Raw genomic sequence first — 55,359 nt, forward strand, 5'->3', positions numbered from 1 at the left:
TCGTTAGACCGCCGGGGGCGGGCCCGCCGGGGCGCCACATCACCTGACGTTCTACCGACTACCCGGCTCATCACCGCTCCGCAGCCGCCGGAGCATGCGCGGGTCCTGGAAGCCGACCGTGCGGGCCGCCGACTCGACCGTCGCGCCGTGGCCGATGAGGTGCTCCGCCCGCTCCAGCCGCAACAGCTGCTGGTAGCGCAGGGGCGTCACCCCGGCGGCCCTGGTGAACAGCCTCGTCAGGGTGCGCTCGGCGACGCCGGCGTGCGTCGCCAGGTCCGCGAGCGGCAGCGCGCGTGCGTAGTGCGTGTCGATGTGGTTCTGCACGCGGTGGACCGTGTCGTCGACGTGCGACCGGTGCCGCAGCATGGCGCTGGCCTGCGGTTCCGTCCCGTTCCTTCGGGCATACACGACCATCTCCCTGGCCACCCGCGCCGCGAGTGCCGGGCCGTGCCGCATCGCGAGCAGGTGCAGCGACAGGTCGATGCCGCTGGCGATACCCGCGGAGGTCACCACGCCGTCGTCCGTGGTGAACAGGACGTCCCGCACGACGTGCGCCCGCGGGTGCCTGGCCGCGAGGTCGTCCTGCACGGCGTGGTGCGTGGTGCAGCGCCGGCCGTCGAGCAGCCCGGCCTGGCCGAGCGCGTCGGCGCCCGCGCACACGCTCGCCGTCGTGCCACCGGCCGCGTGGTGCTCGCGGAGCCGTTCCCGCACCGGCTCGCTCACGAGCGGCCAGGCGGCCGGGTCGCTGCCCACACGCCAGCCGGGTACGACGACGAGGTCGTCCCGGCCCAGCGTCGGCCAGTCGGTGCCCGCGACGAGCGGGAGGCCCTGCGCCGAGGCGACCACACCGGCGTCGGGCCCCGGGCGGTCGCCGGCCGGTGTGGCGGCGACGTACCGCAGGTCATAGGGCTGGCCGAAGTCGCCCGCCGTGAAGAACGCCTGCGCCGGGCCCGCCAGGTCGAGCAGGTGGACCCCGGGCAGGAGCACGAAGACGACGGTGGTCACACCGCCGATGCTGCCACCTCCGCCGGGGATGCGGCCTCCGACTCGAGCTCGGCGACGGTCGCGATGCGCGCGAACCGGCCGCGGAGCACCGTCTCGGTGCGCTCGAGGATGTCTGCGGCGCTGAACCGGCCGAGCGGTTCGGTGGTGGTGGCGTCTCTGACGAACGTCATGTCGTACCCGAGGTCCGAGCCGACCCGCGTGGTGGTCTCCACGCACTGCTCGGCGCGGATGCCGCAGATCCGCAGCTCGCCCACGCCGTGGGTGGTGAGGATCTGCTGGAGGTTGGTCGTGGTGAAGGCGTTGTGCGAGGTCTTGCGCAGGACGGGCTCGTCGGGCCGGGGCTCGCTCAGCTCCTCGAAGAAGCGGACGTGACCCAGGGCCGGGTCGAACGCGTGGCCGGTGCCGGGCTCCGTGTGCAACAACCACACGATCAGGTCACCAGACGCGCGGGCGAGATCGACCAGCCGGTTGACGGACTCGGCCACCGTCGGGTTGAGCGTTTCGGCCCACAGGGGTCGCACGCGGAAGGATTCCTGGACATCGACGACTATCAGGGCTCGGTTCATGGCCCCAGTCTCTGTCCGACGGCGCGCGGGCGGGAGGCCGGATCAGGTCGGACGGCGGACGGATCTGGTCACCGGATGCCGATACCGGTTCGCCGCCCCGAGCCCGGTTTCGCTCAGGCGCCGAATGCCGGCGTGTGCCGACGGGCCCAGTCGGCGAACGTGTGTCCCGGCCGCCCCAGGACCGTCTCGACGTCCGGGCTCACGGCACGCTCCTGTGGCGTCGGGTCGCCAAGGATCGCGAGCGTGCCATCGACTATCGGCTCCGGCATGACGTCGAGCATGCCGGTGCGCGCCTGCTCCCGGGTCAGCTCGACGAACGTGAGCGGTGTGCCGAGCGCCGCGGCGAGCGCCTCGGTCTTGTCCCGCGGCGAGACGGGAGCTGGACCGGTGAGCTCGTAGGTCCTGTCGTCGTGACCGTCCTCGGTCAGCACGGCGGCCGCCACGGCGGCGAGGTCGAGCGGATCGACGCTGGGCAGTGCGACGTCCCCGAACGGTGCGTAGACGGTGCGCTCGGCGCGGATCGACGGGACCCACGCCAGAGCGTTGCTGGCGAAGTCTCCGGGCCGCAGCACCGTCCAGGCGAGCCCCGATCCCCGCACGAGCTTCTCGAGCTCGCCGAACGGGCCGTGCGAGGCGGACTCCGGCCGCGTGCCCGCGCCGAGGGACGACACCAGGACCAGGCGGCGCACGCCGGCGTCGGCGGCCACACCGGTGATCCGCTCGCCGTCGAGCTGGCCGCCTGAACCCGGCACGAGAAGAAACATGTCGCTCGCGCCGTCGACGGCGGCGCGGAGGCTGTCCGGGTCCGCCAGGTCGGCGCCGATCCCGCGCACCCGCGGATCCTCGATCGGTGCGGTGCCCGCGCGGGAGACGGCGGTGACGTCCTGCCCCAGCCGGGCCAGCTCGGCGACCAGCGGCCGGCCGATGTTTCCAGTGGCTCCGGTGACAACGATCATGGGTGCTCCTCGTTCGCACGACGGCCCGGTGAGCGGGCCCGACGGCCCGTGCGGCCGCCGTCGTCGACGTTACGAGCGCCAGTACAGTAGGTTCCCCCAGGAAAGTATTGGAGGGGGCCATGACCAGCCCGACCACGTGGCGGCCCGGCGCTGCCGACGACCCTGCCGACGCCTGCCCCATCACGCCGGTCGTCGACCTCATCTTCAGCCGGTGGACCACCCCGATCCTGTGGACGCTGCAGGAGCACGGCACCCAGCGCTTCGTCGAGCTGGAGCGACGGATCGGCGTCACGCCCAAGGTGCTCACGCAGCGCCTGCGCCAGCTCGAGCGGGACGGTCTGGTCCGCCGCGAGATCTTCGCGGAGGTGCCGCCCCGCGTCGAGTACCGGATCACGGAGCTCGGCAGCAGCTTTCGGCCGGTGTTCGCCGCGTTGAGCCAGTGGTCCGGCCAGCACATGGCCGACGTCGAAGCGGCGCGTGCCGGCTACACGGGCCCTCTCCCGCGCTGACGCGGCGCGACGAAGCGGGTGATCGGCAAAAAGTCAGGTGATCGGCTACTCGGGTTACCGATCACCTGACCTTTTACCGACCACCCGCCCCGGCGGGTCAGGCCCTGACGAAGGCCAGGAGTGCCTCGTTGACCTCGGCCGCGTGCGTCCAGAGCAGGCCGTGCGGCGCACCTTCGATCTCGACGTACTCCGCCTCCGGGAACGCCTCGTGGAACGGGCGGGCCGTCGCGTCGATCGGGAGGATGTTGTCCTTGGTCCCGTGCAGGATCAGGGAGGGCTTGCCGGCGGCGCGGACCGCCTCGACGTCGGCCCGGAAGTCCTCGATCCAGGCCGAGACGACGGCGTAGGCCGCGACCGGGGCGCTCCCGGTCGCCGTGTTCCAGCTGGCCGTGACGACCTCCTGGCTGATGCGGCTGCCGAGGTTCTCGTCCAGGTTGTAGAAGTCCTGGTAGAAGTTCGTGAACCAGGCGAAGCGGTCGGCGCGGGCCGCCTCTTCGATGCCGTCGAAGACGGACTGCGGCACCCCGGTCGGGTTGTCGTCCGCCGCGACGAGGAACGGCTCCAGCGAGGCGAGGAAGGCCAGCTTGGCGACCCGCTCGTGGCCGTGGTTCTTCACGTAGCGAGCCAGCTCGCCGGTGCCCATCGAGAAGCCGACCAGGATGACGTCGCGCAGGTCGAGGGTGCTGAGCACCGTGTCCAGGTCGGCGGCGAAGGTGTCGTAGTCGTAGCCGGCGCCGACCTTGCTCGACTTCCCGAACCCGCGGCGGTCGTACGTGATGACCCGGTAGCCGGCCGCGATCAGCTCGCGGGACTGGCGCTCCCAGCTGTTGCCGTCGAGCGGGTAGCCGTGGATCAGGACGACCGGCTGGCCCGAGCCGTGGTCCTCGTAGTAGAGCTCCGTGGTGGTGCTGTTCTCGGTGCCGACCTTGATGTAACCCATGATCTGTCCCTTCGTGAACTTGCGCCGCGGTGGAGAACGGTCGTTCTCTGCCGATATCCGCTACAGTAGAGAACGAACGTTCTCCGCGCAAGTCGTGCGGGGCAGAAGACGGGGTGAGACCGGATGATCGACGAGAAGACCGCACGGGAGGCCGTGATCAGGGCAGCGGACGAGCTCTTCTACACGCGCGGGGTCCAGGCCGTCGGCATGGACGCCGTACGGACGGCGGCCGGCGTGTCGCTCAAGCGCATCTACTCGCTCTTCGCGTCCAAGGACGAGCTCATCGTCGCCGTGCTGCACCACCGCACCACGATCTGGGACGCCGGGCTCGCGACCACGTCCGAGCGGGCCACGTCGGCCCGCGAGCGCCTCCTCGCGATCTTCGACTTTCTCGACGCCTGGTTCCGGGAACCGGACTTCCGCGGGTGCGCGTTCATCAACACCCACGGGGAGCTCGGCGCGACGTCGTCGGCCGTGGCGGACGCCGTCCGCGAGCAGAAGCGCACCTTCCAGGAGTACGTCGCCCGCCTCGTGGCCGACGTCGGAGCGCCCCCCGCCCTGGCCCCCCAGCTCGCGATCCTCGCCGAGGGCGCGCAGACCACCGCCGCCATCTCGGGCAGCCCGGACGCCGCGCACCAGGCACGGGCTGCCGCGGAGACGCTGATCGACGTCGCGACGGGTCGGCGCTGAGCCTTGGTTGACCATGCACTTGCTGCCAATCCGGGCCTGATTCTGGCAGCAGATGCATGGTAAAGATCGACCCGAGCGGCAACAGGGTCGACGGTGCGACGATAGGTCCCATGACGACCGACGAGTCCGACGGCGGTGCACGCGAAGCGGCCCCGCTCAGTCTGCAGAGCGGCCCGCACGAGGGCGACTTCGCCTTCCGCTGGGCCTACGGCAACCCGGAGGCGCCGTTCACCATCGTGGAGTTCGGCGACTTCGAGTGCCCGTACTGCGGCGCGGCCAAGCCCGTGCTGGCCGAGCTCGTCAACGGGTCCGAGGGCCAGGTGCGCCTGGTGTGGCGCCACTTCCCCCTGTTCGAGCCGCACCCGTACGCGCTGACGGCGGCCCTCGCGGCCGAGGCGGCGGGGCACCAGGGAGCGTTCTGGCCCATGGCCGGTCTGTTGTTCAAGAACCAGGACAGCCTCGACGACGCGTCGATAGTCCGCTACGGCGAGCAGCTCGGCCTCGACACCGCCGCCCTGGTCGGCGACCCGGCCCAGCGGTTCGCCGACGCCGTCCGCACGGACTACCAGGACGGCATCGACGCCGGGGTGCACGGCACCCCCACGTTGTTCCTCAACGGCCAGCCGTACACGGACGGCGTCACGGTCACCGATCTGCGAGACACGATCGGGCTGTCGCGCAAGCGCGCCCGCTTCGGCCGGTAGCCGCCCCGCTCGCCGCTGGTCGCTCGCCGCTCGCCGCTCGCCGCCGGCCGCTCGCCGCTCGCCGCTCGCCGCTCGCCGCTGGTCGAGCCTGTCGAGACCCCTACCGCGCCAGCAGCGCACGCAGGTGCGTCACCACCTCCTGCGGTGACTGCTCAGCCATGAAGTGCCCCGCGTCCAGGGTGCGGTGCTCGAGGTCGGCCGCCCACGCCGACCACAGGCCCGCCGCGTCGTAGCCGAGCGCGGTGCCCCAGTCCTGCTGGAGCACCGTGACCGGCATGGTCAGCCGCCGCCCGGCTGCCCGGTCCGCCCGGTCGTGCTCGACGTCGATCCCCGCCGACGCGCGGTAGTCCGCCACGATCGAGGGCACCGCCTCCCGGGAGGCGCGCAGGTACTCCGCCCGGACCTCGGCCGGGATCGCGTCCGGGCCGGCGCCCCAGGCGTCGAGGAAGAACCCGAAGAACTCGTCGGCGGAGGCCTCGATCATCCGCTCGGGCAGGCCGGGTGGCTGCGCCATCAGATACAGGTGGAACGCGACGGCAGCGGAGGCACCGTGCAGCACGTCCCACATGTCGAGGGTGGGCAGCACGTCGAGCACGGCCAGATGGGTGACGCGGTCCGGGTGGTCGAGGCCCGCACGGATCGCGACGAGCGCGCCCCGGTCGTGGCCGGCGAGCGCGAACGTCTCGTGGCCCATGGCCCGCGCCAGGTCCACCACGTCCCTGGCCATGGTGCGCTTGGCGTAGGTGGCCCGGTCCTGCTCGGCGGGCTTGGCGCTCGCGCCGTAGCCGCGCAGGTCGGGAACGATCACCGTGTGGTCGGCGGCGAGGTCGACGGCGACGTGCCGCCACATCAGGTGTGTCTGCGGAAAGCCGTGCAGCAGCACGACCGGGCTGCCGGCACCGCCGACCGCTACGTTGAGGACGACGTCGCCCACGGCGACGCGCTGATAGTCGAACTGAGGAATTGTCGGTGTCATGCCCCGAATCTCCAGCACGTGAATGAGCAAGCGATGAGTGCGGCGTCCAGCGGCCGGCCGGGACCGGCCCTCGACGCCCCGCCGGCCGCGCCGACGCGGGTGTGCGTCGGGGTGCTCGGCCCCGTCACCGCCTGGGTCGACGGCGCCGAGGCGGCCCTGGGCGGCCCGCGGCAACGGGCGGTGCTCGCCCGGCTGGTCGCCGCCCGCGGACGCGTCGTGACCGCCGGCCGGCTGATCGAGGACCTGTGGGAGGACCCGCCGCGAGGCGCGCTCGTCACGCTGCGCACGTTCGTCGCGGCGCTGCGTCGTGGCCTCGAGCCCGGACGGACGGCGCGCACCCCGGCCCGGCTGATCGTGACCGACGGCCCCGGCTACGCGCTGCGCGGCGTCGAGGTGGACGCCTGGTCGTTCGAGGCCACCGTGTCCGGTGCGCGCGACCTGGCACCCGCAGCGGCACGTGCTGCTCTCGACCAGGCGCTCGACACCTGGCGCGGAACTCCGTACGCCGCACTCGGCCAGCCGTGGGCGGTAGCCGAGCGGGCCCGGCTCGCGGAGCTGCGGCTGGTCGCGACGGAGCGCAGCGCCGAGGTGCGGATCACGCTCGGTAGCGCGGCCGACGTCGTGCCGGACCTGGACGCGCACGTGGCCGAGCACCCGTGGCGGGAGGAGTCGTGGCGCCTGCTCGCGCTCGCGCTGTACCGGTCGGGCCGGCAGGCGGAGGCGCTCGCCGTGCTCCGCCGGGCGCGCACGATGCTCGCCGGCGAGCTCGGCGTCGACCCGGGCCCACGGCTCGCGGAGCTCGAGGCCCAGGTGCTGCGGCACCACGTGGATGCGGGTGCGGCAGCCACGCCGGACGACGTCTGGCGCGACACCACCGTCGCGTACGAACGTGTCGTCGCGGCCGGTGCCCGCTCCCGGCTGGAGTCCACCGCGACCCTCCTGCGCGCCCTGGCGCTGACCGGTGGTGCAGGCCTGGCCGCGGCCCGGTCCCAGCGGGTGGCGGCGGTGCACGCGGCGGAACAGCTCGGCGACCCGGAGCTCACCGCCCGGGTGATCGGCGGGTTCGACGTGCCGGGGGCGTGGACCCGGTCCGACGACGCCAAGCTGGCCGCTGAGGCGGTCGCCGCAGCGGAGCGCACGCTGGACGCTCTCCCCGCCGGCGCGCCCGACGCCGTCCGCTCCCGGCTCCTGGCGACGGTCGCCGGCGAGTCACGTGGCCTTCCCGGGCCGCGGGGCCCGGAGGCCGCGCGCGAGGCCGAGGTGCTCGCTCGGCGGTCCGGCGATCCGGCGGTGCTGGCGTTCGCACTGGCCGGCCGGTACCTGACGGCCTTCGACCGGGCAGGGCTGGGCCGGGACCGGGACGCGATCGGTACCGAGCTGGTGGACCTGGCCGCCCGGCACGGGCTGTCCACCTTCGAGGTCCTGGGGCACCTGGTGCGGATGCAGGCGCTGTCGGCGCTCGGCCAGTGGGACGCGGCGCAGCAGCACGCGGACGACGCCGCCGCGCTCGGCCGACGGCACGAGCGGCCCCTGGTCGAGGTGTTCACGCGGTGGTTCGCGGCGTTGCGGACGGTGGCGTCGGGCGCCTCGGTGGACGACGCCGAACGCGCCTACCGCCGGGCCGCGGCGGACCTCGACCAGTCCGGCATGCCCGGGCTCGCGGACGGCCTGCTGCCCCTGGCGGTGCTCGCCCTGCGGGTATGGCGGGGGCTGCCCGCCGACGGCGGTGCGGCCGACGGTAGCGGCGGGCCGGAGGATGGCGACGGACCGGACGGCGGTGGCTGGGGACCCTACGCGCCGTGGGCGGTCCCGCACCTGCTCCTGGCCCGCGGGGCGGATGCCGAAGCCGCGGCCGCCGTCCGCCGCATCCCGGACCCGCCGCCTGGCCTGCTCACCGAGGTGCTCTGGATCCTGGCCGGGCGGGCGGCCGTCGCGGTCGGTGATCGCCGAGCCGCCGAGCGCGCTCTCGTGGGGCTCACCCCGGCGGCGGACGAGGTGGCCGCGGGCAGCGGCGTCCTGACTGCTGGTCCGGTCGGCGAACACCTGCGTGCCCTGAGGGAGTTCCTCGCCGGCTGACGGCGGCCCTGAGTGGGCCGAGCTCACTGACTTCGGTCCCTTGGGACGAGATCGGTCGGTTGACTGACCGATCTCATCCCAACCGACCGAACTCACTGGGCAACCCCGCAACCCACCCCTACACCGGCTGGCGCCAAGCTCCGTCCGGGAGCGGCGGCGGGCCCGTGGCCTCGTTCGGCGAGCACAGCGGGAGCCGGTCACCGAAGTACCGGAGGATCACGATGCCGATGACGCCGGACAGGACCGACCCCACGATGATGCCCACCTTGGCCTCGTTGATCAGGGCATCGTCGTCGAAGGCGAGCTCGCTGACGAACAACGCGATCGTGAAGCCGATCCCGCACAGGAACGCGCCGCCGGCGAGGTGCCCGTAACGCACGCGGCCAGGCAGGGTGCCCAGCCCGGTCACGAGCGCGATCATCGCCCCGGCGAAGACACCGATCCCCTTGCCGAGCACGAGACCGACCAGCACGCCGAGCGTGACCGGGCTGGTCATGGCGGCACTGATCGACTCGCCGGACAGCACCACGCCCGCGTTGGCCAGCCCGAACACCGGCACGACGAAGTACGAGCTCACCGGGTGCAGCGCGTCGAGGATGCGGTCGCTCGTGGGGACCGCCGAGCGCGCGGCGCTGACCGCGAGGCGCGAGCGCGCGGGATCCAGCTCCTCCATGAGCGCACGCCCGTAGAACCCGAGGTGCCGCCGCGCCTCGTCGTCGTGCCCGCGACGGGCGGTGGGGACCGCGAGGCCGACGACGACGCCCGCGAGCGTCGGGTGCAGCCCGGACTCGAGGACCGTCACCCAGAGGATCAGACCAACCAGCAGGTACGGGGGAATCTGCCAGACGCCGATCCAGCGCATCGCGAACAGCACGACCGCGAGCAGCGCCGCGAGCGCCAGCGCCCCGATGGAGAGCGCGTCGGAGTAGAAGATGCCGAGCAGGGCGATGGCCCCGATGTCGTCGAAGATCGCGAGCGTCAGCAGGAAGACCCTGAGCTGGTCGGGGCAGCGCGGCCCGGCCAGCGCGAGCACGCCGATGACGAAGGCCGTGTCCGTGGACATCGGCAGGCCCCAGCCGGACATGTCGGGGCCGGACGGGTTGATCAGCAGGTACAGCCCGATCGGGACGGCCAGCCCGCCGATCGCCCCGAAGAGCGGCACGGACGCGGCACGGAAGGTGCGCAGCTCTCCGACGGTGAGCTCGCGGTTGACCTCGACCCCGACCACGAAGAAGAACACGGCCATGAGGAAGTCGTTCACCCAGTGGTGCAGCGACAGGTGCAGCTCCCAGGTGCCGACCGTGAGGTTGACCGGCGTCTCCCACACGTCGTGGTAGGAGCCGCTCGCCACGTTCGCCCAGACCAGCGCGATGGCCGATGCCGCGAGCAGGAGGGTGGCTCCCCCGCCCTCGGTCGCGAAGTAGCTGCGCAGTCCGGGCGACAGGCGCGGGTAGGGGACGGCAACCCGTGGCCTGGGCCCCGGCCGGGTAGGTACTCCGGTGGGGATCCGATCTGTCACGGATCAAGAATGACAGAGACGGACGGCATCAGCCGATCGCTCTCGTCGCCGCGATCGTGCCGAGCAGGGCCAGTGACCCGGCAGCCGGCGAGCCCACCGGCGCGTGGTAGACGACGAGCTCCTGGCCCGGCGCTCCACGGACGCCGAACACGTGCACGGTCAGCTCCAGGTGGCCGACCTCCGGGTGGAGGAACCGCTTGCTGGTCAGGCGTTTGCCGCGGGCGTCGTGCTGCTCCCACATCCGCACGAAGTCCGGGCTCTTGACATGCAGCTCGTCGACGACCGCGCGGACGACCGGGTTGCCCGGGGTGAGCCCGTCGGCCAGGCGGAGCCCGGCGACCGTGTTCTCGGCGACGCCGTGCCAGTCGGGGTAGAAGGTCCGGGCGCCCGGGTCGAGAAAGACCGTGCGCGTCAGGTTCCGCGAGAACGGGAACCCCTCGAAGAGCGCCTCACCCAGCGGGTTGCTGGCGAGCACGTCGAACGCGCGGCCGAGGACGAGTGCCGGGCTGTCGCGCCAGGAGAGCATGAGCTCCAGCAGCGACGCGTCCACCTCCTCGACCGGTGCGGGCGGCTCCGGCCGGGGGCGCAGTCCGGCAAGGCGGTACAGGTGCTGCCGCCCGTCGTGGTCCAGCCGCAGCACCTCGCCGAGCGAGTCCAGGACCTGCGGTGACGGGCTCACCTCGCGGCCCTGCTCCAGCCGGACGTAGTAGTCGACGCTGACGCCGGTGAGCATGGCCACCTCCTCGCGCCGGAGGCCGACGACGCGGCGCCTCCCGTAGACGGGCAGGCCGAGCGCCTCCGGCGTCAGCTGGGCACGCCGGCCGCGCAGGTAGTCGCCGAGCGGTGATGCGGTCATGCCCTCGACGCTACTCGTCCTGCCGCGTGCATCCAGGGTGTGTCGCACCCAGGAGGAGGGCGCCCTTCCTGGGCTCGTCGCGGCGCCGCAGCCTGGATCCATGACCACAGAGACGAACACCCCGACCAACAGCGCCAAGATCGTCCTCGTCACCGGCGCGAGCAGCGGCATCGGCGCGGCCACGGCGCTCCGGCTCGCCTCGGAGGGCCACCAGGTGGTCCTCGGCGCCCGCCGGACGGACCGCCTGGACGCGCTCGTCACCCAGATCCGGGCGGACGGCGGCGGTGCGAGCGCCCAGCGCCTCGACGTGACGGACCGCGACGACGTGCGCGCCGTCGTGGACCGCGTCGTCGAGGAGCACGGGCGCATCGACGTCATCGTGAACAACGCGGGGGTCATGCCGCTGTCCCGCCTCGACGCGCTCCTCGTGGACGAGTGGGACCAGATGATCGACGTCAACGTCAGGGGGCTGCTCCACGGCATCGCCGCGGTGCTGCCGCACTTCCAGCGACAGGGCGGCGGGCACGTCGTCACGGTCGCCTCGGTCGGCGCGCACGAGGTGTACCCGACGTCGGCGGTCTACTCGGGCACGAAGTTCGCGGCCTGGGCGATCACGGAGGGCCTGCGCATGGAGTCGGACCCGAGCCTCCGGACCACCACGATCACACCCGGCACGGTCGAGAGCGAGCTGGCCGACCACATCTCGGACCCCGGCGCGCAGGGCTACATGCGCGACTTCCGCCGCAACCTCATCCCGGCCGACGCGATCGCCCGGGCGATCTCGTTCGCCCTCGGCCAGCCGGCCGACGTCGACGTGAACGAGATCATCGTGCGCCCGACGGCCCAGCGCTGACCTCGGTCGGTCCGCTTCGAGAATGCGATCCGACACGGTCCGGGACGCTGAACCGTGCCGGATCGCATTCTCGAAGCGGACCAGCTACGAGACCAGCCGCTCGCGGGCCGATGCCGCGGGTTCGACGCCGTCGTCGGGCCGGCTGATCTCGGCCCACACCGCGTCGAGCGAGAGCCCGAGAACCTCGGCGATCGCCGCGATGGTGGGGAACGCCGGTGTCGCCACGCGGCCGGACTCGATCTTCCGGAGCGTCTCCGGTGACACACGCGCGTCGAGCGCGATCTCGAGCATCGAGCGTTCGCCCCGCGCGCGGCGCAGCAGGGCGCCGAGGCGCTGTCCACGCTCGAGCTCGGCGGGAGTGAGAGGCAACCGGACCATGGACCAATACTAATCCCGGGATAATATGGCCGGGATAGTTATTGGTCACCTGGGAGAGGCACCGCATGATCGAGATCCTGAACCGCACCGAGCTGGCCCGAGCGAAGGACACGGGCGCTCTGGTCGCGCACATCCTGCAGACCCTGAAGGGCCGCAGCGCCGTCGGCACGAACCTCCTGGACATCGACCGGTGGGCCAGGGCCATGATCGTCGAGGCCGGCGCGCAGTCGTGCTACGTCGACTACGCGCCGTCCTTCGGCCGCGGGCCGTTCGGCCACTACATCTGCACGGCAGTCAACGACGCGGTGCTGCACGGGATGCCGCACGACTACGCGCTCGCCGACGGCGACCTGCTGACCCTCGACCTCGCCGTCTCCCAGGGCGGAGTCGCCGCGGACTCGGCCATCAGCTTCATCGTGGGCACCAGCAGGCCCGCGGAGAGCGTGGCCATGATCGACACGACCGAGCTCGCGCTCGCCGCAGGGATCGCCGCCGCCGGGCCGGGGGCGCGCATCGGCGACCTCTCCCACGCCATCGGCTCCGTCCTCAGCGCGGCGGGGTACCCGATCAACACCGAGTTCGGCGGGCACGGCATCGGATCGTCGATGCACCAGGACCCGCACATCGCGAACACCGGGCGGCCCGGCCGTGGCTACCGGCTGCGCCCAGGACTCCTGCTCGCGCTCGAGCCGTGGGTCATGGCGGACACCGACGAGCTCGTCACCGACGCCGACGGGTGGACGCTCCGCAGTGCGACAGGCAGCCGGACGGCGCACAGCGAGCACACGATCGCCATCACCGACGACGGAGCCGAGATCCTCACCCTGCCGCAGCAGGTATGAGGGCGGCGCTCAGGCGATGCTCTCCGCCGCGGCTCGTAGTGCCGCCAGCTCGTCCGGCGCCGACATCCGGGCCAGCGCCGCGATATCGCAGATGTGCTCGCGCCGGTCTGCCGCGAAGGCCTCGGCGATCTTCGCCGGGTCCTCCAGCAGGACCCGGTAGATCTCCAGACCGGCGGCGTAGAACAGGTCGACGAGCTTGACCTCGCCGGAGGCGTTCTTCATGACATTGCCGGGGTTGTGGTCGAGCCCGCCCCAGAACGGAACCGACGTCGCCGCTTCGGCGTCGAGCTGTTCGGCCCTCCGGCGGACCTCGCTGATCGGGTCGTCCGGCAGGGCGGCAGCCCACCGCTCGACGACGCCGTTCGCCTCGGCGGCGTCGACCGGCAGCAGGAACTCCATGGCCGTGAGGCGACCGCCGCCGGCCAAGGGGGTGTCGACGTCGATCCGCGGCAGGAGCGGATGTCCCGCGAGACTGCGGCACAGGTTCACGAAGATCTCGTAGGCAGGCTCGAACGGACTCACCCTGGCGACCTGAGTTCCCTCGGGCGAGCGCCAGACCGTCGCCCAGTCCCCGACGCCGCACACGTTCCAGCCGTCGGCGAGCAGGCGCCCGGCCGCTTCGCGGTGCGACAGGTGGTGAAAGGTCTCGAACGGACTCACGCTTCCGGAGCCTATGCGCGCTCCCGGACCCGCGGAAGCGAATAGCTCAGCCGGGTGACTGTCACCGCCGCCGGGGCAGGGGCCTCGGCTCCCCCGGGTCGCCACCCGCACCGGCACCGACTCCAGCCGGGGCCATGGCCGCGGCGAGCTCGGCCTCGTCCGCCGTCGCGCGGCAGTAGACGCGCTTGCCGGTGCCCTTGCACAGCTCGTTGAGCCCGCCCGCGAAGGCGCGCAGGTCCTCCGGGTCAGCGCGGCGGAACCGGCGGGACAGCGACCAGTGCCTGACCACGTCGTCCAGCGTCGTCGGGCGCACCATCCCGAACAGCGACACCAGGTGGTTGGACAGGCGGATCACGAGCCGGGCGCCGTCGGCGCTCTCGGCCACGAGCTGCGCGCTACGCAGGCCGTCGTCCCCGACCGGCCCACCGAGCAGCCGTTCCAGCTGGCCCAGCACGGAGGCGGGGTCGACGACGTGCGACCCCACGCTGCCGTCGATCTCACCACCGTCGATGGTCTGGGCGGCGGTCTCGTCGTCCGGGACTGCGAAGTACTCGAACCTCATGCGGGCATCTTTCCGCATGCCAGAGGTGCTCGCTGCCACCGAAAGGTCCCGGGACCTCGTCCCGGCCCGATCCCGGCAGCACGGAATCGACCCCAACGGCGTGCACGCCTTGATCGGCGTGTCCCGTGCCGTCCGTAGGGGTCGTCGGGCCCTCCGCGACCGTTGCGACATTGTGTCCGAACGCTGTCCGGGGCCACGGGTCAGGGCCTGCGCACGCGCAGGGCCTGCATGCCGCCGTCGACCGCGAGGCTGGTGCCCGTCGTGGAGCCCGCGAGCGGGCTCGCGAGGTACGCGACCGCCTCGGCGACCTCCTCGGCGGAGACGAGCCTGCCGTGCGGTTGCCGTGCCTCGAGCGCTGCCCGCTCGGCCGCCGGATCGCCGGCCCGAGCCAGGAGCCGCCCGATCCACGGCGTGTCGACGGTGCCAGGGCTCACGGCGTTGACCCGGATGCCCTCGGACACGTGGTCGGCGGCCATCGCCTGGCTCAGCGCCAGGACCGCGCCCTTGCTCGCGCTGTACAGCGCCCGCTGGGGCAGGCCCGCGGTCGCGGCGATCGAGCAGGTGTTGACGATCGAGGCGGCAGGCGAGCGCCGCAGCAGCGGCAGCGCGGCCCGGCTCGTGCGGGCGACACCCACCACGTTCAGGTCGAGGACCCGCAGCCACTCCTCGTCGGGGTTGTCGGCCACCGTGCCCTGCGCGCCGATGCCCGCGTTGTTGACGAGCACGTCGAGCCGTCCGAACCTGGCCTCGACGGCGGCGACGGCGGCGCTGACCGACGCGGTGTCGGTCACGTCGACGCCGAGCGCGAGATCGGCGTCGGCGGCCTCCGGGTCGACGTCGAAGACCGCCACCCGCGCGCCCGCCGAGCGCAGTCGGCGGACCACCGCCGCGCCGATCCCGGAGGCCCCGCCCGTGACTACCGCGACGAGTCCCGCGAAGGCGGTCATGCGGGTGACTCCACAGCCGGCTCGGCCGACCAGGCCACGTACTCCTGGCGCTGCCGGCCCAGCCCGTCGATCTCGGTCTCCACCACGTCGCCCGGCCGCAGGTAGGAGAAGCGGCCCGACAGTGCCACGCCCTCCGGCGTGCCGGTGAGCAGCACGTCTCCCGGCTCCAGGGCCAGGTACTGGCTCAGCGTGTGCACCAGCACGTCGACGCCGAAGATCAGGTCTGCCGTCGTGGAGTCCTGGCGCGGCTCGCCGTTCACCCACGACCGCAGGCGGAGGCCCGCGGGGTCGGCGCCGTCGGCCTCGTCCGGCGTGACGAGCCACGGGCCCAGCGGGGTGAACCCGGGCGCGCACTTGCCCTTGGACCACTGGCCGCCGGACTCCTCGAGCTGCCACGCGCGCTCGGACAGGTCGTTGGCCACGGCGTACCCGGCGATCACCGCGCGGGCCTCCTCGGGCGAGCCGAGGTACGAGGCCCGGCGGCCGATCACCACCGCGAGCTCCACCTCCCAGTCCGTCCTGCGGCTCCCCCGCGGGATCGTGACGGTGTCGTCCGGGCCCGCGACGGTGTTCGGCGTCTTGAGGAAGACGACCGGCGCCTCCGGCGGGGCGGAGCCGGACTCCGCGGCGTGCGCCGCGTAGTTCATGCCGACGCACACGATCGCGGACGGCCGGGCCACCGGGGCGGCGAACCGTACGCCGTCCGTCTCGACGGGGGTGAGCGTCCCTGCCGCGAGCGCCGCCCGGGTTCGCGCGACGCCGTCGGACGCCAGGAACGCGCCGTCGACGTCGGCGGTGAGGGGGCTCAGGTCGCGCCACCGGGTGCCGTCGTGCACCACGGGGCGTTCGTGGCCGGGGGCGCCGATCCGGGCGAGCTTCATCAGTGCTCCTCAGGGAGGTCAGGGCGGACGGCTTCGGTGATCAGCCGGCGGCGTTCCACGTAGGCGGGCAGGATCGTCACGTCGTCGTCGGCGAACCAGTCGAAGGGCGCCGTCGAGGCGACGAGCGCGAAGTTCGCCCACGGCTCGAACGAGCCGGACCGCACCACGACCTTGGCACGCGGTGCCCACTCCGTGATGAGCGCCTCGTGCGAGGTCCCGTGGAAGGTGACGCCGGACCCGGTGAAGATCTCCTGGGTCTCGCCGTAGAGGCGCGGGTGGTGCGTCTTGAGCTCGCCTGCAAGGTGCACCTCCTCCACGAAGATCTCGTCGAGGAGCGTCCGGAGCACGGTCCGGACGTCGATGTGCCCTGGTGTGAGCCCGAGGTCCACGCGGTTGGCCCCGGCGGGGATCGGGAACCCCGCGTCGGTGACCAGCACGACGTCGGTGTGTCCGAGCGTCGCCAGGTCGCGGGCCAGCCCCGGGTGCAGGATCCGTCCGGCTCTCATCGTCGTGCCTCCATGGTGGTCGTGGTCGTGGCGCTCGTGGTCGTGGCGCTCGTGGTCGTGGCGCTCGTGGTCGTGGTCGGGTCCGCGGCGAGGTAGGCCTCGACGGTCGCCCGGTCCTGGTAGGACGGGACGGTCTCCCAGTGCTCGCAGCACAGCGCCGCTACCGTGCCGGCGAACCGCGCGGCGGCGGGCAGGGCCATGCCCTCGCCGAGGGCCACGGCGAGCGCGGCGTTGAAGCTGTCACCCGCACCGTTCGAGTCGACGACGGCGACGCGGACCGGGTCGATCCGCGTGGCCCCCTCGTCGGTGATCACGAGGGCGCCGGCCTCGCCGAGCGTGATGATCACGGCGCGCGGGCCGAGCGCGAGCAGCCGGCGGCCCAGGTCCTGGACGGGGACCATGTCGTCGGGTCCGAGGCCGAGCGCGATCTTCGCCTCGTGCTCGTTCGGAGTCAGCACGTCGACGCTGCTCAGGTCGGTGTGCCGGAGGTCGACGGCCGGTGCGGGGTTCAGGATGGTGGTGACCCCTGTCGCGTGCGCCAGCGCGAGGGCGTGCACGGCGGTCTCGAGCGGGATCTCCAGCTGGGCGAGCGCGACGTCGGCGGTACGCACCAGCGGAGCCGCCGCGTCGACGTCGGCCGTGGCGAAGCCGGCGTTCGCCCCCGGGTCGACGACGATGACGTTGCGCCCCGCCGTGTCCTTGACGATGAACCCGACGCCCGTCGACGTGCCCGGCGCGACGCGCAGGCCGCTCAGGTCGACGCCCTCGTGCGTCAGGAGCTCGCGGAGCTCGGCGCCGTAGCCGTCGTCGCCCACGACGCCGAGGTAGGACACCGCTGCACCGAGCCGGGCCGCCTGGACGGCCATGTCGGAGCCCTTGCCGCCGAACGTGCCGCGGAAGTCCCTGCCGATCAGGGTCTCGCCGGGTGCGGGGATCCGGTCCGCCGTCATCACGAGGGCCTTCGCGTAGCTGCCGACCACGGCGACGGCTGGGCGGTCAGTAGGCATCGGGATCCCCCACGAGGCCGTCGACGATGGCGGGGCCGGAGCTCGTGCCGACCAGCTCGGCGCCCGCCGCGAAGAGCGACGCCATCCTCTCCAGGCTGTTGACCTTGCCGGACACCTTCACGCGGCAGGGTGCCTCGATGTTCTGGGCGAGCAGGCGCACGTCGTGCTCGGTCGCGGCGAGGCCGCCCTTGCCCCAGCCGGAGGACTGCTTGACCCAGTCGACGCCGGCCTCGTACGCGATTCGGGTGGCCCGCACCTTGAGCTCGTCGGTCTCCAGGAACCCGAACTCCAGCATCGCCTTGACCCGTACTCCGTCGGCGTGGGCCACCTGGACGATCTCGCGCACGTCCTGCGCGTACAGCTCCTCGTCACCGCCCAGCAGGAGCCCGGGGTGGGGCGGGAAGTCGAACTCGTCCACGCCCTCGGCGACGAGCGCCCGGAGCGCTGCGAGCCGCATCGACAGGGTGTCGTTGGCCATCGGGAAGTTGAGGGTCGACGCGACCCGCACCTCCGTGCCGGCCAGCACCTCCTTGGCGAGCGACACCCAGTAGGGCGCGATCATCGCGGCGTCGAACCCGTACTCGACGCAGGTCTCGAGGTGCCGCACGACGCCTGCCCGCGTCAGGTCCGGGTTGACGTTCGTGTACTGGATCGCCTTGGCGACCTGCTTGGGGTCGGTGAAGTCGACGGTCATCGGGGTCTCCTTGGTACGAGGGCTAGGGAGCGGGACGGGATCAGCCCTTCACGGCGCCCGCCGAGAGGCCGCCCATGATGTGCCGCTGCATGACCACGAAGATCAGCAGGATCGGCACGACGGCGAGCAGCAGGGTGGGGAAGACGATCTCGTAGTTGGTCGTGTACGTGGACACGGCGGCGTACACCCCGGTGGTGATCGTCTTGAACTCCGAGCCCGGCCCGAGGATGAGCTGCGGGCTGACGAAGTCGTTCCAGGCGCTCAGGGCGTTGAGGATGAACGCGGTGGCCACGATCGGCCGCATGAGCGGGAAGACGATGGTCCACAGGATGCGCTGGCGGCCCGCGCCGTCGATCGACGCCGCCTCGTCCAGGGACCGGGGCAGCATCCTGATGTAGCCGCTGAAGATGAACAGCGTGAACGGGATCATCGTTGAGGCCATGAAGAGCACCAGGCCGGGCAGCGTGCCCATGAGGCCCGTCGCCTTCAGCACGAAGATCGCCGGAACCAGGATGATCTGCGCCGGGACGAACATCCCCGCGACGAAGAAGAAGAGCAGGAACCGGAACATGGGACCCGGCGTCCGGGCGATGGCGTACGCGGCTGGGACCGACGTGCCGATCGCCACGACGTTGCACGCGAGGACCAGGAACAGGGTGACGGCGTAGCCCTCGACCACCGGGAAGCTGGTGTTCTGCCACGCGGCCGCGAGGTGCTCGGTGGTCGCGGTAGCCAGGTCCAGGCCGAGCGGCGACAGCAGGATCTCCTGCTGCGGCTTGAACGCGTTGACCACCATGATGTACATCGGCACGAGCATGGCGATCGACAGCACCGCCACGACTGCGACCCGCACCGCGGAACGGACAGATGTCCTGGTCATCCGACGGCCTCCGCTCCTTCTTCGGCACGCCGGCGCAGCGCGATGATGGTGAACGACAGGATCCCGGCGACCAGGACCAGCAGGACCGCCTGCGCGCAGGCGAGCCCCACCTTGTTGTTCGCGAACGAGACCGCGAGGATCTCGTACGCCCAGGTCTGTGTGGCGTCGCCCGGCCCGCCGTTGGTGAGGCCCAGCACGACGTCGTAGACCTTGAGGAGCGAGAGCACCGACGTCACGATCGTCACCGTCACGGTCGGCGCGAGCGCCGGCCACGTGACGTGCCGGAACACCTGGACGCTCCCGGCGCCGTCGAGCCGCGCAGCCTCCTGGAGCTCCGGCGACACCGCCTGCAGGCCCGCCAGGTAGAGGACCAGCTGGACGCCGAACTGCGCCCAGACGATCACCACGATCAGCGTGGCGAGCGCCCAGTCCGGGTCCGCCAGGAACGGCAGCGACGACGTTCCCCTGCTCTCGAGCAGGTTGTTCACCGCCCCCTGTGGTCCGAGGATCGCCTGCCAGAGGAACCCGACGATCAGCGCGGAGAGCACGTGCGGGTAGAACATCACGACGCGCGCGAACGTGTTGAACGGAGTGGTCCGCCGCAGGAGCAGCGCGAGCGCGAGCGCCGCGCCGTTCACCAGGAACGCACCCACCACGGCGATCAGGGTGGTGACCACGACCGCCGGACGCAGGTCGCCGATGGGGTCCTGGATGACGCGCGCGTAGTTCTCGAACCCGACCCAGGTGGGTGGCTGGCTGGGTATCCCGTTGTACCGCGTGAACGAGTAGTAGACGGCGAACCCGACCGGCACCACGGTCAGCCCGGCGTAGACCGCGGCCGCGGGGATCGTCATCAGCCCGTTCGCGAGGCTGCTGACGAACCCGCGCCGGGAGGTAGTGGTGCGAGCCATGTCAGCCGCGCTTCTCCGTCTCGTACCAGGCCGTGAGGTCGGCGGCTACGTCGGCCGGCGAACGGCCCTGCCACAGACCCTGGGCGAGCTCGGTGAACTTCGGGTTGAACCCGGCTACCGGCAGGGCGTAGTCCCCGACGGTCTGGTTGCCCGGCACCACGTACGACGGCGCGCTGTCGCTCAGCTCCTGCACCAGCCCCGCGTACTCGTTGTCGCTGGGCTCCAGGCCCTCGCGGCTGAAGCTGTCCATCTCGGCCTGCTTGGCGATCGCCGCGTCGTCGGTCACGAGGTACTCCACGAGAGCGGTGGCGCCGTCCGGGTTCGCCGTGCCCTTCCAGACCATGTAGGGGAAGGCGATAGTGGCGCCCATCGGTCCTGGCGCGTCGGCGGCGTCGTCCACCGGCGGTGCGAAGACGCCCACCTCGAAGTCGGGCGGCGACGCGGCGAGGGTCGTGCTGAACCACGAGCCCATCGGGTAGATGCCGACCTCGCCGGCGATGAAGTTGGCTTCCTGCGTCCCGGTGTCGGTCGCGACGTCGTCGGCGGTGGTGTACCCCGCCTCGACCCAGTCGGCGACGTGCTCGAACACGGGCTGGAACTGGTCGCCGAGCGTCGAGGACCCGTCCGCGACGCTCTGCTGCCAGCCCGGGGTCGTGAGGTTCTGCTGCGGGTGCCAGATCTGCTGGATCTGCACACCGGTCGCCCAGTCCGAGGCGAACGCGACAGGGGTGGCCACCCCGGCGGAGTCGAGCGCGGCGAGCGCGGCGTCGAACTCGTCCCAGGTGGCCGGGGGCTCGGTGATCCCCGCCTCCTCGAAGAGGTCGGCGTTGTAGTACATGAGCGACTGCTCCTGCATCCCGACGCCGACGACGTTGATCGTGCCGTCCGTCGAGTACAGGTCGGCCATGGGTGTACCCGAGGCCCACTCGTGCTCTGTGAGGTCGAGCAGCTCCGGGGCCGTGTCCGGGCCCGGCACTATCGACTCGATCACGTCGGGCGCCGTGCCCGCCGCGAGGAGCGCGGGGAACGACTCCGAGACCGACTGGCCGCTGGGCCCCTCGATCTTGACGTCGATGCCGCTCTCCTCCTCGAAGGGCAGCACCAGCTCTTCCCACTTGGCCTGCGTGAGGTTGTCCGTGATGTTCACGAGCATGCGCACGGAGCCGTCATCGGTCTCCGCACTGGCGTCGCCCGAGCTGCAGGCCGCGAGCGCGAGGACGGGGACGAAGCCGAGGGCCACGGCTCCGCGCGCCCGACGTCGGAACGAAGTTGACATCTTTGTCTCCCTGCCTTGGGTCAGAGTCGCGTCCGTTGTGAACCGCGACTACTTGTAATACATACTACATGTGCAAAGTGCGCCGCAAGAGTCGCGGTTGATCACGCGTCCCGGACGTGGCCCCGGTACGGGACCGCGCCGAGCACCGAGACGTCGGCCTCCCGGTCGGCGTCGTCGACGCGGTAGATCCCGCCGTCCGCCACGAAGAACTGCGGTGCCCCGGGCAGCTCGAGCTCCGCGGGCAGCGGCTCCTTGTCGGTCCAGGCGAAGTACGACCGCCCGAAGGTGTCGCGGTCCTTGCGGCCGTAGATGCTGAGGTCACCGGCCGTCACGGGACTGAGGATCGCCCAGTGGACGCCGTCCTCCACCCAGCAGGCCCGGTCGGACAGCAGGACCGACTGCCGGTCGTGCTCGGCGAACACCGTGTCCCAGAAGGACGCCGTCGTCTCCGTGTGCCGCACGAGGAACAGCAGGTCGTGCGCGTGCCAGGCGGTACTCGGGGCGACGTCGGCCTCGTTGTGCCAGCCGGTGGCCGAGGCGAAGTACCCGGCGGGGGTCTGGTAGGCGGCGTACGTCGCCAGGCACCGGTCCACGAAGCCGGTGAGCTCCGGGTCGTCGACCTCCGTCAGCACCTCGTCGATCCCGTAGAGGCTCAGCCCCATCCCGGCGACGAGCATGGGGGTGGTGGTCCGCAGGACGGTGTCCTGCCGCACGTACCAGTAGCGGTGATAGCGGGTGCAGCCGAGCTCGTCCACCCAGGCGGACCGAGCCACGTGCCGGCTCAGGCGGACCGCCTCGGCAAGCAGGTCGGGCCGCCCGAACCGTCGGGCGCCGAGCACGAGCGGCACGATCATCAGGCCGTAGTACTCCGCCGGCTCCAGGATGCCGCCGCCCGCGCGGTCGGTCGGCTGCCGGTAGGCGCCGGCGCTCTCCTCGTCCGGCACTCCGGGGACGCTGCTGAGCCGCACGAGGCCGTCGAGGTCGTCCGCCAGCTCGTCGTCGTACACGTCGTCGCCGGACAGCTCCGCGTAGCGCAGCTTCGCCCAGACCCGCGCGTACTCCTGGTTCACCGTGCCCCCGGCGGTGGGTCTGCCCCCGCCGTACACCCGGCACGCGTCGAGGTCGGCACGCACGGCGCGCAGCACCTCCGCCCGCTCCGCGGGCTCCAGCAGGTGCCCGGCATGCCGCAGCCCCTCCAGCAGGCCCACGCAGCCCACCATGTTGTGGATCAGGCCCGACGTCGCTGACTCCCCGACCTGGAAGCCGATGTGCCGGAACTGGCCGTCCGCCTGGACGGTCCGGGCCTGGAAGAGCATCATCCGGCGCCACAAGGCCAGCCCGCGCTCGTCGGGCCGCCGGGCCAGCGCCTCGGCGAACGCCGCCGTCGCCGGGGCGGAGAAGGCCTGGTGCCCGCTGGTGAAGTCGAGGAAGGTCGCGGGGTTGGTGCCCCACACGCTGTGGTTGTGGAAGCCCCTGATCTGCCCTTCCTCCCCCACCCAGGTGCGCATCCAGCGGGCGAGCGCCGGTACGTCCACGTCCGCGCGTTCAGTCATGGGTTGCTCCGTTCTGCGTGCTGTCCTGTTCGCCGCCCGGTGCACCGTCGAGACCCGGCACGAGGCCGAGGCGGTCGAGCTCCTCCCAGAGCTCGTCGGGCACCTCGCGTGCCATCCGCGCGGCGTTGGTCGTGACGTGTGCGGCCGTGCGCATCCCGAGCACCACGGAGGCCACGGCGGCGTGCCGGAGCGTGTACTGCGCCGCGAGCTCCGGGACGGTGCACCCGAACCGTTCGGCGACGTCGGCGATCCGGTGCACATGGGCGATGAGATCAGCGGGCGCCTGCTCGTAGTCGTACCGGACGTCCGGCAGGGGGCGCGGGCCGGCCAGGAGACCCGAGTTGTAGACCGCGGCCGCCACCACCGACACGCCACGGTCCAGCGCCGCGGGCAGCAGGCCGGTCAGCGCCGTCCCGTCCACGAGCGTGAAGCGGCCCGCGCACATCACGACGTCGACATCGCTCTCGCGGACCAACCGCGCGAGCATCGCCGCCTGGTTCATCCCCGCCCCGACCGCGGAGACGACACCCTGGTCACGCAGCTCCACCAGGGCATCGATCCCGCTGGTGGAGGCCTGTTCCCAGTGCGCGTCCGGGTCGTGCAGGTAGACGACGTCGACCCGGTCCGTGCCCAGCCGGTCGAGGCTGGCCTCGAGCGACCGCAGCACCCCGTCGCGCGTGAAGTCCCACTCCCGCCGGAACCGCGCCGGCACGTCGAACCCGTCGTCGTCACGCAGGTGCGCCCGGTCCGGCGTCGGTACCAGGACGCGCCCCACCTTGGTCGAGAGCACGTACTCGTCGCGCGGCCGGCCGGCGAGCGCCGCACCCAGCCGGCGTTCGGAGAGCCCGAGGCCGTAGTGCGGCGCCGTGTCGAAGTACCGGATCCCAGCGTCCCAGGCGGCGTCGACGGCATCGTGCGCGTCCTGGTCCGTGGTGCGGCGGTAGAGGTTGCCAAGCTGGGCGGCGCCGAAGCCCAGCTCCGTCAGCCGGACGCCGGTCCGCAGGCGGCGCTCACGCATGCCCGTGCCCTTCCGTCGCCGGTGCGTCCGCCGCGGGCGCCGCACCGTCCGCCAGATCCTCCGGGTGGGCGAACGGCAGGCCCCCCACGAAGCGTTCGGCCTCCGCTGCCACATGGTCGCCCAGCCGGCGCAGCTCGCCGCCCATCGACCCGGCGATGTGCGGCGTCAGCACTACGTTGGGCAGGTCCCAGAGGTCGCTGTCCAGAGCAGGGGGTTCTGGTGCGGTGACGTCGAGGACGGCGTCGATCCGGCCGGTGCGCAGCTCGGCGAGGAGTGCCGGCTCGTCGACCACCGCGCCACGCGCCGTGTTGATCAGCGTCGCACCGTCGGGCAGCAGCGCGAGAATCCGCGCGTCGATCTGGCCGACCGTCTCCGGCAGCAGCGGCTGGTGCAGGGACAGCACGTCGCTCTGCGCGGCGACGTCCTCCAGCGTGCCGCAGCGAGCGCCGAGCGCGGCGGCGCTCCGCGGCGTCAGCTCAGGGCTGTGGACCACGACGTCGAGGTCGAACGGGCGCAGCAGCTCGATCACCCGGCGCCCCACCTGCGACGCCCCGACGATCCCGACGGTGCGGCGGTAGTTGCCCAGGTCGGCGGGCTCGTGCTCGCGCTCGGGCAGCCGCCGGTGCGCGCGGAGCTCGCGCTCTGCGGCCCGGGCCCGCTTGTTGGCCAGGAGGATCGTCGCGAGGGTGTACTCGGCGACGGGAACGGCGTTGGCGGTGCGCGCGTTCGATGCGACCACGCCGCGCGCGGCGTGCGCTCCCGCATCAGCGAGGCACGTGCGCGCGACGCCGCCCGCATACAGGACGGCCCGCAGGCGCGGTGCGAGCTCCACCGGGATCTCGGGCGCACCCCAGCCCGCGATCAGCACCTCGGCGGAGGCGAGCAGGCGGCGCGCCGGACCGGACGCGACCTCGGTGAGCACCTGGTCGAGGTCGACGTCGAGCGCCGCCGTCAGGCGCCCGGCCGCCTCGGGGCCGAAGATCCGGCCCGCGAGGGACGGTGGTCCGAACGCCAGGACTGCGCGGGGATGCTGGGTCGTCATGCTGGACATCCTCCTGTGCTGCGCCGGTGCGCTCGTCGATCCCACCGTCACGGGCGCCGCGGCGCGAGTCGCAGCCCTGCGTCGGCCGGGCGCACGTGGGGGCCCGCGACGGTCGCCCACGCCCCCGCCTCGCGCAGTGCGCCGATGACGCCCTCGTCGACCTCGATCCCCAGGCCGGGCGCGTCCCCGAGCACGATCCCGCCGTCGGCCAGCTCCTGGTCGGCCCGCAGGCCGACGGGGAGCTCCAGGTCCTGGACCTCGGTGACGAGGTGGTTCGGGACCGCGGCCGAGGCGTGCGCGAGGGGGTTGACGTCGTAGGCCACCGGGCTGACGGGCAGGTCGTGGCCGAGGGCGAGGACCGACACCCGCAGGAAGTGCGTGATGCCCCACACGCTCCCTGCCTGCACGACCCCGACGGCGTCGGCGTCGAGCAGCTGCCGGTACTGCTCGAGCCCGGTGAGGTTCTCCCCCGTGGCCACGGCCCCGTGGATGCCCGTGACGACGGCGCGGTGCCCCGCCACGTCCCAGCGGCGCACGGGCTCCTCGATCCAGGTGAGGTCGACCTGCTCCTCCACCCGGCGCGCGAGCCGGACCGCCTGGTGGCGACCCCATGCCTCGTTCACGTCGTACATGATGGCGGGCTGGTCGCTGTTGACGCGCAGCACGTCCCGTACGGCGGCCAGCCGTTTGACGTCCCGGTCGACGTCGAGACCGCCCTTCACCTTCGCGCCCGTGTACCCGCGTTCGGCCCACGGCTCGTAGAGGGCGGCCAGCTCGTCGTCGGCGAGGCCGTACTCCAGCCCCGAGGCGTAGGCGGGCACGAACCGGTCGGTCGCGCCGAGCGTGCGCCACAGCGGTTCCTCCGCGAGCTTTGCCTTGAGGTCCCACAGCGCCATGTCCAGGGCGCCGATGGTGCCGAAGGTCGCACCGTTGTGCCCGGACTTGAAGACGAACGCGAGCATCCGGTCGTAGAGCGCGGTCACGGCCCGCGGGTCCTGGCCGTCGAGCGCGGGAAAGACCCGCTCGACGTCGGTGTGGGCGCCCAGGCCCACGCCGGTCAGTCCGGTGTCCGTCTCGACCAGCACGATCGGGACCTCCGTGACGCCACCGGCAACGATGCCGTTGACGTCGCCCACTGGCCGGCCCCAGCGGTGAACCGTGGTCAGGCTCCGGTAGCCGGTGATTCGCATCGTGCTCCGCATCGTCGAGACAGCACGCTCGCGGGTTCCGCCAGCATGTCATTCATAACTTATGATACGAGTGACGATAGCGCAACACTCGGTTACCCTCGGTCTGTCCGGCGGCACCCCGCCGGGCTCGCCCACGATGGAGTCACCCACGACATGAACGCGACACCTGCGGCCGGTGGCACCGTGCCCCGACCACAGCGGCACCGGCCCCCGCTCGCCGCGGCTGTCATCAAGAGCCTGGTCACGGCGATCGTCGTCGGCGACTACGCCCCTGGCTCCGCCCTGCCGCCGGCCGGCGTCCTCTGCGAGCAGTACGAGGTCAGCCGAACGGTCATCCGCGAGGCCACCACGACGCTGGCCGAGAAGGGCCTCGTCGCCACCCGGCAGGGCTGGGGCACCGTGGTGCTCGACCAGGAGCAGTGGAGCCTCCTCGACCCCCTGGTCCTGGACGCTCTGTTCCAGCGCGACGACCGCCTCGTCTACCTCGACAACCTCGTCGAGGTCCGGGCCACCCTGGAGTGCGCCATGGCGGCACGCGCAGCGAGCCGGCTCGACGCAGCGGACCGGACCGCGCTGTCGGCCAAGCTCGACGAGCTCGGCGGGCTGATGGACGACCCGACCGCCTACGCGGCCACCGACGTCGAGCTCCACGAGCTGATCCACCGTGCCTCACAGGACGCGTTCGGCCGCGCGATCGTGTCGAACATCCAGGGCAAGGCGCTGCACACCCCGCAGTACAGCGGGCAGCCGACGCGCGAGGACATCGAGCACACGCACGCCGGCCACCAGCGCATCGTCGCCGCCCTGCTCGCCGCGGACGCCGAAGCGGCGGCGACCGCGATGCGCACCCACATCACGAGCTCCTGGTCACGCCGCCGCCCGCAGGAGACCTGACACCTCGTTGAGTGCTGGGTATCTGTCGGGTCCCGTGCGGTTGACCGACAGATACCCCGCACTCAACGGGCCGGCTTGCGGGAGGTTCTGAAGAGAGCCACGCCCATGGCCACCAAGGCTGCCGCGGCCAGCCCGACGGCCCCGACGGCCGCGCCCGTCGCGGCCAGGTCGGCGGGCCCGTCCGCGGCACCGGCGCCGCCCGGCCCAGCACCCGGGGGCGGGCCGGCCGACGGCTCCGGGGTCAGGCTCGGGTCGGGGCTCGACGTCGGGGTCGGAGCGGGAGTGGGAGCTGGGCTCGGTTCGGGCACGTCGGCGACGCCGAAGCTCTCCTCCAGCCAGTGCTCCCCGGCGACCGTCACGGCGACCTGGCGTTCGACGACCTCCGCTGCGTACCCGGCGGGCACGGTCAGCGTGATCAGGTAGTCGCCCGGCGCCAGACCATCGACGAAGTAGCCGCCCAGGGCGTCCGTCGCCACGGTGACCCGCCCGCCGAGGCCGGTGACCGTCACCGTCGTACCCGGCAGCGGCTCCCCCGCCCCGTCGGTCACCGTGCCGCCGATGGCACCGGGACGGGAGAGGGCGAAGTCCACCCCGGTCAGGTCCTCCACGGCGACGGCGACGTCGCGCTCGGCCGGCCCGTCGGCCCGGTACTCGTCGGGCGGGCTCACGCGCACGGTGTACGCACCCGGGAGCACACCGTCGAAGGCATAGGTGCCGTCGGCCGCCGTCGTCGTGCGGACGGTTCCGTCCGGGCCCGCCAGGATCACGAGAGCCCCCACGACGGGCTCACCGCCCGCGGTCACCCTCCCCGAGAGCGCGGGCGGCGCCCGGACGACGAAGTCGTTGCCGGCGCTGCGCTCCTCCTGACCGACCGCCACGGTGATGTCGCCCGGCGCCGTCGTCGTGACCTGCCCCTCCGGCAGGTCGCTCAGCGCGAACGCGTGGTCCAGCGGCCGGTCGCCGGCGGCGTCCCACCCGACGCCGTCGATCAGGTACTCCCCCTGCGTGCTCGTCACGGCGGTGAGCGGCGCACCCGCGCCGTCCGGCGTGAGCGTGACGGTCGCCCCGGCGACGGGGACGTCGTCGTCGGTCAGTACCGTGCCGCTGACGGCGACCGGACGGACGGCACGGGCCGCGAGGTCGACGTCGGCGGCGTCCGCCGCGCTGAGGTCCACCTCGGCGACCGCTCGCTCGCCGAAGGGGACCAGCCCGAACGGGTACGCGTCGTCCGCCTCGGGCAGGGTCGTCAGCTCCACGCGGTAACCGGGCGCCGCGGTGTAGCCGGCAAAGAGGTACTGACCGCTCTCGTCCGACGTCGTCGTGTCGAGCTCCGTACCGTCCGGCCCGAGGAGCGTGAGGACTGCGCCCGACAGCACGCCCTGCGCGGCGCCGGTCGGGTCGGCCAGGTGAACGGTCCCGGCGATGTCCCGCGCCAGCGACGCGAACCACGTCTGATAGACCGGGAAGCCGCTGCGCTGGTGGAACTCGACGGTCAGGCTCGTGATCGGCACGGTGGGTTCGAACCAGCCGGCCGCACCCGACGTGTCGGCGGCGCTCGCGTTGCCGATCAGCACACCGGTGGCCGGGTCCCAGTCCGGTGCGTCTTCCGGTACGCCGCTGCAGGACGGTGATCCCTGACCCGCGCAGTAGTTGAAGCCGCCCTGCCACCCGAGCTGCGCGCCGGTGAGCAGCAGGCCGTCCGCTCCGCGCGCCGTCACCACCGCGCGGTCCGCGTCGATGTCGCCCAGCACGAACGCCCAGCCGCCCGCCGGCGTCGGACGCTCGAACGAGTAGGTGGTGGTCGACGGCGACCCCGGCCGGTCCGCCTGCGGGCGCAGGTTGAGGTACTGCTGCCCCCGGCTCGATCCGTAGACCTCACCGGGCGGTGCTGCCGCGCCGAGCCACGAGGAGGCACCGGAGACGACTCCGACGCCGCCGCGAGCATCCGACGTCACGGTCGCGGCCGGGAAGCCGGCGGCGGGAAGCCGCACGGTCGTCGACCAGTCGCCCGCCGAGCCGGTCAACGGGTCCCAGTCCGCCCATCCGGAAGCGGTCTCCGCCGACGCCGGGGCGGCCGGGGCCGCTGAGGCCGCTGGGGCCGCTGAGGCTGTTGGGACTGCTGAGGCCGCTGAGGCCGCAGCGCCCAGCGCGACGAGCACAGCGGCCACGAGTACGCCCAGCCCTGCTCGGGAGTGCTTCACAGTCGAAACGGTAGGAGAGAACCCGCACCGCCGCGCGGTGACGAATGCCGTCGCACGGTGTTGCGGCCCGGGGTCGGATGACCGAGGTGAGGCCGGGGGGGGACAACCCCAGCCGCCCGCGGCGGTGGGCACCATTCCGGGCCGCTGTGCCCCGAATCTAGGTTCGAGGTCATGGAGATCTCCAACCATGAAAGGGACGCTCATGTCCGTAGCTCTTGATTCCCCGGTCCCCCTCGGGAGTCCGTCGCCGGCACGTATCGGGGGGCCCGCGATCGGCGCCCTCGGCGTCCTGGCACTCGCTCTGGGCACCCTGCAGACCGTCGTGGATCCTGCCCGCCCGCTGCTGGAGCGCGAGCTGGGCATCGACTCGGCCGGGGCGGCGCTGATCGTCAGCACCCTGCTGATCACCGGCGCGATCGTCGCGCCCATCGCCGGCAAGCTCGGCGACCGCTACGGCGGGAAGCGAGTCCTGCTCGTGCTGATGGCGCTGGTCTCCACCGGCGGCCTGGTGTCGAGCCTGGCGCCGAACCTGCCGGTGCTCCTGGTCGGCCAGATGCTGCAGGGTGCGATGGTGGGTGCGCTGCCGCTGTCGTTCATCCTGGTGCGCAAGCACCTCCCGCGGGGGCAGACGCAGGTGGCCATCGGTGTGGTCAGCGCACTGTTCACCGCCGGGGGCGCGATCGGGACGCTCGTTGCGGGGCCGCTGGCGGAAGGCCTGTCCTGGCACTGGATCTTCGCGGCCCCGACGATCGTGATCATCGCGGCGACGGCGGTCGTGCTCTGGCTGATGCCGAACGACCCGCCGAGCGAGCAGGACACCGCGATCGACTGGCTCGGCGTGGCTCTGCTCAGTGCCACTCTGCTCGCGCTCATGCTCGGCCTCCTGATGGTGACCGACGGCGGTATGCCGCCCCTGGCGGTCGGCGGCGTCGTGCTGGTCGTGGCCGGGCTCGCCGCGGCGTGGGTGGCGGTCGAACGGAGGGCGGCCTCGCCGATGGTCGAGCTGCGCATGCTGGCCGCACCGGCCATGTGGAGCGCGAGCGTGCTCACCGTCGCCATCGCCGCGACCTCCGCGATGCTGCAGACCCTCGTCCCCAAGATGTTCGGGGTCTCCGGTGACGGCTACGGCTTCGGGCTCGGCACGACCGAGATCGGACTGCTCATGATGCCCGCCACCATCGCGGGGGTGGTGGCCGGATCGGTGGGCGGGCTGGCCGTGCAGCGCTACGGCGCGCGTGCCGTGGTGACCGCTGGCGCCGTCGTCACGGCGGGCGCTCTGCTCGCCCTGGCGTTGCTGCACGACGCGTCCTGGCAGCTGGTCGTCGTGCGGGCGCTGGCAGCCTTCGCCGGGAGCCTGGCCACCACGGCGCTGCTCGCCAGCACGGCTGTCGCGGTCGCGGCCAAGGACACCGGCATCGCCACCAGCCTGCTCGTGGTGATCCGCCTGGTCGGGGCCGTCGTCGGCGGCCAGGTCGCCGGCTCCGTCCTCGCGGCGGGAATCGACCCGGCGTCGGGGCAGCCGGCCGAGTCGGCCTTCGTCACAGGATTCGTCGTCGCCGGCCTCATCGCCGTGCTGTCGCTGCTCGTCGTTCGTCACATGAAGAAGGGAACCGAGGCATGACCTCTCCATCGAGCACTCCACGGGGCACCGTGCTGATCTCCGGGGCCAGCATCACCGGACCCGCGCTGGCCTACTGGCTGCACCGGGCCGGGTTCGGGGTCACGGTCGTCGAGAAGGCGAGCGCCCCGCGCGGGGGCGGCTACCCGATCGACATCCGCGGCACGGCGATCGAGGTGGTCCGGCGCATGGGGATCCTGCCGCGGCTGCGGGACGCGCACGTCGACACCGGACGGTTCACCTTCCTGGACGCCGACGGCGGTCAGATCGCCGCGCTCGGCGCTGACACCGTCGCCGGGAGCATGGCGGGACAGGACCTCGAGGTACGGCGAGGTGACCTGACCGCGATCCTGTACGCGGCGGTCCGCGATGACGTGGAGCTCCTGTTCGGCGACTCCGTCGACACCCTCGATCAGTCCGGGAACGGGGTCGACGTCACGTTCCGCAGCGGCACGCGGCGCACGTTCGACCTGGTGCTCGGCGCCGACGGCATCCACTCACGCACCCGGGAGCTCGTGCTCGGCCCCGAGGAGCAGTTCGACCGCTACCTCGGCTACGCCGTCGCGGTGTGCACCGTGCCCAACACGTTCGGGCTCTCCCGTGAGGTGGCGCTGTGGAGCACCCCGGGCCGGTCGGCGGCCCTCTACGCCACCGGGGACGGCAACGAGGTGAACGCCTTCCTGACCTTCCACCAGCCCGAGCGCCCGCTCGCCGCCCTGCGTGAGCCGCAGGCTCGGTGGGACCTGGTCGCGCGGACCTTCGCCGGCGCGGGCTGGGAGGTCCCTGGCATCGTCGAGGCCATGCGGCACGCGGGCGACCTGTTCTTCGACGTGGTCAGCCAGATCCGCATGCCCACCTGGTCGAACGGCCGGGTCGCACTCGCGGGCGACGCGGCCTACGCGCCCTCGTTCCTGACCGGACAGGGCTCGAGCCTCGCCCTGGTCGGTGCCTACATGCTCGCCGACTCGCTGGCCAGGCACCGGGGGCACGATGCCGCCTTCGCCGCCTACGAACGCGGCACCAGGGAGTTCGTGACGATGAACCAGGCGCTGGTCGACAACGGTGGGGCCAGGCTCTTCCCCACCACCGCCGAAGCCCTGGAACAGCGCAACGCCATGCTCCGCGGCCTTGCCGCCATGCCTGCCACGACCCCGCGCCCGGCCCACTCGGCCCTCGTGCTGCCGGAGCTCGCCCCCGCCCCCTGACGTCGATCCGTCGCAGACGAGGAGCGCCCGGCCGTGGTCACGGCCGGGCGCTCCGCACGTCTCGGGTGCGAGGGGTCAGCGACGCGTCGCCTGCGTCGGCAGGGTCACGGCCACCAAGGTGGGCCCGCCGACCGGGCTGGACACCTCGAACGTGCCGTCGACGGACCGTACCCGCTCCGCCAGGCCGGCCAGGCCCGACCGGAGGCCGGAGCCGTCGGGCGGCACCACGCTCGCGCCGCCGCGGCCGTCGTCGTGCACCTGGATGCTGACGGTGCCGACCGCACCGGTTCCGAGGCGCTCCACCAGCACGTGCACACCCGACGCGCGGGCATGTTTCGCGGTGTTGGTGACGAGCTCCGCGATCGTGAAGTAGGCGATGGACTCGATGGCCGGAGCCAGGCGTCCGCCGGCCTCGACCCTCGGGTCCACCTCCACCGCGACCGGCAGTGGTGCTCGTGCGGCCAGCGTGGCGAGCGCGACCGCGAGACCGTCGTCGAGCGCGGGCGGGTGGATGCCGCGGGCGAGCTCGCGGAGCTCGACGAGTGCTTCCTTGGTCGAGGTGTGCGCGGTGTCGAGCAGCTCGGCGGCCTGGCGCGGGTCGCCCTGCCGGGCGAGCTGTTCCTTCGCCTCGCCGAGCTGCATGGCGACGGCCACCAGACGAGCCTGCGTCCCGTCGTGCAGGTCGCGCTCGATCCGGCGCAGGCGCGCGTCGGCGTCGTCCACCGTGCCCGCGCGCGAGGCCTCGAGCTCCGCGACGCGCAGGCTGGCCCGGGTCGGGCTGAGCAGAGCGACGGCGAGAATCCGGATCAGAGCGACGAACAGCCGCTGGGCCCACGGCCACACGAACAGCAGCACGAGACCGCCGAGCGCGATCAGGAGCTGGCCGACGGCCGTGCTGGCAAGCTCGCCACCGCGGTACCACGTGCCGTCGCCGGCCTGCTCCAACGGCAGGAACCGGTGCCAGAACCAGAAGGTGAGGCCACCGAGCCCGGTGAGGAGGAAGACCGTGCTCACCAGGAAGCCGGCGACCGTGGCGGGGAACGAGGCGACCATGAAGAGCACGGCGCGCCAGCCGGCCGGGTCGCCGATGGTCGAGCCGAGGGCGCGCCAGAAGCCCGGCCGGCGGCGGACGAACGGTGCGGGCGAGCCGATGTCGACGTCGAGCATGCCGCGCACCAGGCCGCGATAGGTCGCACCCCAGCCACGCGCACCGAGGACGACCGCGCCGGCGACGAACAGGCCGACGACGGTCACCGCGATGCCCGCCGTCAACGCGACCGACAGGATCCCGTACGCCAGGGCGAACGGCGCGAGCAGCAGCACGAGCCACAGGAACCCGTACTGGCGCCAGGTACGGCTCGCGAAGGGCGCGTTCAGGAAGCGCACGTCACCCTGGAGGGCGCCGACTGCCTGCCGGTTGAGGGCCATGGTTGTCATGCTCCCAGGTTCGGGCGTGCGGGCCGACGGCGACAGGGGGCGCACCGCCCAGCCGAAGGGGGATGTCCCCCTGTCCCGCGGCTACTCGACGGCGACGGCCGACTCCGCCGGGCGGCCACGCGTCGCCCGCCAGGCGGGGAGCAGCGTGGCGCCGATGGTGAGCAGTACGACGAGGCCGACGATCGCCGCGTAGATCAGCGGGGAACCCGCGGGGATCACGGAGTCGAGCCGCTTGAGGCTGACCGGGACCAGGATCGCCAGCGCCGCCGTGGTGCCCAGCGTGACGCCGGTGACGGCCACGATCGCGGCCTCCGTCCCGACCATCTGCAGCACCTGGCGGCGGGTCGAGCCGACGAGCCGTTGCAGCCCGAACTCCCGGCGGCGCGCGCTCGTGCTGGACACCAGGGTGTTGATCATCGTGATCGCCGAGTACCCGACGAGCATCAGCACCATGATGTAGATCGCGTAGGAGGCCGTCTTCGTCTGCTCCTCGTACTCGCTGTACAGCACCTCCCGGTCGGCCACCGTCAGACCGTCCGTCGCGGCGGTCAGCTCGGTCAGGTCGGCGAGCAGCTGCTCCGGGTCCGTACCGTCCTGGGCGGTGACCAGGATCCGTGCCGGCGCGCCCTGGGTGGTGTGCGCGGCCAGCGTCTCGGCCGGGAGCAGCAGCGTGTCGTAGTCGTCCGCCGCGGAGAACAGGGCAGCGACCCGCACGTCGAGGAACGTGTTGTCGCCCATCCGGAGGGTGATCGTGTCGCCGACGCCGACGCCGAGCGCTCCCGCGTGCTCGTCCTGGATCGCGACGGTCGCGCCGTGCAGGTCGGTGAGCGCACCCGCGGTGGTCTCGACCGGGGTGCCGACCTCCGCGCTCTCGGCGTTGACGCCCCGGAGGGTCCAGCCCTCGCCCATCGGCGACACGTCGTCCGGGCTCTCGACGAAACCCGTGCTGCTGACGTGCTCGGACGCCCCGGCGACGCCCGGCAGCTGGTTGATCTGCCCGACCAGCGCAGGGTCGACGCGGTCCTCCGCGGTCACCACCGCGTCCGCGACGATGCTGCTCGTGTACGCCTCCCGGTCGGCGGTGTCGTTGGTCGTCTGCAGGTACAGCATCCCGGTCGACACCCCGGTCAGCAGGATGACCGGCCCCATGACGGCCGCCAGCCGGCTGGTCCGGCCGCGCGCGTTGAGCACCGCGAGGTCGCCCGTCAGCCCGCCGACGGCGCGCACCGGCCACTGCACGACGAAGATCATGAGCTTGGCCAGGACGGGCGCCAGCAACGCGAGCCCGATGGTGAACACGATGACGGCAGGGGCGGCCGTGGCAGGCGCGAGCGGTCCGCTCAGCACCGCGACGGTCACGATGGTGAGCGCGACCCCCGCACCGACGAGGACCAGCCCCGCGAGCGCTCGCCACCCGCTGATCAGCTTGCCGTCGAGGGCAGCCTCGGAGAGCGCCTGGCTCGGCTTGACGCGCGCGGCCCTCCTGCCGGCCCCCAGCGCGCCGCCCAGTGCCGCGACGATCGCGACCACCATCGCGACGACCGTCGGGATCCAGCCCTGGTGGAAGGCGACGCCCGCGGTCGCGATGCCCTGGTCGGCGAGGAAGCCGAACACGAGCCTGCCCAGGAGCTGCCCGGGGAACACTGCCGCCGCGGTCGCGACCAGGGACAGCACGAGCGTCTCGCGGAGGATCAGCCGGCGTACCTGGCGGGGCGTGGAGCCGATGGCGCGCAGCAGCGCGAGCTCCTTCTGCCGCTGCGAGATCGACAGCCCGAGCATCGACGCCACCCCGAAGACCGAGACCAGCAGTGCGAAGGCGCTGAACACACCGGCGAGCGACACGACGTTCACGCTGGTCGCCGTGGCCTCGCGCAGCTCTGCCCTGCCGCGCTCGTCACCGACGAGGGTCAGCGCCGTGTCGCCCAGCTCGGCATCGATCCGCGCGCGGAGCTCGGCGGCGTCGGTACCGGGTTCGGCGACCACACCGATCGCGTCGACCGTCCCGGCGGGCGGCGCGCCCTCGAAGACACGGGTCTCGGTCTCCTGCACGCCCGGGAGCGCAGAGATGGTGCTCTCCAGCCCGGCGTCGACGCGGACCCGCTCGGGCAGGATCGCCGGCTCGTCCTCGTCGCCGCCGGGCGCGTGGTACGTCTGGTCGCCGGCGACGACGACGTCGGCCGAACCGAGCTGCTGCGGAGGGACGGCCGCCCGGATCCCCGTCTCGATCAGGCCACCGCAGGCCATCAGGATGACCGCGGCGAAGAACATGGCGAGGAAGGCGGCTACGAACGTGCCGGTGCGGAACCGCAGGGTGCGGAGGGCTAGCTGCAGCATCAGCGCGGCCCTCCCATGGTCGCCGACGGCGGCAGGGACACGTCGTCGGCGTAGGCGCCCAGGCGCGTCATCCGCTCGGCCACGGCGTCTGCCGTTGGCGAGTGCAGCTCGCCCACGACGTGCCCGTCGGCGAGGAACAGGACGCGGTCGGCGTAGGATGCCGCGACCGGGTCGTGCGTGACCATCACGATCGTCTGGCCGGCTGACCGCACCGAACGCCGCAGCAGGCCGAGGACGTCCCGCGCGGTCCTCGTGTCCAGGGCGCCGGTCGGCTCGTCGGCGAAGACGACGGCGGGCTCGGTGATCAGTGCGCGCGCGATGGCTACGCGCTGCTGCTGCCCACCGGACAGCTCCGCCGGGCGGTGCTTGCGCCGTTCAGCCAGACCGACCTGCTCGAGCACGTTCAGCACCCGGTCCTTGGCCGGGTTCCGGCCGGCGAGCCGCAGCGGCAGCGTCACGTTCTGCTGCACCGTCAGGACCGGGAGCAGGTTGAACGCCTGGAAGACGAAGCCGACCCGGTCCCGCCGCAGCTCGGTCAGCTCCGTCTCGTCCATCGTGCTGAGCTCGCGGTCCTCGAGGACGACCGAGCCCGACGTCGGCTGGTCGAGCCCCGCCGCGCACTGCAGCAGCGTGCTCTTACCGGAGCCGGACGGGCCCATGATCGCCGTGAAGGTGCCCCGGCCGAACTGTGTCGTCACGTCGTCGAGCGCCACGACCTGGTTGCCACGCCTGCCGTAGACCTTGCGGACTGCCGTCAGCCGGACCGCGTCGGTGGCACCGCCACTGTCTGTGAACATTCCTTGCACCGTTCCCCTCGTGTCCCGCCTGGTTGCGAGCACGAGGACGACGCTATGGAACGCACGGCTCAGCGGATATGGAGCCAGCCCGTCAGCCGTTCTGGGGCCAGCCGGTCACCTGCCGGTGGGGACAGCCGTACCCGCGACCGCGACCCGACGGCGGCGCGCCGGGTACGGCAGCGGGTGGGCCACCATGAACGCGGCACCCGCGCAGATCAGCTCCTTGTAGCGCGCGGCAAGGCGCCCGCCCGGCGCGGCGGGCCTGGCCCGGTCGTCGGCGGTGACCAGCTGGATGACGGCGTCGCGCCGGCCCAGGCTGATGCACTGGTGCACGTAGCCGAGCGGCATGTTCGGCAGCTTGCCACCGGTCAGGCGCGCGACGACGGAGTCGGCGGCCTGCCAGGCCATCGGGATGCCCGAGGCGCAGGACATCCGCAGCGGTGTACCCAGCGGGCCGTCCGCCAGCGCGGCGTCGCCGACGGCGTAGACGTCCGGGTGGGAGACGGACCGCATGGTGCCGTCGACGACGATCTGGCCGCTCCCCGACACCTCCAGCGCCGTGGCGGCGGCGATCGGGTGGACGGCGAACCCGGCGGTCCAGACGGTGACGTCCGCAGGGATCGTGGCGCCGTCGCCGGTCAGCACCTCGGTGGCGCCCACCTGCTCGACCTGCGCGTGCTCGTGGACCGTGACGCCGAGGCGGCGGAACGTCCCGCGCAGGTGCCGCTGTCCCGCCTGGGAGAGCCAGTCGCCCAGTCCACCGCGGACCGCCAGGGCCACCTCCAGGTCCCCACGGGCCTCGGCGATCTCGCTGGCCGCCTCGACACCGGTCAGGCCGCCCCCGACCACCACCACGCGTCCGCCGGGGGCCAGCTCCCCCAGTCGCTCGCGCAGCCGGAGCGCGCCCGGCCGGCCGGCGACGTCGTACGCGTGCTCGGCGACGCCGGGCACCCCGCGGCGGTCCAGCGAGCTGCCGAGGGCGTAGACGAGCGTGTCGTACCCCAGCTCGCCGCCGCGGCCCGCGCTGTCGGCGCCGCCCGCGCCGTCGGCCGCCGTCAGGGCAACGGTCCGGCGGTCGACGTCGACGGCCGTGACCCGGGCGACGCGCAGGGTCGCCCCCGTACCGGCGAGCACGTCGCGCAGCGGCCGCTGCCGGAGCTCCTGGCTGGCGGCCACCTGGTGCAGGCGGACCCGTTCGACGAAGTCCGGCTCGGCGTTGACCAGGGTGACGTCCACGTCGTCGGCGTGCAGGCGCCGCGCGAGGCGGCCGGCGACAGACGCCCCGGCGTATCCGGCTCCGAGAATCACTATGCGGTGCTTCATGAGTTCCATCAGCTCCTGTCGTGTGGTGACCGTGCCCCCTGAACCGGGTGGCTGCCCGATCCCTGACACCCGCACGTGTGACGGTGGTCACCCACCGCCAGCAGCCCGCTTCACCAGCTGAACACCGGCTCGCCGTGGTCCGAGGCCGCCCACTGCCGGGCCGCGCGGCCCAGCTTGTCCGGGTTGACCTGGCTGAGCACCGCGGAGATCCCCTCGGCGGTGACCTCGAGGGTCATGACGCCGACCAGCTCGCCGTGCACGACGACGACCAGCGCCGGCCGGCCGTTGGCGGTCCACGCGTAGATGTCGGGGCGCCCGCCGACGAGCGCCCACTTGGCCTCCGCCGGCCGGAACAGCCCGCGCAGGAACCGGGCGACGGTCTCCGCGCCGAAGAACGGCTCGCGCCGCGCCGGGAGCTTTCCGCCGCCGTCGCCGATCCCCATCACGTCCGAGGTCAGGAGCCGCACCAGCGGTTCGGTCCGGCCGCTCGTGGCGGCCGCGAGGAACTCCTCGACGACCTGTCGGGCGGCGGTCTGGTCGACGTCGGCGCGAGGCCGCTCGGCGGCGAGGTGCTGCTTGGCGCGGTGCAGGATCTGCTGGCTGCCGACCTCGGTGATGTCGAGCGTCTCGGCGATCTCCGCGTGCGTCAGGGCGAAGGCCTCCCGCAGCACGTAGACCGCCCGCTCGTTCGGCGTGAGGCGCTCCATCAGCACGAGCATCGCCGTCGACACGGAGTCGCGCTGCTCCGCGGTGTCGGCCGGGCCGAGCATCGGGTCACCGCCCAGCACCGGCTCCGGCAGCCACTGGCCGACGTAGACCTCGCGCCGGGACCGCGCGGACCTGAGCTGGGTGAGGCACAGGTTGGTCAGGACCCGGGTCAGCCACGCCTCCGGCACCCTGATCCGCGCGCGGTCAGCGGCCGCCCAGCGCAGGAACACCTCCTGGGCGACGTCCTCGGCCTCCGCGGCCGATCCCAGCAGGCGGTACGCGATGGCCTCGAGACGCGGCCGGAAGCTCTCGAAGGCCTCCACCTCGTCCTGCCGAAGCGGCTCCTTGATCATGACCCGACCCTACGATGCCGCCACGCGAGCCTCGGCCGGGCGTGGGAGGTCGAGGTGCACGGTGAGGCCGCCGTCGGCGTTGGGGTGCAGGGCGAGCGTGCCGTCGTGCGCCGTGGCGACGGCCGAGACGATGGCGAGGCCGAGGCCGTGGCCCGACCCGCGCGTGAGGGAGCGTCCGGCGCCACGGACGAAGGGCTCGGTGAGCGCGTCGAGCGAATCGCGAGGCACCTGCGGGCCGGTGTTGGTGACGGTGACGCACGCCCGGTCGTGGTCGGTGGTGACCCGGACGGTGGCCTGCCCCGCCGGCACGTTGTGCCGTATCGCGTTGCGCACGAGGTTCGTCACGGCCTGGCGCAGGAGGACCGGGTCGCCGAGGGCCACGCACGGCGGGCCGGCGGCGGTGAGGTCGACGCCGACGACGACCGCCTCGTCGGCCAGGTCCGCCACCACGTCGTGGGCCATGGCGGTCAGGTCGACGGGCGCTCGAGCCGCGGTGCCGGAGTCCGCGTCGGCGAGGTCGAGGAGCGCGTCGACGGTCTCGACGCTGGCGCGGTTGACCTCGCCGACGCGTTCGGCCAGCCGGCGCAGCTCGGCCCGGTCCGTACCGGGGTCCGCGAGGGCCACGTCGATCATGGTCTTGGTGGTGGCCAGCGGGGTCCGCAGCTCGTGCGAGGCGTTCGCGGCGAACCGGCGGTGGGCGGCGAACGAGCGTTCCAGCGACGCGAGCATGCGGTCGAAGGTGTCGGCGAGGTCGTGGATCTCGTCGGCGGGCCCGCCGAGGCCGATGCGGTGGTCGAGCGTTCCCGTGGAGGCCCGGTTGGCCGCGGCGTTGATGACGGTGAGCGGCTTGATGATGCGTCCGGCCAGGATCCAGCCGACGGTGCCGCCCAGCACCGCGAGCAGGGCGAGCGCCGCGACCGAGGCGATCAGCAGGTTGTCGAGGAAGTCCTCGACCGTCCTGATCTCGATGGCCTGTGTCGGTCCCGACGCCCCGACGGGGGTGGCGGGTTGGAACTCAGCTGAATCGACGCGACGAGCCGGCACGGTCTGGTAGCTCGGGACGAAGCGCATGTAGAGATAGACGATGGCGATCAGCACCGCGCCGCACCCGATGATCAGACCGGCGTAGCTGAGAGTGAGCCGGGCGCGGATCGTCAGCCGCCTGATCCCCATCTCAGGCACCGAACCGGTAGCCGGCGCCCGGCACCGTCCGGATGACCCACGGCTCGCCGAGGCGCCTGCGCAGGTTGGAGATGGTGACCCGGATCGTGTTGGTGAACGGGTCCGTGTTGGCGTCCCAGGCGCGCTCCAGCAGGGACTCGGCACTGACCACCCCGCCGTCGGCGTTCATCAGCACCTGAAGCACCGCGAACTCCTTGGGACTGAGCCGGACCAGCCGGCCGTCGCGGTAGACCTCGCGCCGGAACGCGTCGAGCCGGATGCCGTGGGCCTCGACCACCGGGGGCCGTGCCGGCTGGGTGCGGCGTTCGAGCGCGCGCAGCCGGGCGACCAGCTCGGGGAAATCGAACGGCTTGAGCAGGTAGTCGTCCGCGCCCAGCTCGAACCCGGCCACGCGGTCGCCGAGGGAGCGCGCGGCAGTGAGCATCAGCACCCGCACGTCCGGGTGGTCCCTCGCGAGCCGCGCGCAGACCTCGTCGCCGTGGATGCCGGGCAGGTCGCGGTCGAGGACCACGACGTCGTAGCCGCTCCCTGCGACCGACTCGAGGGCGGCGGCGCCGTCGTGGACGACGTCGGCGGCGATGGTCTCGCGACGCAGGCCCACCCGGACGGCGTCGGCGAGATAGGGCTCGTCCTCGACGATCAGCACGCGCACTACGGGCCTCCCAGGGCATGGGTTGGACACGGGCCAGGAACCGGACCAGGCAATCACATCAGAGGTTGGGAGAACGTAAAGGAATCCCTGAACCTCCTGACAACGTCCCCGGTGCTCGACTTGGCGGCGTCCACGGACAGCCCGTGGCACCAGCCCAAGGAGCACCCATGACGACGTACCTGACCTCGAGGCTCACCGCCGCGGCACTGGCGATCCCGCTGCTGCTCGGCGCCCTCACCGCGTGCGGTACCAGCGACGACACACCGGACACCGGCGGCGGCACAGGCAGCGACACGTCGTCCCAGTCCTTCGACGACTACCAGCTCGCGTTCGCCTCCTGCATGCGCGACCAGGGCGTCGACATGCCCGACCCGAACTCGGACGGCTCGATCGAGGCGCAGGCGGGCGACGGGTTCATGGAGGCGGCCGAGGCGTGCCAGGCCGAGCTGGGCGAGCCGCCGGCCGCGCCCGGCGCCGGTCCGCAGAAGTCGGAGGAGGAGCAGCGAGCAGAATGGCTGAAGATCGCCGCCTGTTTCCGCGACAACGGCCACGACGTCCCGGACCCGGGGCCCGGCGAGTCGATCACCATCCCCATGGACGCCCCGGAGGCGGTCCTCGAGGAGTGCGTGCCCGAGGGCATCGGCGGCTCCACCGGCGCAGGTGGCAACTGATGGCCGCGACCGACGAGTCCGGCGCCGCCCCCGGACGACCGCGACGAGGGCGGCGCGCGGTGGTCGGGCTGCTGGCGGTGGCAGCGGTGGCCGCCGGCGCCGGCCTCGGGATCCACGCGTTCGCGAGCTCTGCCGACCAGCAGGACGAGACGGCCAAGACCTTCCAGGGCGACACCGACGAGGTGGTCCTCGGCGACCTGGAGGGCAGCACCACAGCGGCGGGCACCCTGCGGTTCTCCGAGCCGCGCACCATCCAGGCTGCCGTCGCGGGAGTCGTGACCAGCCTGCCGAAGGCCGGCTCGGTCGTGAGCCCGGGCGAGGAGCTCTACGCGGTCGACGACGCCCCGGTGTTCCTGCTGCGCGGCAAGCTGCCCGCCTGGCGCGACTACGTCTCCGGGATGAGCGACGGGCCGGACGTGCGCCAGCTGGAGGAGAACCTCCGCGAGCTCGGCCACTTCGATGCCGAGCCCGACGAGGACTTCGACTGGACCACCACCGAGGCGATCATGGACTGGGAGGAGGCGAACGATCTGAAGCGCACCGGTGAGCTGCCGCTCGGGTCGGTCCTGTTCGCCAGGGGTGACCTGCGCATCGGTACCCTGACGGCGAGCATCGGGAGCCAGGCCGGCCCCGGGGCCGAGCTGTTCGAGACGACAGGTACCGGCCAGGTCGTGAGCGTGGACCTGGGGCTGGACGACCAGCAGCTCGCCGTGATCGGCAACCCGGTCACCGTGCGCCTTCCCGGCGGGAAGGAGACGGCCGGGACCATCACCTCGGTCGGCACCCCGACGGAGACCGAGGACACCACCGGACAGGCGAAGACGGTGATCCCCGTCGTCGTCTCGCTCGACTCCCCGAAGGAGGCGGCAGCCTTCCAGGAGGCCGCGGTGAGCGTCGACATCCCCAGCGAACGGCGCAAGGACGTGCTCTCAGTGCCCGTGGGGGCCCTCATCGCGATCACGCCCCAGCAGTTCGGCATCGAGGTGGTCGACCCCGACGGCTCCACGCACCAGGTCCCCGTGACCACCGGGCTGTTCGCCGGTGGCCGGGTGGAGATCTCCGGCGACGACGTCGAGGCCGGCCAGCGAGTGGTGGTGCCACAGCGATGACCACCACCACTGTTGCTGCCCTGCCCACCCGCCCGGTGAACCCGCTCGTCGCCCTCGACGACGTCCAGCGCGCCTACGGCGAGCCACCGGTCCTGGCGTGCGCGGGCGTGACCCTGCGGATCATGCCCGGTGAGCTGGTCGCGATCGTCGGGCCCAGCGGGTCCGGCAAGTCCACGCTGCTGAACCTCATCGGCACGCTGGACCGTCCCACCGCAGGTGTCGCACGCATCGACGGCCTGAACGTCGACGACCTGGACGACCGCTCTCTCTCGGCCCTGCGGGCGTACCGCATCGGGTTCGTGTTCCAGCAGTTCCACCTCGCCGAGGGCGTCTCGGCGCTGGACAACGTCGCCGACGGTCTCCTGTACACCGGGGTCCCGCGCGCGGAACGCCGTCGGCGGGCTGCCGAGGCGCTGGACCGTGTCGGGCTGGGCCGTCGGCTCGACCACCACTCGAACCAGCTCTCGGGCGGCGAGCGCCAGCGGGTCGCCATAGCCCGCGCCGTCGTCGGAGACCCGCCGCTGCTGCTGGCCGACGAGCCAACGGGCAACCTCGACACCGCGTCGGGCGCCGCGATCGTCGAGCTGCTCCACGAGCTCAACGCCCAGGGCACGACGGTCGTGGTGATCACCCACGACGCGGAGCTGGCCGGGCGGCTCCCGCGCCGGATCGCCCTGCGGGACGGGCGTGTGGTCAGCGACTCGACCGGTTCGGAGGAGGGGTCGTGAGCACCGTCACCGCTCGCCCGCCCGGGACGGCGAGCCGGCCGCCGGACGGCCGCCTTCCGGCCAGGTCACGCCTGCTCGGCCAGGACGTGGTGCGTCTCGGCACCACGGGGCTGCGCGCGCGGCCGACCCGCGCGGTGCTCTCCGCGCTGGGGATCGCCATCGGCATCGCCGCGATGGTCGCGGTGGTGGGCATCTCGTCGTCCAGCCAGGCCCGGCTGAACGACCAGCTCGCACAGCTCGGCACGAACCTCCTGACCGCGCAGGCCGGCACGAGCATCACCGGGGAACAGACCGCCCTGCCGCCCGACACCCTCGGCAAGGTGCGGCGGGTCGACGGGGTCGAGAGCGCGAGCAGCACCGCGCTCGTGCCGGAACCGGTCTACCGCAGCTCGCTGTCGGACCCGGAGGCGACCGGCGGGATCGCCACCATGGCCGCCGACCCGGACCTGCTCGGCGTGGTCTCCGGCCAGGTCGACTCAGGGGCCTGGCTCAACGCGGCCACCGAGCGCTTCCCTGCGGTGGTGCTCGGGAGCGTCGCCGCCGAGCGGCTGGGCGTGACAGCGCCCGGCACCCAGGTCTGGCTGGGCGGCACCCACTTCACCGTGGTCGGCATCCTGGACCCGGTGGCGCTGGCTCCCGAGCTGGACGCCGCCGCGCTCATCGGTGCGGACGTCGCCACGGACCTGTTCGGCTTCGACGGCAGCCCCACCACGATCTACGAACGCTCGGCCGACGCGGCCGTCGAGGACGTCCGCGCTCTGCTGGCGCCGACGATCGCACCGGAGGCGCCGGGCGAGGTCGAGGTGTCCCGGCCGTCGGACGCCCTCGCCGCGCGGACCGCCGCCAACCAGGCGTTCACCGGCCTGCTGCTCGGGCTCGGGTCGATCGCGTTGCTCGTCGGTGGGATCGGCGTGGCGAACACGATGATCATCTCGGTACTCGAGCGCCGGCGGGAGATCGGGCTCCGGCGCTCCCTCGGGGCCACCCGGCGGCACATCCTGGTCCAGTTCCTGGCCGAGGCGCTCCTGCTCTCCGCTCTGGGCGGCCTCTTCGGGAGTGCCTTCGGGGCGGGCGCCACCGCGATCATGGCCGGCATCAACGGCTGGCCGTTCGCCCTGCCGCCGGCCGCGATCGTGGTAGCCGTCACGGCGACCCTGGTCATCGGCGCGATAGCGGGCCTCTACCCGGCGGTCCGCGCGGCGAAAACCCCTCCGACGGCGGCCCTAGCCTCCTGACCCACCGTTGAGTGCTGGCTATTTGCGCTTTTCCGGACCGGATCGGCGCAAATACCCAGCACTCAACGACGCGGGCTAGTGGGACGTGAGGAAGGCGTCTAGGCCTGGCAGGTCGTCGGTGTTGATGTGGTCGACGCCGGCGTCGGCGAGCTCTGTCCAGACCGCCTCGCGCGCCGCGCCCGGCTGGTCGGGCGTCGCCCAGAACCGGACGCGGTGGCCCGCCGCGTGCGCCTGGTCCACGAACGCGTGCAGGCGCTCCCGCTCGGCCGCGGGCATCTCGCCCTCACCCCGCCACGCGAACAGCTTCGTCCAGTTGTCGCTGACCAGCGGCATCAGGCTCGCGGGGAGCCCCGAGCCCAGGTCGCCGGAGCGGCCGTCGTAGAACGCGTACCGCACCCGCTGCGACCGCATCGTCTCCAGCGGCCGGTTGCCGCTGATGACGGCGGTGACGGGGCCGTCCTGGACGCGGCCGTGCACGGCGCGGGTCATGATCGCCCTGTGCTCGGCGAGCGCCTCGTGGATCTCCGCGTAGGTGGACTCACCGTCCGACTTGATGTCGATGAGGAGCTGCAGGCTGCCGTCCCAGCCGGGATAGACACTGCGCCCGCGGCCGCGCGTCAGGTCCCGCAGCGGGTCGAGGTAGAGACTCTCCAGGGTTCGGGCGGGGTCCACGTCGACGAGGTCGTGCGCGACGAGCAGCTCGCCGTCGACCAGCCAGACGTCCGCCTCGACGCTCGTGAAGCCGTGGGACAGCGCGTCGTGGAGCGGACGGTCGTGCTCGTAGTCGTTGTGGGCGTGCGCGGCGTCGTGCGGCTCGCCAAGGTCGGCACCGCCCCCAGGCGGTGCGGCCGACGCCGGCGTGGCCAGCCCCGCGAGCAGGGTGGCGGCCGCGAGGGCCGCTCCGATGGTGGTTCGTGCGCGCATGGTTGTCTCCTTGTGCCTGCCGAGTGGGCTGCCTGCTGAGGCCATGCAAGCGCCGTGTGCTGTCGGGCGGGTGAACTCCGCGCGACCGGGGCCCGTCGGCGAGCCGAAGCGCTCCGGCAGGTTTCCCGGACCCGCCGCGCGGGTCGCTCTGTCTCGAGGGTGCCAGGCGGACCGGCTCAGGTGGTCGTGGGAGGGGATGAATTCGGGGCAAAACCCTGTCCGAGCCTGGCACCCTGTGCAAACATGCGACACCGGGGCGGCCACCCGGGGCCCGTTCGTCCGTTCGATCGGGGAGTCAGAGGATGCTGCAGAGCCTGGGGATGTCCAGTACGGCCGAGTCGGTCTACCTGCAGATGCTGAGGGATCGCGACGCGGGGCCGGACCGGATAGCGGACGCGCTCGGGGTCGACGAGGCGCAGGTCCACGACGCGCTGGACGAGCTGTCCCGCCTGATGCTGGTCGAGGACTCCTGGGCCGGGGACGACGGGCTTCGTCCGGTCAGCCCGGAGGTGGGGCTCGCCGCACTGCTCGCCCGGGAACAGGCGGAGGTCGCACGGCGCAACCAGGAGATCGAGGAGGGCCGGGTGGCGCTCGCGCGCCTCGTCTCCGAGCTGCAGAACGTGCGCAAGGGGCCGGACGTCGAGGTCCTCGAGACCGCTGCGGAGGCGAGGGACCGCCTGGCGACGCTCACGGAGCAGTGCACGCAGGACCTGTGCACCTTCGTGCCGACCCGGGCGACGTCGTCGCGTGCGCTGGAGTCGAGCCGTGCGCTGAGCGAGACGCTCCTGGAACGCGGCGTCCGGATGCGCACCGTCTACCTGGAGAGCATCCGCAACGACCAGGCGACCTGGGACCATGCGACCTGGCTGCGCAACAACGGGGCAGAGGTGCGGCTGGCCGCGACCGTCCCCGTCCGCCTGCAGATCATCGACCAGGACCACGCGATGGTCCCCCTGACCGATACCGAGTCGGGTTCCGGAGCAGTCGTGATGACGTCCCCCGGCGTCGTGGCCGCCCTCATGGCCCTGTTCGCCCAGACCTGGCGTTCGGCTACCCCGCTGGGCGCCGACCGGCGGCACGACGACGACGGCCTGTCGGTGCAGGAGCACGAGCTGCTCCGGCTGTGGGCCAAGGGAGCCACCGACGAGGCCGCGGGCCGCAGGCTCGGGGTGTCCCTGCGCACGGTGCGCCGCCTGAGCAGCGGCCTCATGGAACGGCTGGACGCCTGCAGCCGCTTCCAGGCGGGGGCGCGGGCGCTGGACTGCGGCTGGCTGGATCCTGCGGACCTCAGCTGAGCCCTGCCGGGCTGCAGGCCCTGACCGTGCCCAGCGTCCAGCCCGGCAGCTCGAGGGAGTCGGCGGCGGCGAGCACCAGCCGGCACCCCGTCGCTGCCGCCTGGTCCAGCGAGACCAGGAGAAAGAGCACCACACCGAAGCCGGCGGGCAGCGACCCGACGTAGACGTGCATCAGCTCGTCCTGCGGGACGGCCACGGCCCGGACCGCCTCGGCGACCTCCGCCGACGTCGTCCAGGCCGCGGTGCGTGGCGCCTCGACGACGATCCTGACGATGCGCATCGATCGTCAGGGTTGGGCGGAGGTCGGCGGAGCCGACTCCCACTGGGGGTCCGACTCCCACTGCGGGTCGGACGCGTTCGCCACGCCCTGGCCCGCGGCGGTGAGCAGGACCGCGGTCAGGACGACGGCGGTGGCGCGCTGGAGGACGTTGAGCTGCACGATGATTCTCCGTTCGACGGGGGCTTCATGGCTTCTGCCTTGATCCTTTCCCGCCTCTCGGCACGCAACAAGGGATGCGGGCTGTCACGAAAGTGCCCCAGCGACTCCTGCCGCGAGAACAAGAAATGGCACGGTCCTGCCATCGCATTCGGTGGCAGGACCGTGCCATTTGCTAGCCGTGCGCGAGGGTCACATGTTCACGCGGATCCCGAAGTCACCGCCGTACACGTTGGTCACGTGCACGCTGGTCGAGGTGCGTGGTGATGATGCCTCGACCATCTGGCCATTTCCTAGATATATGGCGACGTGATAGGTGCTCGACCAGCCGCCCCACATGATCAGGTCGCCGCGCCGCAAGTTGCTCATCGAGACCTTCGTGCCCTTGCTGAGGTGCGCACCGGTGTACGTACCGATGTCGACGCCCGCGCCCTGCCAGAACGCGTACTGCGTCAGGCCGGAGCAGTCGAAGCCGTACCGGCTCCGGTCGTCGTAGCCGCCAGGGCTGCAGCAGACGCCGTAGGTCGGGCCGTACTTGTTGCCGCCGCCCCACGAGTAGGTGTAGCCCTGACCGGTCTGCGACAGCGCGGCCTGGATGACCCGTTCGACCTTCTGCGCGTAGTCACCGCTGGTGTCCCCACCGCCGCCACCGCCGCCGCCACCTTCTGTCACCGGGCACTCGGAGCTCGTGACGAACTTGTGGGAGGCGTTGTTGTTGTACAGCGTGCCGTTCAGCTGCCCCTTGAAGCCGGCCGCCACCTCTTGCGCGGAGCCGCCGTAATAGCTGTTGAAGTAGACGCAGACCGTCTTGCTGGACCGGTTCCACACGGACGCGGCGTTGTTCTTGATGCATTCGCCCTGGCCGGAGCCCGCACCCTTGAAGTCGTAGCACGACGGCTGCGTGGTGCCGTAGTCACCGACCGAGTCGGTGAAGTCCGAGATCGACCCTGCGTTCCCGCTGTTGTAGTAGTAGCAGAGCTCACCGCTCTCGCAGGTACCGCTGCGCGAACCACTGCCGGGTGCGGTCGCGCCGACGAACTGGTGAGAGGCGTTGTTGTTGTAGACGGTGCTGTTGAGCTGGCCCTTGAAGCCCGGCGCCACGTCCTGGTACGAGCCCCCGTAGTTGCTGTTGAAGTAGACACGGACGGTCTTGCTCGACCGGTTCCAGACGGATGCGGCGTTGTTCTTGATGCACTCGCCCTGGCCGGCGCCGGCGCCCTTGAAGTCATAACAGGTGGGCTGTGCGTCGCCGTAGCTGCCGGCGGACTCGGTGAAGTCCGAGATCGACCCTGCGTTCCCGCTGTTGTAGTAGTAGCAGAACTCGCCGCTCTCGCAGGTGCCGCTGCGTGCACCGGTGTCCGTGCCGGCGGTCCCGACGAACTGGTGCGAGGCGTTGTTGTTGTACAGCTCCGCGCTGAGCTGGCCCTTGTAGCCCGCGCCGATGTTCTGGTACATACCGCCGTAGCCGGTGTTGAAATACACCCGCACCGTCTCGCCGGTCCGGTTCCACACCGAGGCAGCGTTGTTCTTGATGCATTCGCCCTGGCCCGAGCCCGAACCCTTGAAGTCGTAGCACGACGGCTGCGTGGTGCCGTAGTCACCGACCGAACCGGTGAAGTCCGAGACCGATCCGGCATTGCCGCTGTTGTAGTAATAACAGAACTCGCCGCTGTCGCAGTTCCCGTCACGTGCCGCGGCGGACGCGGGGGCCGCCACACCCACCACGGCCGCCAGCATCGAGGCCATCAACGCGAAGACCGCGAGAAGCGCAGACGCTCTTCTCCTCATTGTTTCTCCCTCCATCAGGTCGCAGAGCGACCCGCATTCCTGCCGGCTCGGGATTCCGCACCGGATAGGGAGATGTTGGCAATCATCCTCAAGTGCCGGGAAGTGGGAGAAAGGTGCCACGCCTGTCTGATGTCACCCCGGGACAGCGGCCAGGACCCTGGCCGCAAGGTGCGACGTGCACACCTGGCAGCCGTAGGCCACCGACAGCTACCGCTCCTCGCACAGGGCACTGATCGGGTTGGGTCCGTCCGCGGTGAGCAAGCCCAGGCGGTACGGCAGGTCACCGTAGCCACCGCCCTCGACGACGTCGTCGGGGTCGTAGCCCTGGAAGATCATCTGGAGCGGCTCGCAGGGGTCGATCGTCGGCGTCATGCCCCGCTGGGTGCGCAGGAGCTCGCCGTGCGAGACGTCGACCGACCACGGCTCGGTCTCGTAGGTGACGTTGTTCGACCGGGCGAACGGGTTCTCCGCCGTGTCCGCGAGGGGCACCCACTCGTCGCCGTCGGCGTCGGGCGAGTCGGCGGTCCACGACCGGTACAGGCGTGCGCCGTCGTCCCCGATCGCCTCCATCAGCAGGAGGTACTTGCCGGTCCCCCGGATCTTGTACAGCGCGCCGGCCTCGAAGAAGTCGAAGCGATCGGCCTCCTCACGTGCGATGACGGTGCTCTCGTCGTACCCGTTCGGGAAGTCCGCGACCGACGTCTCCGACCGGTAGAGGTGACCGTTGTCGTCGGAGGAGAACAGGTAGCACTTCCCGCGGTCACAGATGTTCCAGAAGTCGAGCCAGTAGCCGTTGCCGATGTTGTCCTGGATGACCTGTGGCATGTCCGAGTAGAAGTGCTTCGGCGCGCTCCACGAGGTGGGGTCGCTGATGTCCTCGGTGGTCGAGTACGCGGCGTTCCCGTCCTGGTAGATCAGGTACCAGAGCTGCTGCGGCTCGAACCAGAACACCTGCGGCGCAGCCCGGTACCCGGGGCCGATAGCTGTCTCGTCCAGGTAGTGGATCGGCGCGGCGTCTGCCTCCGACCAGTCGGTGAAGCTCTTGTAGGCCATGTGCCAGCCCATGCCCTCGCCGGGCGTGGTCGTCATGAACACGTGGTACTTGCCGCCGGACCGGACGACGCTCGGGTCCTTGACCGCCACCGAGTCGTGCTCCTGGTCTGGCATGGGCGTGATCACGGGATCGCCGGTGGTCCAGCGGAACGACGGCGTGTCCGACGCCGCCGGCCCGGTGGGCTGGGCGGCCAGGCTTGCCGGCGACGTCTGCGGCGCCGGCTGCGGCGAGCCTGCCTGCGCGACGGGCGCCAGCCCTGCGACGACGGCGAACGCGGCCGTGACCACGGCTGCCTGGGCAGCGCGAACGGTGGTGCGGAACCTACGAGTCATCTGCGTGCTCCCTTGCACGAGTGCGGTCCGATCGCGAGAACTTTAACGTTAAAGAACGATTTCGACAAGGTCGTTGACACGGCCCACGGACCGCCCTACTTTATCGATAAACACCTGCCCGGTGGCGGGCTCTCAAGGAAGAGAAGCTATGACCGACCGACTAGCGGCCGCGTGCCTGATCGAGCGTCGACTCACGCACGACGATCCGCGCCGACATCACCGACTCCACCACGTCGCCGACGTCGGACGAGTCCGCCTCGACACGTCGCAGGAGCAGCTCCATGATGCGTTCGGCCATCGTGTCGTTGTCCGGGTCCATGGTGGTCAGGCGGGGGACGAGGTACTCGCTCTCCGCGTCGTTGTCGAAGCCGACCACCTGGACGTCGGCGGGCACGCGCAGGCCGATGTCGGCCAGCGCGCGCAGGGCACCCATCGCCGCGGCGTCGGTCAGTGCGAACGCCCCGTCGAACCGGACGCCGTCGCGGTGGAGCCGCAGGACGGCCTCGTGACCGTCCTTCGTGGTGAACGAGGCGGCGTCGACGACGAGACGCTCGTCGACCGGCACGCCCGCGGCGGCGTGTGCCTTGCGATAGCCACGGGTGCGCAGCGTCGCCATGCTGTCGACGCCGTCGTCCGTGCGGCCACCGATCAGGGCGATCCGCCGCGCGCCGCGCTCCAGCAGGTACGACGTGGCGAGCTCCGCACCACCCACGTTGTCCATCATCACGTGGTCGAACTCACCGGCCAGACGGCGCTCGCCGAGCAGCAGCACCGGCACCTCGACGCCGGCGCGACGCACGTCCGCCGTGTCGATCTGCACCGGGCTGAACACCACGCCGTCGTAGGGGCGCACCCGCTCGGGGGAGATGGCGGCGAGCTCGCCCTCCCTGCTCGCTCCGGTGCGCTCGATGATGACGTGATACCCCCGCTCCCGCGCCAGGGTGTCGAGGCGAGCGGCGAGGTGGGAGTAGTACGGCCCGTCCAGGTGGGGAACCAGCAGGCCGATGGCACCGGTGCGGCCGGCGCGCAGCTGGCGCGCGGTCGCGTTCACCCGGTAGCCCAGCCGGGATACCGCCTCGAGCACCCGGGCACGAGTCTCGTCGCTCGCCCCCGGCCGTCCGTTGATGACGTTCGACACCGTCATCTTCGAGACGCCGGCCTCGAGTGCCACATCGCTCATCTTCACCACGCCGCCCATCATGACACCCCGCGATCGGCGGCCACGTCCGCTCGCGCGGGTGCCACCCGGCTCTGATCAAGGAGGACCAGACCGCCGTGAAACAGCTCCTGTACTCGAAGAGGCTCGCGCCGTACCTCTTCATCCTGCCGTTCCTGGTGACCCTCGCCGTCTTCTGGGTCGTGCCGCTCGGCCGGTCGTTCGTGATGAGCACCCAGGAGGTGCTCTACGGGCAGGCGACGTTCATCGGGCTCGCCAACTACGAGCGGCTCTGGGGGGACCGCATCTTCTGGCAGGCGCTGTTCAACAGCCTCCGGTACATGGTGCTCACGCTCGTCCTGCTCATCCCGATCCCGCTGGCACTCGCCGCCCTGGTCAACTCGAACATCGGCAGCGCCCGCATCAAGGGCCTCTTCAAGGCCTCGATGTTCATCCCCGCACTGACCTCTGTCGTGGTCGCGGGCATCGTCTTCCGGCTCATGTTCGCGGAGTCCGACTCCGCGATGATGAACCAGGTCATGGAGTTCTTCGGGTTCGGCCCCGTCCGCTGGCTGCGTGATGACCTCACCGGTCTCGTGGCGCTGCTGGCCATCGCGCTCTGGCGGTGGACCGGGGTCAACATGATGTATTTCCTGGCGGGGATGCAGGCGATCCCGACCGAGTACTACGAGGCGGCGTCGATCGACGGGGCGAACAAGTTCCGGCAGTTCATCCACATCACGATCCCCAACATCAAGCCGACCATCGTGTACGTCGTCACGATCAGCGTCTACGGCGGCCTCTCGATGTTCCTCGAGAGCTTCATGCTCTACGCGGGCAACAACTCGCCCAACAACCAGGGCCTCACGGTCGTCGGATACCTCTACCGCAAGGGCATCGAGGAGAACGACCTCGGCTTCGCCTCGGCGGTCGGTGTGGTCCTGCTCGTCGTCGTCATGACCCTGAACATCGGCTACCTCGCCGCCAGCGGCACCTTCAAGAAGGAGGCCGCGTGATGGCCGCTCAGCCGACCGCCCGCCGGTCGATCACCCCGTCCGCCGCTGCCTGGATCCAGGGCGCGTTCCTCGTCGTGATCGCGCTGATCTCCCTGGTCCCGCTCCTGGCGATCTTCGTGGGCACGTTCCAGGACGGCAACGAGGTGATCCGGCGGGGCATGACGTTCGACGTCGACCTCGGCACGCTGAGCCTGGACAACTACGTGCTGCTGTTCACGGACTCGGGGCCGTACTTCCGCTGGTTCGCCAACACGCTGCTGCTCACGATCGCGCAGGTGGCGGGCACGCTGCTGGTGAGCTCGTTCGTGGCCTACGGCTTCGCGATGTACGAGTTCAGGACCAAGACGCTGTGGTTCATCATGGTGCTGCTGGTCATGACGGTGCCGTTCGAGATGCTCATGCTCCCCCTGTACGTCCAGGTGAACGACATGGGGCTGGCCGACACCTACGCCGTGATCGTGCTCCCGTTCCTGGCCGCGGCCGTGACCATCTTCTTCTTCCGCCAGTACTTCCTGGGGATACCGAAGGAGATCATCGAGGCCGGCCGGGTCGACGGCGTCAGCGAGTTCGGGATCTTCTTCCGCCTCGTGCTGCCGATCACCAAGCCCGCGATGGCCGCCATGGCGATCCTCAACGGGATGCTCTGCTGGAACAACTTTCTCTGGCCGCTGCTGGTGCTGCGCAGCCCCGAGAAGTTCACGCTCCCCATCGGCCTGAACACGCTCCTGACGCCGTACGGCAACAACTACGAGCTGCTCATCATCGGGGCGTTCTTCTCGCTGATCCCCGTCCTCATTCTTTTCCTCGCATTCCAGCGGTTCTTCATCGAAGGAATCACCGCGGGAGCGGTCAAAGGCTGACCCCTCCCCAGATCGAACGGAGAAAACTCATGACAAGGCTACGGACGACGGTGTCCGCGCTGGTCGCCGCAGTGGCGGTGACGGTGCTCACCGCCTGCGGCGGCGGACAGCCGGAAGCGCCCGTCAAGAACGCGGACGGCTCCACGACGCTGAACATGTGGACGTTCGCCGACGTGCACGCCGCGTACTACGAGGAGATGGCCGAACGCTGGAACGAGGCCAACCCCGACAACGAGATCCAGCTCGAGGTCACCGTCTACCCCTACGACGACATGCACAACAAGCTGCAGCTCGCCGTGAACTCTGGCGAGGGCCTGCCCGACGTGGTGGACATCGAGGTCAACAAGTTCGCCAACTTCGTCAAGGGTGAGAACCCGCCGCTGGTCGACCTGACCGAGGCAGCGGCCCCGTACAAGGACGACGTCGTCCAGGCCCGCCTCGACCTGTACAGCAAGGACGGCAAGATCTACGGGTTCCCGACGCACGTGGGCGCCTTCACCACGTTCTACAACACGGAGGCCCTCGAGGGCGCCGGCATCGACTACACGACCATCAAGACCTGGGACGACTTCAAGGAGGCCGGGACCAAGTACAACAAGGAGACCGGAAAGGCGTTCGGTGTCGCCAGCACGAGCGTCATGTTCCTCGAGCCGCTCATCGCGGCACAGCTCGGCGGCGAGTTCTTCGACGCCGACGGCAACGTGCAGGTGAACAGCCCCGAGGTCGCCGAGACCCTCTCGATGGTCCAGGACATGCAGGACGCCGGCGCCGTCTCCACGATCCCGGGCGGGAGCCCCGACTCCGAGGAGGCGTTCGGCGCCATCAACGACGGCGACTACGCCGCGATCGTCTACCCGGCGTGGTACACGTCCCGGTTCGTCGACTACATGCCCGACCTCGCGGGCAAGGTGGCCATCGCGCCGGCGCCCGTCACTGACGACGCCGTCGTGCAGACGATCGGTGGCGGCGGCACCGGCGCGGCGGTCCCCGCCGTCTCGCCGAACAAGGACCTCGCCGCCGAGTGGCTCGCGTTCGCCAAGCTCTCCCCCGAGGCGAACGTCGCCGTGTGGGAGGTGCTGGGCTTCGACCCGGTGAACATGGCCGTCTGGGAGGACGAGGACGTCACCAAGAACCCCGACAACAAGTTCAACAAGTACTTCCAGACGAACCTGTTCGACGTGCTGAACGAGGTGAAGGGCGGCATCGGGCACTTCGAGTCCTTCAGCGACCCCAACTGGCCCACCGTGGACGACACCTTCCGCACGGTCACGCTCAACGAGATCTACGAGAACGGCACCCCGGCCCAGGAGGCCCTGGACCAGGCGCAGGCCGACCTGCAGAACCAGCTGGGGCAGTAGGTCCCCGAGCCGTTCGAGCGCACACGCCGGGCGGTTGCCGTGCCCCACGGCAGCCGCCCCGCGTGCGCGACGCAATGCCGCACGCCCCCACCACCGAGGAGTACATCACTCATGCTGTCCGCATCCGTCACCATCGACCCGGCGTTCGTCGTCGGCCCGGTGCGCCCCCGCACGTTCGGCTCGTTCGTCGAGCACCTGGGCCGCAGCGTGTACACAGGTCTGCACGAACCCGGCCACCCGACCGCCGACGCCGACGGCTTCCGTGGCGACGTCGTCGACCTCACTCGCGAGCTGGGCGTCACGACGGTGCGGTACCCCGGCGGCAACTTCGTCTCGGGGTACCGCTGGGAGGACGGGATCGGACCGGTCGAGCAGCGGCCCCGGCGCCTGGACCTCGCCTGGCACTCGACCGACCCGAATCTCGTGGGCATCGACGAGTACATGCGCTGGTGCGCCCGGGCCGGTGTCGAGCCGATGCTGGCCGTCAATCTCGGCACGCGCGGGGTGCAGGAGGCCCTGGACCTGCTCGAGTACTGCAACGTGCCGGGCGGCACGCAGTGGAGCGACCTGCGCAGGGCCAACGGCGCTGAGGACCCGTACCGGATCAAGATGTGGTGCCTCGGCAACGAGATGGACGGGCCGTGGCAGATCGGCCACAAGACCGCGCACGAGTACGGGCGGCTCGCGGCCGAGACC

Annotated in this window: 54 protein-coding genes (1 of these 54 only partly in view); 18 read left to right on the forward strand and 36 right to left on the reverse strand. The window is 71.8% G+C overall.

What is annotated here, in order from left to right; genetic code table 11:
• Positions 1–51: 51 nt before the first annotated feature.
• The 3 genes from AB0F40_RS10730 to AB0F40_RS10740 form a co-directional block, all read right to left on the reverse strand.
• Positions 52–1,005, reverse strand: a complete 954-nt coding sequence (locus AB0F40_RS10730) for a DJ-1/PfpI family protein (RefSeq protein ID WP_357466521.1) — start codon at positions 1,003–1,005, stop codon at positions 52–54.
• Complete coding sequence (locus AB0F40_RS10735) at positions 1,002–1,571, reverse strand: isochorismatase family protein (protein ID WP_357466523.1); 570 nt, start codon at positions 1,569–1,571, stop codon at positions 1,002–1,004. Before AB0F40_RS10735 ends, AB0F40_RS10730 begins: the two co-directional genes overlap by 4 nt.
• Positions 1,572–1,684: 113 nt before the next feature.
• Complete coding sequence (locus AB0F40_RS10740) at positions 1,685–2,527, reverse strand: NAD(P)H-binding protein (RefSeq protein ID WP_357466525.1); 843 nt, start codon at positions 2,525–2,527, stop codon at positions 1,685–1,687.
• 119 nt (positions 2,528–2,646) lie between these two features.
• Between AB0F40_RS10740 and AB0F40_RS10745 the strand changes: the two genes are divergently transcribed.
• Positions 2,647–3,036 (forward strand): helix-turn-helix domain-containing protein, encoded by a 390-nt coding sequence (locus AB0F40_RS10745; RefSeq protein WP_357466527.1) that lies wholly within the window; start codon positions 2,647–2,649, stop codon positions 3,034–3,036.
• Positions 3,037–3,133: 97 nt separating this feature from the next.
• Here the strand turns inward: AB0F40_RS10745 and AB0F40_RS10750 are convergent, their stop codons facing one another.
• Complete coding sequence (locus AB0F40_RS10750; RefSeq protein ID WP_357466529.1) at positions 3,134–3,976, reverse strand: alpha/beta hydrolase; 843 nt, start codon at positions 3,974–3,976, stop codon at positions 3,134–3,136.
• A gap of 123 nt (positions 3,977–4,099) precedes the next feature.
• Between AB0F40_RS10750 and AB0F40_RS10755 the strand changes: the two genes are divergently transcribed.
• On the forward strand, positions 4,100–4,666 hold the full coding sequence (locus tag AB0F40_RS10755) for a TetR/AcrR family transcriptional regulator (protein ID WP_357466531.1): 567 nt from the start codon (positions 4,100–4,102) through the stop codon (positions 4,664–4,666).
• A gap of 110 nt (positions 4,667–4,776) precedes the next feature.
• Positions 4,777–5,370, forward strand: a complete 594-nt coding sequence (locus AB0F40_RS10760) for a DsbA family protein (RefSeq protein ID WP_357466533.1) — start codon at positions 4,777–4,779, stop codon at positions 5,368–5,370.
• Positions 5,371–5,470: 100 nt separating this feature from the next.
• Here the strand turns inward: AB0F40_RS10760 and AB0F40_RS10765 are convergent, their stop codons facing one another.
• Positions 5,471–6,346: an alpha/beta hydrolase gene (locus AB0F40_RS10765; RefSeq protein WP_357466535.1), complete on the reverse strand. Its 876-nt coding sequence runs from the start codon at positions 6,344–6,346 to the stop codon at positions 5,471–5,473.
• 33 nt (positions 6,347–6,379) lie between these two features.
• Between AB0F40_RS10765 and AB0F40_RS10770 the strand changes: the two genes are divergently transcribed.
• Positions 6,380–8,422 (forward strand): BTAD domain-containing putative transcriptional regulator, encoded by a 2,043-nt coding sequence (locus AB0F40_RS10770; RefSeq protein WP_357466537.1) that lies wholly within the window; start codon positions 6,380–6,382, stop codon positions 8,420–8,422.
• Positions 8,423–8,540: 118 nt separating this feature from the next.
• Here AB0F40_RS10770 and nhaA read toward each other — a convergent pair whose 3' ends face one another.
• Positions 8,541–9,941, reverse strand: coding sequence for a Na+/H+ antiporter NhaA (gene nhaA, locus AB0F40_RS10775; RefSeq protein ID WP_357466539.1), 1,401 nt, complete (start codon positions 9,939–9,941; stop codon positions 8,541–8,543).
• Between the two features lie 28 nt (positions 9,942–9,969).
• Positions 9,970–10,797, reverse strand: coding sequence for a helix-turn-helix transcriptional regulator (locus AB0F40_RS10780; protein ID WP_357466541.1), 828 nt, complete (start codon positions 10,795–10,797; stop codon positions 9,970–9,972).
• A 100-nt stretch (positions 10,798–10,897) separates the two neighbouring features.
• Here AB0F40_RS10780 and AB0F40_RS10785 point away from each other — a divergent pair, with 100 nt between their 5' ends.
• Positions 10,898–11,650 carry an SDR family oxidoreductase gene (locus tag AB0F40_RS10785; protein ID WP_357466543.1) on the forward strand — a complete coding sequence of 251 codons (753 nt, stop codon included), beginning with the start codon at positions 10,898–10,900 and terminating at the stop codon, positions 11,648–11,650.
• 84 nt (positions 11,651–11,734) lie between these two features.
• Here the strand turns inward: AB0F40_RS10785 and AB0F40_RS10790 are convergent, their stop codons facing one another.
• Complete coding sequence (locus tag AB0F40_RS10790) at positions 11,735–12,028, reverse strand: helix-turn-helix transcriptional regulator (protein WP_357466545.1); 294 nt, start codon at positions 12,026–12,028, stop codon at positions 11,735–11,737.
• A gap of 65 nt (positions 12,029–12,093) precedes the next feature.
• Here AB0F40_RS10790 and map point away from each other — a divergent pair, with 65 nt between their 5' ends.
• Positions 12,094–12,870: a type I methionyl aminopeptidase gene (gene map / locus AB0F40_RS10795; protein WP_357466547.1), complete on the forward strand. Its 777-nt coding sequence runs from the start codon at positions 12,094–12,096 to the stop codon at positions 12,868–12,870.
• A gap of 9 nt (positions 12,871–12,879) precedes the next feature.
• Here the strand turns inward: map and AB0F40_RS10800 are convergent, their stop codons facing one another.
• The 14 genes from AB0F40_RS10800 to AB0F40_RS10865 all read right to left on the reverse strand — a co-directional run bounded on the left by AB0F40_RS10800 (position 12,880) and on the right by AB0F40_RS10865 (position 25,997).
• Positions 12,880–13,530: a hypothetical protein gene (locus AB0F40_RS10800; RefSeq protein ID WP_357466549.1), complete on the reverse strand. Its 651-nt coding sequence runs from the start codon at positions 13,528–13,530 to the stop codon at positions 12,880–12,882.
• A 61-nt stretch (positions 13,531–13,591) separates the two neighbouring features.
• Positions 13,592–14,092, reverse strand: a complete 501-nt coding sequence (locus tag AB0F40_RS10805; RefSeq protein ID WP_357466551.1) for a hypothetical protein — start codon at positions 14,090–14,092, stop codon at positions 13,592–13,594.
• A gap of 200 nt (positions 14,093–14,292) precedes the next feature.
• Positions 14,293–15,039 (reverse strand): SDR family oxidoreductase, encoded by a 747-nt coding sequence (locus tag AB0F40_RS10810; protein WP_357466553.1) that lies wholly within the window; start codon positions 15,037–15,039, stop codon positions 14,293–14,295.
• Positions 15,036–15,920, reverse strand: coding sequence for a fumarylacetoacetate hydrolase family protein (locus AB0F40_RS10815; protein WP_357466555.1), 885 nt, complete (start codon positions 15,918–15,920; stop codon positions 15,036–15,038). Before AB0F40_RS10815 ends, AB0F40_RS10810 begins: the two co-directional genes overlap by 4 nt.
• The gene (locus AB0F40_RS10820) at positions 15,920–16,426 is read right to left on the reverse strand and encodes an RbsD/FucU domain-containing protein (RefSeq protein ID WP_357466557.1); all 507 of its coding nucleotides are present in this window, start codon (positions 16,424–16,426) and stop codon (positions 15,920–15,922) included. Before AB0F40_RS10820 ends, AB0F40_RS10815 begins: the two co-directional genes overlap by 1 nt.
• Positions 16,423–17,433: a ribokinase gene (locus AB0F40_RS10825; RefSeq protein ID WP_357466559.1), complete on the reverse strand. Its 1,011-nt coding sequence runs from the start codon at positions 17,431–17,433 to the stop codon at positions 16,423–16,425. Before AB0F40_RS10825 ends, AB0F40_RS10820 begins: the two co-directional genes overlap by 4 nt.
• Positions 17,423–18,127, reverse strand: a complete 705-nt coding sequence (gene deoC, locus AB0F40_RS10830) for a deoxyribose-phosphate aldolase (RefSeq protein WP_357466561.1) — start codon at positions 18,125–18,127, stop codon at positions 17,423–17,425. Before deoC ends, AB0F40_RS10825 begins: the two co-directional genes overlap by 11 nt.
• Positions 18,128–18,167: 40 nt before the next feature.
• Complete coding sequence (locus tag AB0F40_RS10835; RefSeq protein WP_357466563.1) at positions 18,168–19,007, reverse strand: carbohydrate ABC transporter permease; 840 nt, start codon at positions 19,005–19,007, stop codon at positions 18,168–18,170.
• A complete protein-coding gene (locus tag AB0F40_RS10840) occupies positions 19,004–19,918 on the reverse strand; it encodes a sugar ABC transporter permease (protein ID WP_357466564.1) in 915 nt (304 codons plus the stop codon). The genes AB0F40_RS10835 and AB0F40_RS10840 overlap by 4 nt, the downstream gene beginning before the upstream one ends.
• Position 19,919: 1 nt before the next feature.
• Entirely contained in the window at positions 19,920–21,194 is a 1,275-nt protein-coding gene (locus AB0F40_RS10845) for an extracellular solute-binding protein (RefSeq protein ID WP_357466566.1), read from the reverse strand.
• Positions 21,195–21,295: 101 nt separating this feature from the next.
• Positions 21,296–22,747, reverse strand: a complete 1,452-nt coding sequence (locus AB0F40_RS10850) for a hypothetical protein (protein WP_357466568.1) — start codon at positions 22,745–22,747, stop codon at positions 21,296–21,298.
• Complete coding sequence (locus AB0F40_RS10855; protein ID WP_357466570.1) at positions 22,740–23,765, reverse strand: aldo/keto reductase; 1,026 nt, start codon at positions 23,763–23,765, stop codon at positions 22,740–22,742. Before AB0F40_RS10855 ends, AB0F40_RS10850 begins: the two co-directional genes overlap by 8 nt.
• Entirely contained in the window at positions 23,758–24,807 is a 1,050-nt protein-coding gene (locus AB0F40_RS10860; RefSeq protein WP_357466572.1) for a hydroxyacid dehydrogenase, read from the reverse strand. The genes AB0F40_RS10855 and AB0F40_RS10860 overlap by 8 nt, the downstream gene beginning before the upstream one ends.
• 47 nt (positions 24,808–24,854) lie before the next feature.
• Positions 24,855–25,997 carry a mandelate racemase/muconate lactonizing enzyme family protein gene (locus tag AB0F40_RS10865; RefSeq protein WP_357466574.1) on the reverse strand — a complete coding sequence of 381 codons (1,143 nt, stop codon included), beginning with the start codon at positions 25,995–25,997 and terminating at the stop codon, positions 24,855–24,857.
• 153 nt (positions 25,998–26,150) lie between these two features.
• Here AB0F40_RS10865 and AB0F40_RS10870 point away from each other — a divergent pair, with 153 nt between their 5' ends.
• Positions 26,151–26,891, forward strand: a complete 741-nt coding sequence (locus tag AB0F40_RS10870; RefSeq protein ID WP_357466576.1) for an FCD domain-containing protein — start codon at positions 26,151–26,153, stop codon at positions 26,889–26,891.
• Positions 26,892–26,953: 62 nt separating this feature from the next.
• Here AB0F40_RS10870 and AB0F40_RS10875 read toward each other — a convergent pair whose 3' ends face one another.
• Positions 26,954–29,092 carry a carboxypeptidase regulatory-like domain-containing protein gene (locus tag AB0F40_RS10875; RefSeq protein ID WP_357466578.1) on the reverse strand — a complete coding sequence of 713 codons (2,139 nt, stop codon included), beginning with the start codon at positions 29,090–29,092 and terminating at the stop codon, positions 26,954–26,956.
• Positions 29,093–29,279: 187 nt separating this feature from the next.
• On the opposite strand from AB0F40_RS10875, the gene AB0F40_RS10880 reads away from it, so the two are divergent.
• Together AB0F40_RS10880 and AB0F40_RS10885 are read left to right on the forward strand one after the other, a co-directional pair.
• Positions 29,280–30,713, forward strand: a complete 1,434-nt coding sequence (locus AB0F40_RS10880; protein WP_357466580.1) for an MFS transporter — start codon at positions 29,280–29,282, stop codon at positions 30,711–30,713.
• Positions 30,710–31,915 (forward strand): FAD-dependent monooxygenase, encoded by a 1,206-nt coding sequence (locus AB0F40_RS10885; protein ID WP_357466582.1) that lies wholly within the window; start codon positions 30,710–30,712, stop codon positions 31,913–31,915. Before AB0F40_RS10880 ends, AB0F40_RS10885 begins: the two co-directional genes overlap by 4 nt.
• A gap of 75 nt (positions 31,916–31,990) precedes the next feature.
• Here the strand turns inward: AB0F40_RS10885 and AB0F40_RS10890 are convergent, their stop codons facing one another.
• From AB0F40_RS10890 to AB0F40_RS10920, 7 genes are all read right to left on the reverse strand, one after another.
• Positions 31,991–33,352 (reverse strand): sensor domain-containing protein, encoded by a 1,362-nt coding sequence (locus AB0F40_RS10890; protein ID WP_357466583.1) that lies wholly within the window; start codon positions 33,350–33,352, stop codon positions 31,991–31,993.
• A gap of 81 nt (positions 33,353–33,433) precedes the next feature.
• Positions 33,434–35,686 carry an FtsX-like permease family protein gene (locus AB0F40_RS10895; RefSeq protein ID WP_357466585.1) on the reverse strand — a complete coding sequence of 751 codons (2,253 nt, stop codon included), beginning with the start codon at positions 35,684–35,686 and terminating at the stop codon, positions 33,434–33,436.
• The gene (locus AB0F40_RS10900; RefSeq protein ID WP_357466587.1) at positions 35,686–36,483 is read right to left on the reverse strand and encodes an ABC transporter ATP-binding protein; all 798 of its coding nucleotides are present in this window, start codon (positions 36,481–36,483) and stop codon (positions 35,686–35,688) included. Before AB0F40_RS10900 ends, AB0F40_RS10895 begins: the two co-directional genes overlap by 1 nt.
• 114 nt (positions 36,484–36,597) lie before the next feature.
• Entirely contained in the window at positions 36,598–37,815 is a 1,218-nt protein-coding gene (locus AB0F40_RS10905; RefSeq protein ID WP_357466589.1) for an FAD-dependent oxidoreductase, read from the reverse strand.
• Between the two features lie 101 nt (positions 37,816–37,916).
• Positions 37,917–38,867, reverse strand: a complete 951-nt coding sequence (sigJ, locus tag AB0F40_RS10910) for an RNA polymerase sigma factor SigJ (protein ID WP_357466591.1) — start codon at positions 38,865–38,867, stop codon at positions 37,917–37,919.
• Between the two features lie 9 nt (positions 38,868–38,876).
• On the reverse strand, positions 38,877–40,040 hold the full coding sequence (locus tag AB0F40_RS10915; RefSeq protein WP_357466593.1) for a HAMP domain-containing sensor histidine kinase: 1,164 nt from the start codon (positions 40,038–40,040) through the stop codon (positions 38,877–38,879).
• Between the two features lies 1 nt (position 40,041).
• Positions 40,042–40,701 carry a response regulator transcription factor gene (locus AB0F40_RS10920; protein ID WP_357466595.1) on the reverse strand — a complete coding sequence of 220 codons (660 nt, stop codon included), beginning with the start codon at positions 40,699–40,701 and terminating at the stop codon, positions 40,042–40,044.
• A 167-nt stretch (positions 40,702–40,868) separates the two neighbouring features.
• Between AB0F40_RS10920 and AB0F40_RS10925 the strand changes: the two genes are divergently transcribed.
• The 4 genes from AB0F40_RS10925 to AB0F40_RS10940 are packed head-to-tail and all read left to right on the forward strand — an operon-like array spanning position 40,869 to position 44,444.
• Positions 40,869–41,372, forward strand: a complete 504-nt coding sequence (locus tag AB0F40_RS10925) for a hypothetical protein (protein ID WP_357466597.1) — start codon at positions 40,869–40,871, stop codon at positions 41,370–41,372.
• Positions 41,372–42,481, forward strand: a complete 1,110-nt coding sequence (locus AB0F40_RS10930; protein WP_357466599.1) for an HlyD family efflux transporter periplasmic adaptor subunit — start codon at positions 41,372–41,374, stop codon at positions 42,479–42,481. The genes AB0F40_RS10925 and AB0F40_RS10930 overlap by 1 nt, the downstream gene beginning before the upstream one ends.
• Positions 42,478–43,209, forward strand: a complete 732-nt coding sequence (locus AB0F40_RS10935) for an ABC transporter ATP-binding protein (protein ID WP_357466601.1) — start codon at positions 42,478–42,480, stop codon at positions 43,207–43,209. Before AB0F40_RS10930 ends, AB0F40_RS10935 begins: the two co-directional genes overlap by 4 nt.
• Positions 43,206–44,444, forward strand: a complete 1,239-nt coding sequence (locus AB0F40_RS10940) for an ABC transporter permease (protein WP_357466602.1) — start codon at positions 43,206–43,208, stop codon at positions 44,442–44,444. Before AB0F40_RS10935 ends, AB0F40_RS10940 begins: the two co-directional genes overlap by 4 nt.
• Positions 44,445–44,519: 75 nt before the next feature.
• Here the strand turns inward: AB0F40_RS10940 and AB0F40_RS10945 are convergent, their stop codons facing one another.
• Positions 44,520–45,368, reverse strand: a complete 849-nt coding sequence (locus AB0F40_RS10945) for a phosphatidylinositol-specific phospholipase C/glycerophosphodiester phosphodiesterase family protein (protein ID WP_357466604.1) — start codon at positions 45,366–45,368, stop codon at positions 44,520–44,522.
• Positions 45,369–45,670: 302 nt separating this feature from the next.
• Here AB0F40_RS10945 and AB0F40_RS10950 point away from each other — a divergent pair, with 302 nt between their 5' ends.
• The gene (locus tag AB0F40_RS10950; RefSeq protein WP_357466606.1) at positions 45,671–46,663 is read left to right on the forward strand and encodes a LuxR C-terminal-related transcriptional regulator; all 993 of its coding nucleotides are present in this window, start codon (positions 45,671–45,673) and stop codon (positions 46,661–46,663) included.
• Here the strand turns inward: AB0F40_RS10950 and AB0F40_RS10955 are convergent.
• From AB0F40_RS10955 to AB0F40_RS10975, 5 genes are all read right to left on the reverse strand, one after another.
• The gene (locus tag AB0F40_RS10955) at positions 46,656–46,943 is read right to left on the reverse strand and encodes a hypothetical protein (protein WP_357466608.1); all 288 of its coding nucleotides are present in this window, start codon (positions 46,941–46,943) and stop codon (positions 46,656–46,658) included. The genes AB0F40_RS10950 and AB0F40_RS10955 overlap by 8 nt on opposite strands.
• Before the next feature lie 6 nt (positions 46,944–46,949).
• Positions 46,950–47,102, reverse strand: coding sequence for a hypothetical protein (locus tag AB0F40_RS10960; protein ID WP_357466610.1), 153 nt, complete (start codon positions 47,100–47,102; stop codon positions 46,950–46,952).
• 189 nt (positions 47,103–47,291) lie between these two features.
• On the reverse strand, positions 47,292–48,887 hold the full coding sequence (locus AB0F40_RS10965; RefSeq protein ID WP_357466612.1) for a peptidase inhibitor family I36 protein: 1,596 nt from the start codon (positions 48,885–48,887) through the stop codon (positions 47,292–47,294).
• Between the two features lie 207 nt (positions 48,888–49,094).
• Entirely contained in the window at positions 49,095–50,273 is a 1,179-nt protein-coding gene (locus AB0F40_RS10970) for a non-reducing end alpha-L-arabinofuranosidase family hydrolase (RefSeq protein WP_357466614.1), read from the reverse strand.
• A 160-nt stretch (positions 50,274–50,433) separates the two neighbouring features.
• Positions 50,434–51,453 (reverse strand): LacI family DNA-binding transcriptional regulator, encoded by a 1,020-nt coding sequence (locus tag AB0F40_RS10975; protein ID WP_357466616.1) that lies wholly within the window; start codon positions 51,451–51,453, stop codon positions 50,434–50,436.
• Between the two features lie 95 nt (positions 51,454–51,548).
• Here AB0F40_RS10975 and AB0F40_RS10980 point away from each other — a divergent pair, with 95 nt between their 5' ends.
• The 4 genes from AB0F40_RS10980 to AB0F40_RS10995 all read left to right on the forward strand — a co-directional run.
• Positions 51,549–52,445 carry a sugar ABC transporter permease gene (locus tag AB0F40_RS10980; protein ID WP_357466618.1) on the forward strand — a complete coding sequence of 299 codons (897 nt, stop codon included), beginning with the start codon at positions 51,549–51,551 and terminating at the stop codon, positions 52,443–52,445.
• Positions 52,445–53,305 (forward strand): carbohydrate ABC transporter permease, encoded by an 861-nt coding sequence (locus tag AB0F40_RS10985; RefSeq protein ID WP_357466620.1) that lies wholly within the window; start codon positions 52,445–52,447, stop codon positions 53,303–53,305. Before AB0F40_RS10980 ends, AB0F40_RS10985 begins: the two co-directional genes overlap by 1 nt.
• A gap of 29 nt (positions 53,306–53,334) precedes the next feature.
• Entirely contained in the window at positions 53,335–54,663 is a 1,329-nt protein-coding gene (locus AB0F40_RS10990) for a sugar ABC transporter substrate-binding protein (protein ID WP_357466622.1), read from the forward strand.
• Positions 54,664–54,774: 111 nt separating this feature from the next.
• On the forward strand, positions 54,775–55,359 hold the 5' portion of the coding sequence (locus AB0F40_RS10995; RefSeq protein ID WP_357466624.1) for an alpha-N-arabinofuranosidase. 927 nt of this gene lie beyond the right edge of the window; 585 of the gene's 1,512 nt are visible here — the first part of the coding sequence; its start codon is at positions 54,775–54,777; its stop codon lies off the right edge, out of view.

Origin of the sequence: Promicromonospora sp. NPDC023987, from assembly GCF_040639055.1 — a bacterium.
Lineage (GTDB): Bacteria > Actinomycetota > Actinomycetes > Actinomycetales > Cellulomonadaceae > Promicromonospora.

Bases quoted from the DNA above. Each gene is read 5' to 3' on its own strand.
- AB0F40_RS10735 (WP_357466523.1), bottom strand. From the start codon at position 1,571: ATGAACCGAGCCCTGATAGTCGTCGATGTCCAGGAATCCTTCCGCGTG.
- AB0F40_RS10740 (WP_357466525.1), bottom strand. From the start codon at position 2,527: ATGATCGTTGTCACCGGAGCCACTGGAAACATCGGCCGGCCGCTGGTC.
- AB0F40_RS10745 (WP_357466527.1), top strand. From the start codon at position 2,647: ATGACCAGCCCGACCACGTGGCGGCCCGGCGCTGCCGACGACCCTGCC.
- AB0F40_RS10750 (WP_357466529.1), bottom strand. From the start codon at position 3,976: ATGGGTTACATCAAGGTCGGCACCGAGAACAGCACCACCACGGAGCTC.
- AB0F40_RS10755 (WP_357466531.1), top strand. From the start codon at position 4,100: ATGATCGACGAGAAGACCGCACGGGAGGCCGTGATCAGGGCAGCGGAC.
- AB0F40_RS10760 (WP_357466533.1), top strand. From the start codon at position 4,777: ATGACGACCGACGAGTCCGACGGCGGTGCACGCGAAGCGGCCCCGCTC.
- AB0F40_RS10765 (WP_357466535.1), bottom strand. From the start codon at position 6,346: ATGACACCGACAATTCCTCAGTTCGACTATCAGCGCGTCGCCGTGGGC.
- AB0F40_RS10770 (WP_357466537.1), top strand. From the start codon at position 6,380: ATGAGTGCGGCGTCCAGCGGCCGGCCGGGACCGGCCCTCGACGCCCCG.
- AB0F40_RS10780 (WP_357466541.1), bottom strand. From the start codon at position 10,797: ATGACCGCATCACCGCTCGGCGACTACCTGCGCGGCCGGCGTGCCCAG.
- AB0F40_RS10785 (WP_357466543.1), top strand. From the start codon at position 10,898: ATGACCACAGAGACGAACACCCCGACCAACAGCGCCAAGATCGTCCTC.
- AB0F40_RS10790 (WP_357466545.1), bottom strand. From the start codon at position 12,028: ATGGTCCGGTTGCCTCTCACTCCCGCCGAGCTCGAGCGTGGACAGCGC.
- map (WP_357466547.1), top strand. From the start codon at position 12,094: ATGATCGAGATCCTGAACCGCACCGAGCTGGCCCGAGCGAAGGACACG.
- AB0F40_RS10805 (WP_357466551.1), bottom strand. From the start codon at position 14,092: ATGAGGTTCGAGTACTTCGCAGTCCCGGACGACGAGACCGCCGCCCAG.
- AB0F40_RS10810 (WP_357466553.1), bottom strand. From the start codon at position 15,039: ATGACCGCCTTCGCGGGACTCGTCGCGGTAGTCACGGGCGGGGCCTCC.
- AB0F40_RS10815 (WP_357466555.1), bottom strand. From the start codon at position 15,920: ATGAAGCTCGCCCGGATCGGCGCCCCCGGCCACGAACGCCCCGTGGTG.
- AB0F40_RS10820 (WP_357466557.1), bottom strand. From the start codon at position 16,426: ATGAGAGCCGGACGGATCCTGCACCCGGGGCTGGCCCGCGACCTGGCG.
- AB0F40_RS10825 (WP_357466559.1), bottom strand. From the start codon at position 17,433: ATGCCTACTGACCGCCCAGCCGTCGCCGTGGTCGGCAGCTACGCGAAG.
- deoC (WP_357466561.1), bottom strand. From the start codon at position 18,127: ATGACCGTCGACTTCACCGACCCCAAGCAGGTCGCCAAGGCGATCCAG.
- AB0F40_RS10835 (WP_357466563.1), bottom strand. From the start codon at position 19,007: ATGACCAGGACATCTGTCCGTTCCGCGGTGCGGGTCGCAGTCGTGGCG.
- AB0F40_RS10840 (WP_357466564.1), bottom strand. From the start codon at position 19,918: ATGGCTCGCACCACTACCTCCCGGCGCGGGTTCGTCAGCAGCCTCGCG.
- AB0F40_RS10845 (WP_357466566.1), bottom strand. From the start codon at position 21,194: ATGTCAACTTCGTTCCGACGTCGGGCGCGCGGAGCCGTGGCCCTCGGC.
- AB0F40_RS10850 (WP_357466568.1), bottom strand. From the start codon at position 22,747: ATGACTGAACGCGCGGACGTGGACGTACCGGCGCTCGCCCGCTGGATG.
- AB0F40_RS10855 (WP_357466570.1), bottom strand. From the start codon at position 23,765: ATGCGTGAGCGCCGCCTGCGGACCGGCGTCCGGCTGACGGAGCTGGGC.
- AB0F40_RS10860 (WP_357466572.1), bottom strand. From the start codon at position 24,807: ATGACGACCCAGCATCCCCGCGCAGTCCTGGCGTTCGGACCACCGTCC.
- AB0F40_RS10865 (WP_357466574.1), bottom strand. From the start codon at position 25,997: ATGCGAATCACCGGCTACCGGAGCCTGACCACGGTTCACCGCTGGGGC.
- AB0F40_RS10870 (WP_357466576.1), top strand. From the start codon at position 26,151: ATGAACGCGACACCTGCGGCCGGTGGCACCGTGCCCCGACCACAGCGG.
- AB0F40_RS10880 (WP_357466580.1), top strand. From the start codon at position 29,280: ATGAAAGGGACGCTCATGTCCGTAGCTCTTGATTCCCCGGTCCCCCTC.
- AB0F40_RS10885 (WP_357466582.1), top strand. From the start codon at position 30,710: ATGACCTCTCCATCGAGCACTCCACGGGGCACCGTGCTGATCTCCGGG.
- AB0F40_RS10890 (WP_357466583.1), bottom strand. From the start codon at position 33,352: ATGACAACCATGGCCCTCAACCGGCAGGCAGTCGGCGCCCTCCAGGGT.
- AB0F40_RS10895 (WP_357466585.1), bottom strand. From the start codon at position 35,686: ATGCTGCAGCTAGCCCTCCGCACCCTGCGGTTCCGCACCGGCACGTTC.
- AB0F40_RS10900 (WP_357466587.1), bottom strand. From the start codon at position 36,483: ATGTTCACAGACAGTGGCGGTGCCACCGACGCGGTCCGGCTGACGGCA.
- AB0F40_RS10905 (WP_357466589.1), bottom strand. From the start codon at position 37,815: ATGGAACTCATGAAGCACCGCATAGTGATTCTCGGAGCCGGATACGCC.
- sigJ (WP_357466591.1), bottom strand. From the start codon at position 38,867: ATGATCAAGGAGCCGCTTCGGCAGGACGAGGTGGAGGCCTTCGAGAGC.
- AB0F40_RS10915 (WP_357466593.1), bottom strand. From the start codon at position 40,040: ATGGGGATCAGGCGGCTGACGATCCGCGCCCGGCTCACTCTCAGCTAC.
- AB0F40_RS10925 (WP_357466597.1), top strand. From the start codon at position 40,869: ATGACGACGTACCTGACCTCGAGGCTCACCGCCGCGGCACTGGCGATC.
- AB0F40_RS10930 (WP_357466599.1), top strand. From the start codon at position 41,372: ATGGCCGCGACCGACGAGTCCGGCGCCGCCCCCGGACGACCGCGACGA.
- AB0F40_RS10935 (WP_357466601.1), top strand. From the start codon at position 42,478: ATGACCACCACCACTGTTGCTGCCCTGCCCACCCGCCCGGTGAACCCG.
- AB0F40_RS10945 (WP_357466604.1), bottom strand. From the start codon at position 45,368: ATGCGCGCACGAACCACCATCGGAGCGGCCCTCGCGGCCGCCACCCTG.
- AB0F40_RS10950 (WP_357466606.1), top strand. From the start codon at position 45,671: ATGCTGCAGAGCCTGGGGATGTCCAGTACGGCCGAGTCGGTCTACCTG.
- AB0F40_RS10955 (WP_357466608.1), bottom strand. From the start codon at position 46,943: ATGCGCATCGTCAGGATCGTCGTCGAGGCGCCACGCACCGCGGCCTGG.
- AB0F40_RS10965 (WP_357466612.1), bottom strand. From the start codon at position 48,887: ATGAGGAGAAGAGCGTCTGCGCTTCTCGCGGTCTTCGCGTTGATGGCC.
- AB0F40_RS10970 (WP_357466614.1), bottom strand. From the start codon at position 50,273: ATGACTCGTAGGTTCCGCACCACCGTTCGCGCTGCCCAGGCAGCCGTG.
- AB0F40_RS10975 (WP_357466616.1), bottom strand. From the start codon at position 51,453: ATGAGCGATGTGGCACTCGAGGCCGGCGTCTCGAAGATGACGGTGTCG.
- AB0F40_RS10985 (WP_357466620.1), top strand. From the start codon at position 52,445: ATGGCCGCTCAGCCGACCGCCCGCCGGTCGATCACCCCGTCCGCCGCT.
- AB0F40_RS10990 (WP_357466622.1), top strand. From the start codon at position 53,335: ATGACAAGGCTACGGACGACGGTGTCCGCGCTGGTCGCCGCAGTGGCG.